The 57,671-nt window shown below is 65.3% G+C and carries 43 protein-coding genes and 3 tRNA genes (1 of these 46 cut by a window edge); 31 read left to right on the forward strand and 15 right to left on the reverse strand.

Translation table 11 applies throughout. The features are described 5' to 3' along the window. The 8 genes from tfpB to ACEN9Q_RS20175 form a co-directional block, all read left to right on the forward strand. Positions 1-1,241: the 3' portion of a type IV pilus assembly ATPase TfpB gene (gene tfpB, locus ACEN9Q_RS20140; protein WP_495625783.1), read on the forward strand. The gene continues 532 nt to the left of window position 1, outside the view; only the last 1,241 of its 1,773 coding nucleotides appear in the window; the start codon falls outside the window, past its left edge; the stop codon is at positions 1,239-1,241. Between the two features lie 83 nt (positions 1,242-1,324). Continuing rightward, positions 1,325-1,400 (forward strand) — tRNA-Lys (locus tag ACEN9Q_RS20145). 530 nt (positions 1,401-1,930) lie between these two features. Then, positions 1,931-2,006 (forward strand) — tRNA-Lys (locus ACEN9Q_RS20150). Positions 2,007-2,604: 598 nt separating this feature from the next. Next, positions 2,605-5,694, forward strand: coding sequence for a type VI secretion system Vgr family protein (locus ACEN9Q_RS20155; protein ID WP_495625784.1), 3,090 nt, complete (start codon positions 2,605-2,607; stop codon positions 5,692-5,694). A 9-nt stretch (positions 5,695-5,703) separates the two neighbouring features. Continuing rightward, complete coding sequence (locus tag ACEN9Q_RS20160; protein WP_495625785.1) at positions 5,704-10,698, forward strand: RHS repeat-associated core domain-containing protein; 4,995 nt, start codon at positions 5,704-5,706, stop codon at positions 10,696-10,698. 2 nt (positions 10,699-10,700) lie between these two features. Continuing rightward, positions 10,701-11,162 carry a hypothetical protein gene (locus tag ACEN9Q_RS20165; RefSeq protein ID WP_495625786.1) on the forward strand — a complete coding sequence of 154 codons (462 nt, stop codon included), beginning with the start codon at positions 10,701-10,703 and terminating at the stop codon, positions 11,160-11,162. A gap of 466 nt (positions 11,163-11,628) precedes the next feature. Further along, on the forward strand, positions 11,629-11,904 hold the full coding sequence (locus ACEN9Q_RS20170) for a hypothetical protein (protein ID WP_495625787.1): 276 nt from the start codon (positions 11,629-11,631) through the stop codon (positions 11,902-11,904). A 477-nt stretch (positions 11,905-12,381) separates the two neighbouring features. Then, entirely contained in the window at positions 12,382-12,660 is a 279-nt protein-coding gene (locus ACEN9Q_RS20175) for a PAAR domain-containing protein (RefSeq protein WP_435573542.1), read from the forward strand. A gap of 543 nt (positions 12,661-13,203) precedes the next feature. On the opposite strand, the gene ACEN9Q_RS20180 is transcribed toward ACEN9Q_RS20175, so the two are convergent. Beyond that, entirely contained in the window at positions 13,204-15,897 is a 2,694-nt protein-coding gene (locus tag ACEN9Q_RS20180; RefSeq protein WP_495625788.1) for a putative bifunctional diguanylate cyclase/phosphodiesterase, read from the reverse strand. A 157-nt stretch (positions 15,898-16,054) separates the two neighbouring features. Here ACEN9Q_RS20180 and ACEN9Q_RS20185 point away from each other — a divergent pair, with 157 nt between their 5' ends. Together ACEN9Q_RS20185 and ACEN9Q_RS20190 are read left to right on the forward strand one after the other, a co-directional pair. Continuing rightward, positions 16,055-16,627, forward strand: a complete 573-nt coding sequence (locus tag ACEN9Q_RS20185; RefSeq protein ID WP_495625789.1) for a TetR/AcrR family transcriptional regulator — start codon at positions 16,055-16,057, stop codon at positions 16,625-16,627. Continuing rightward, the gene (locus tag ACEN9Q_RS20190) at positions 16,624-17,997 is read left to right on the forward strand and encodes a hypothetical protein (RefSeq protein WP_495625790.1); all 1,374 of its coding nucleotides are present in this window, start codon (positions 16,624-16,626) and stop codon (positions 17,995-17,997) included. The genes ACEN9Q_RS20185 and ACEN9Q_RS20190 overlap by 4 nt, the downstream gene beginning before the upstream one ends. 58 nt (positions 17,998-18,055) lie before the next feature. On the opposite strand, the gene ACEN9Q_RS20195 is transcribed toward ACEN9Q_RS20190, so the two are convergent. Then, on the reverse strand, positions 18,056-18,493 hold the full coding sequence (locus ACEN9Q_RS20195; protein WP_495625791.1) for a hypothetical protein: 438 nt from the start codon (positions 18,491-18,493) through the stop codon (positions 18,056-18,058). A 293-nt stretch (positions 18,494-18,786) separates the two neighbouring features. Further along, positions 18,787-19,752, reverse strand: a complete 966-nt coding sequence (locus tag ACEN9Q_RS20200; RefSeq protein ID WP_495625792.1) for a diguanylate cyclase — start codon at positions 19,750-19,752, stop codon at positions 18,787-18,789. A gap of 170 nt (positions 19,753-19,922) precedes the next feature. Between ACEN9Q_RS20200 and ACEN9Q_RS20205 the strand changes: the two genes are divergently transcribed. The 9 genes from ACEN9Q_RS20205 (at position 19,923) to ACEN9Q_RS20245 (ending at position 29,519) form a co-directional block, all read left to right on the forward strand. Next, positions 19,923-19,998: transfer RNA gene (locus ACEN9Q_RS20205), tRNA-Lys, on the forward strand. Between the two features lie 162 nt (positions 19,999-20,160). After that, positions 20,161-20,697: a periplasmic heavy metal sensor gene (locus tag ACEN9Q_RS20210; protein WP_495625793.1), complete on the forward strand. Its 537-nt coding sequence runs from the start codon at positions 20,161-20,163 to the stop codon at positions 20,695-20,697. 14 nt (positions 20,698-20,711) lie between these two features. Further along, positions 20,712-21,425, forward strand: coding sequence for a winged helix-turn-helix domain-containing protein (locus tag ACEN9Q_RS20215; RefSeq protein ID WP_495625794.1), 714 nt, complete (start codon positions 20,712-20,714; stop codon positions 21,423-21,425). Next, positions 21,418-22,452: a HAMP domain-containing sensor histidine kinase gene (locus ACEN9Q_RS20220; protein WP_495625795.1), complete on the forward strand. Its 1,035-nt coding sequence runs from the start codon at positions 21,418-21,420 to the stop codon at positions 22,450-22,452. Before ACEN9Q_RS20215 ends, ACEN9Q_RS20220 begins: the two co-directional genes overlap by 8 nt. Before the next feature lie 253 nt (positions 22,453-22,705). Further along, entirely contained in the window at positions 22,706-24,724 is a 2,019-nt protein-coding gene (locus ACEN9Q_RS20225) for a TonB-dependent receptor plug domain-containing protein (protein WP_495625796.1), read from the forward strand. Between the two features lie 2 nt (positions 24,725-24,726). After that, positions 24,727-25,275 carry a YfiR family protein gene (locus ACEN9Q_RS20230; RefSeq protein ID WP_495625797.1) on the forward strand — a complete coding sequence of 183 codons (549 nt, stop codon included), beginning with the start codon at positions 24,727-24,729 and terminating at the stop codon, positions 25,273-25,275. A gap of 27 nt (positions 25,276-25,302) precedes the next feature. Further along, entirely contained in the window at positions 25,303-27,402 is a 2,100-nt protein-coding gene (locus tag ACEN9Q_RS20235) for a putative bifunctional diguanylate cyclase/phosphodiesterase (protein ID WP_056443916.1), read from the forward strand. A 300-nt stretch (positions 27,403-27,702) separates the two neighbouring features. Continuing rightward, positions 27,703-28,026, forward strand: a complete 324-nt coding sequence (locus ACEN9Q_RS20240; protein ID WP_495625798.1) for a helix-turn-helix domain-containing protein — start codon at positions 27,703-27,705, stop codon at positions 28,024-28,026. Next, a complete protein-coding gene (locus ACEN9Q_RS20245; RefSeq protein ID WP_495625799.1) occupies positions 28,023-29,519 on the forward strand; it encodes a type II toxin-antitoxin system HipA family toxin in 1,497 nt (498 codons plus the stop codon). The genes ACEN9Q_RS20240 and ACEN9Q_RS20245 overlap by 4 nt, the downstream gene beginning before the upstream one ends. Before the next feature lie 84 nt (positions 29,520-29,603). On the opposite strand, the gene ACEN9Q_RS20250 is transcribed toward ACEN9Q_RS20245, so the two are convergent. Then, positions 29,604-30,368: a CPBP family glutamic-type intramembrane protease gene (locus tag ACEN9Q_RS20250; RefSeq protein ID WP_495625800.1), complete on the reverse strand. Its 765-nt coding sequence runs from the start codon at positions 30,366-30,368 to the stop codon at positions 29,604-29,606. A gap of 795 nt (positions 30,369-31,163) precedes the next feature. Here ACEN9Q_RS20250 and yacG point away from each other — a divergent pair. Next, positions 31,164-31,271, forward strand: coding sequence for a DNA gyrase inhibitor YacG (yacG, locus tag ACEN9Q_RS20255; protein ID WP_082548071.1), 108 nt, complete (start codon positions 31,164-31,166; stop codon positions 31,269-31,271). Between the two features lies 1 nt (position 31,272). Here the strand turns inward: yacG and ACEN9Q_RS20260 are convergent, their stop codons facing one another. Then, positions 31,273-32,631, reverse strand: a complete 1,359-nt coding sequence (locus ACEN9Q_RS20260; protein ID WP_495625801.1) for an ATP-binding protein — start codon at positions 32,629-32,631, stop codon at positions 31,273-31,275. A gap of 172 nt (positions 32,632-32,803) precedes the next feature. Between ACEN9Q_RS20260 and ACEN9Q_RS20265 the strand changes: the two genes are divergently transcribed. After that, complete coding sequence (locus tag ACEN9Q_RS20265) at positions 32,804-33,676, forward strand: STAS domain-containing protein (protein WP_056443926.1); 873 nt, start codon at positions 32,804-32,806, stop codon at positions 33,674-33,676. A 190-nt stretch (positions 33,677-33,866) separates the two neighbouring features. Here the strand turns inward: ACEN9Q_RS20265 and ACEN9Q_RS20270 are convergent, their stop codons facing one another. Beyond that, entirely contained in the window at positions 33,867-35,708 is a 1,842-nt protein-coding gene (locus tag ACEN9Q_RS20270) for a glycoside hydrolase family 13 protein (protein WP_495625802.1), read from the reverse strand. Between the two features lie 126 nt (positions 35,709-35,834). Here ACEN9Q_RS20270 and ACEN9Q_RS20275 point away from each other — a divergent pair, with 126 nt between their 5' ends. Both ACEN9Q_RS20275 and ACEN9Q_RS20280 read left to right on the forward strand, forming a co-directional pair. After that, positions 35,835-36,449, forward strand: coding sequence for an IMPACT family protein (locus ACEN9Q_RS20275; RefSeq protein ID WP_495625803.1), 615 nt, complete (start codon positions 35,835-35,837; stop codon positions 36,447-36,449). A 138-nt stretch (positions 36,450-36,587) separates the two neighbouring features. Then, positions 36,588-37,757 (forward strand): MFS transporter, encoded by a 1,170-nt coding sequence (locus ACEN9Q_RS20280; protein ID WP_495625804.1) that lies wholly within the window; start codon positions 36,588-36,590, stop codon positions 37,755-37,757. Positions 37,758-38,275: 518 nt separating this feature from the next. Here ACEN9Q_RS20280 and ACEN9Q_RS20285 read toward each other — a convergent pair. Beyond that, positions 38,276-39,238 carry a choice-of-anchor A family protein gene (locus tag ACEN9Q_RS20285; RefSeq protein WP_495625805.1) on the reverse strand — a complete coding sequence of 321 codons (963 nt, stop codon included), beginning with the start codon at positions 39,236-39,238 and terminating at the stop codon, positions 38,276-38,278. Positions 39,239-39,363: 125 nt separating this feature from the next. Beyond that, positions 39,364-40,200 (reverse strand): DUF2306 domain-containing protein, encoded by an 837-nt coding sequence (locus tag ACEN9Q_RS20290; RefSeq protein WP_495625806.1) that lies wholly within the window; start codon positions 40,198-40,200, stop codon positions 39,364-39,366. A gap of 136 nt (positions 40,201-40,336) precedes the next feature. Here ACEN9Q_RS20290 and ACEN9Q_RS20295 point away from each other — a divergent pair, with 136 nt between their 5' ends. From ACEN9Q_RS20295 to ACEN9Q_RS20320, 6 genes are all read left to right on the forward strand, one after another. Continuing rightward, positions 40,337-41,407: a sensor histidine kinase gene (locus ACEN9Q_RS20295; RefSeq protein WP_495625807.1), complete on the forward strand. Its 1,071-nt coding sequence runs from the start codon at positions 40,337-40,339 to the stop codon at positions 41,405-41,407. Continuing rightward, the gene (locus ACEN9Q_RS20300) at positions 41,404-42,177 is read left to right on the forward strand and encodes a LytR/AlgR family response regulator transcription factor (RefSeq protein WP_495625808.1); all 774 of its coding nucleotides are present in this window, start codon (positions 41,404-41,406) and stop codon (positions 42,175-42,177) included. Before ACEN9Q_RS20295 ends, ACEN9Q_RS20300 begins: the two co-directional genes overlap by 4 nt. Positions 42,178-42,277: 100 nt before the next feature. Beyond that, positions 42,278-43,042, forward strand: coding sequence for an isocitrate lyase/PEP mutase family protein (locus tag ACEN9Q_RS20305; RefSeq protein WP_495625809.1), 765 nt, complete (start codon positions 42,278-42,280; stop codon positions 43,040-43,042). Further along, positions 43,039-44,235: a DUF4331 family protein gene (locus ACEN9Q_RS20310; protein ID WP_495625810.1), complete on the forward strand. Its 1,197-nt coding sequence runs from the start codon at positions 43,039-43,041 to the stop codon at positions 44,233-44,235. The genes ACEN9Q_RS20305 and ACEN9Q_RS20310 overlap by 4 nt, the downstream gene beginning before the upstream one ends. After that, positions 44,232-45,053, forward strand: a complete 822-nt coding sequence (locus ACEN9Q_RS20315) for a DUF4198 domain-containing protein (protein ID WP_495625811.1) — start codon at positions 44,232-44,234, stop codon at positions 45,051-45,053. Before ACEN9Q_RS20310 ends, ACEN9Q_RS20315 begins: the two co-directional genes overlap by 4 nt. Beyond that, complete coding sequence (locus ACEN9Q_RS20320; RefSeq protein WP_495625812.1) at positions 45,040-45,855, forward strand: helix-turn-helix domain-containing protein; 816 nt, start codon at positions 45,040-45,042, stop codon at positions 45,853-45,855. Before ACEN9Q_RS20315 ends, ACEN9Q_RS20320 begins: the two co-directional genes overlap by 14 nt. Positions 45,856-45,861: 6 nt before the next feature. Here ACEN9Q_RS20320 and ACEN9Q_RS20325 read toward each other — a convergent pair whose 3' ends face one another. The 4 genes from ACEN9Q_RS20325 to ACEN9Q_RS20340 all read right to left on the reverse strand — a co-directional run bounded on the left by ACEN9Q_RS20325 (position 45,862) and on the right by ACEN9Q_RS20340 (position 50,550). Then, on the reverse strand, positions 45,862-46,698 hold the full coding sequence (locus tag ACEN9Q_RS20325) for an HDOD domain-containing protein (RefSeq protein WP_056447205.1): 837 nt from the start codon (positions 46,696-46,698) through the stop codon (positions 45,862-45,864). A gap of 130 nt (positions 46,699-46,828) precedes the next feature. Continuing rightward, the gene (locus tag ACEN9Q_RS20330; protein WP_495625813.1) at positions 46,829-47,914 is read right to left on the reverse strand and encodes a BON domain-containing protein; all 1,086 of its coding nucleotides are present in this window, start codon (positions 47,912-47,914) and stop codon (positions 46,829-46,831) included. Between the two features lie 91 nt (positions 47,915-48,005). Continuing rightward, entirely contained in the window at positions 48,006-48,704 is a 699-nt protein-coding gene (locus ACEN9Q_RS20335) for an NUDIX hydrolase (protein ID WP_495625814.1), read from the reverse strand. A 118-nt stretch (positions 48,705-48,822) separates the two neighbouring features. After that, positions 48,823-50,550: a DUF8614 domain-containing protein gene (locus ACEN9Q_RS20340; protein ID WP_495625815.1), complete on the reverse strand. Its 1,728-nt coding sequence runs from the start codon at positions 50,548-50,550 to the stop codon at positions 48,823-48,825. 206 nt (positions 50,551-50,756) lie between these two features. Between ACEN9Q_RS20340 and ACEN9Q_RS20345 the strand changes: the two genes are divergently transcribed. Continuing rightward, positions 50,757-52,499: a DUF4214 domain-containing protein gene (locus ACEN9Q_RS20345; protein WP_495625816.1), complete on the forward strand. Its 1,743-nt coding sequence runs from the start codon at positions 50,757-50,759 to the stop codon at positions 52,497-52,499. Between the two features lie 41 nt (positions 52,500-52,540). Here ACEN9Q_RS20345 and ACEN9Q_RS20350 read toward each other — a convergent pair whose 3' ends face one another. Genes ACEN9Q_RS20350 through ACEN9Q_RS20360 form a run of 3 tightly spaced genes read right to left on the reverse strand, consistent with a single transcriptional unit; the run spans position 52,541 to position 56,831 of the window. Further along, the gene (locus ACEN9Q_RS20350; RefSeq protein ID WP_495625817.1) at positions 52,541-54,025 is read right to left on the reverse strand and encodes an efflux transporter outer membrane subunit; all 1,485 of its coding nucleotides are present in this window, start codon (positions 54,023-54,025) and stop codon (positions 52,541-52,543) included. Between the two features lie 23 nt (positions 54,026-54,048). Next, the gene (locus ACEN9Q_RS20355; protein ID WP_495625818.1) at positions 54,049-55,659 is read right to left on the reverse strand and encodes a DHA2 family efflux MFS transporter permease subunit; all 1,611 of its coding nucleotides are present in this window, start codon (positions 55,657-55,659) and stop codon (positions 54,049-54,051) included. A gap of 14 nt (positions 55,660-55,673) precedes the next feature. Continuing rightward, positions 55,674-56,831, reverse strand: coding sequence for an HlyD family secretion protein (locus tag ACEN9Q_RS20360; RefSeq protein WP_495625819.1), 1,158 nt, complete (start codon positions 56,829-56,831; stop codon positions 55,674-55,676). Positions 56,832-56,943: 112 nt separating this feature from the next. Between ACEN9Q_RS20360 and ACEN9Q_RS20365 the strand changes: the two genes are divergently transcribed. Next, the gene (locus ACEN9Q_RS20365) at positions 56,944-57,609 is read left to right on the forward strand and encodes a TetR/AcrR family transcriptional regulator (RefSeq protein ID WP_495625820.1); all 666 of its coding nucleotides are present in this window, start codon (positions 56,944-56,946) and stop codon (positions 57,607-57,609) included. Positions 57,610-57,671 lie beyond the last annotated feature (62 nt).

The raw sequence follows: 57,671 nt of genomic DNA on the forward strand, positions 1-57,671 counted from the left end.
ACCTCGCGCTGCGCAACAACTTCGAACAACTCGTCGAACTGGGCAAGACGAACAAGCAGGTCGACGCCAACGACCAGCACATCGTCAACATCGTCGACTGGCTGTGGGGCTACGCATTCGAGCAGCGCGCGTCCGACATCCACCTCGAACCCAAGCGCGACGCAGGCGTCGTCCGCTTCCGCATCGACGGCGTGCTGCACCAGGTGTACCAGGTGCCGGCGGTCGTGATGATCGCCATGACGGCGCGCATCAAGCTGCTGGGCCGCATGGACGTGATCGAAAAGCGCCGCCCGCAGGACGGCCGCATCAAGACCCGCACCAACGACGGCCAGGAAGTCGAGCTGCGCCTGTCGACGATGCCGACGGCGTTCGGCGAGAAGCTCGTGATGCGTATCTTCGACCCCGAAGTCGTCGTGAAAACCTTGCCGGAACTGGGTTTTCCGACCGACGACGCGGCGCGCTGGGATGCGCTGACGCGGCGCGCGCACGGCATCATCCTCGTCACCGGCCCGACCGGCTCGGGCAAGACGACGACCTTGTACACTACCCTGAAAGCGCTCGCCACGAGCGAAGTCAATGTGTGCACGGTGGAAGACCCGATCGAGATGGTCGAGGCCTCGTTCAACCAGATGCAGGTGCAGCCCGGCATCGACCTGTCGTTCGCCGACGGCGTGCGCGCGCTGATGCGCCAGGATCCGGACATCATCATGGTCGGCGAGATCCGCGACCTGGAGACGGCCGAAATGGCGATCCAGGCCGCGCTGACCGGCCACCTCGTGCTGTCCACGCTGCACACGAACGACGCGCCGTCGGCCGTCATGCGCCTGCTGGAACTGGGCGTGCCCTATTATCTGCTGGAAGCGACCCTGATCGGCATCATGGCCCAGCGCCTCGTGCGCACGCTGTGCCCGCACTGCAAATCGCCGGACGGCGACCTCTCCGACGAAGTCTGGAGCGCACTCGGCGGCGCCTGGAACCTGCCGAAGCCGGCCACCGTCTACCGCCCCATCGGCTGCCCGGAATGCCGCCAGACGGGCTTCCGCGGCCGCACCGGCCTGTACGAACTCGTCACCGTGACCGAGGCGTTCTCCCAGCTTCTGCAGGAACGGACCGACCTGGCCGCGCTGCGCCAGCAAAGCGTGGCCGACGGCATGAAGCCGCTGCGCATCGCCGGCGCCTACAAGGTCGCCGAGGGCGTAACGACGGCCGAGGAAGTGCTGAAATCCACGGTAGCGCATTAGGCGCTGTCGCGGCGTAGCGCTCACCCGATTTACGTTACCTCTGGCGCAAATCAAATCGGCCCGCTATAATACGTGCCTTCTTCGGGTCGTTAGCTCAGTTGGTAGAGCAGCGGACTTTTAATCCGTTGGTCGCAGGTTCGAGCCCCGCACGGCCTACCAGAGATTCAACGAAAACGCCAGCCTTCGGGCTGGCGTTTTTGTTTTCCGGCCGCCACCGGCGGCCGGTATCCGATCATGCCGCTTGCAGCAGCCCGCGCCGGCGCGGCATGTCGGCCAGGCGGAACCGCGCCACCACCGTCGCCAGTTGCGCCGCCTGTTCCTGCAAGGCGCCGGCCGCGGCGGCCGCTTCCTTGACGCTTTGTGTTCCATTGCGAACTCATCGTTGCCGCACAGCAATGAAATACGCTCCTTCGCTACCTATACTTGGTCGTATCAATGCGGAAACTGGATTTCTCATCCGCCACCGCCGGGAGCCATCATGCGTACTCTGTCGACCCTGTTTGCCGCCACGTTTGCCGCCGCCTTCGTCCTGAGCAGCCTGGCGATCTCCGCCGCGACCCCGTCCGTTCGTCCGCCGAAGCGCTGACGACGAAGCCACGACGAAGTCGGCTGATGGCGCAAGATGTGTTGTATTCGCAAGAAAACGCTTAGCGAACGGCGTCCGAGCCGCTATAATGCGTGCCTTCTTCGGGTCGTTAGCTCAGTTGGTAGAGCAGCGGACTTTTAATCCGTTGGTCGCAGGTTCGAGCCCCGCACGGCCTACCAAGAATTGGCAGTATCAAATCAAGGCGTTACGAGCGATCGTGACGCCTTTTTTTGTTCCTGCGACAGTCCCCTCTTCTACCTGCCGTGCCGTACTTGTGACACGCAGCAGCCCGTCGACTACCGCCGCGTGACGCGCCATGTGCGCGTACCGCGTCCATTCCTGACCGCTGCCGAGTGCCTGCTTCCAGGCACCGATGCGCCCTGGTTCGGGAACTGGACCGGGTACGGCCGGCCATGCAGCTTGCTGACGCGGTTCTTCCTCAAGGCCGGGCCAACTTCGATGCGCTCCACAGTGACCGCGTTCGGGTGTCCATTCCCATAAGTCTTCCGGTCGATACGTGCTTGCGCATGCCCTCTCCCTTGTTTTGCGCTGTTTGCTGGCAATCAAAGGAAAAATCTAGAACCCGCGCGTTGACTCACCTTGAGATTAATAGAGCTGAGCAAGATCGGCGCATACGACGGACATTCGTCGTCCTGCTGCTACCCATCGGGACAACAGCACAGTTCAATTATTACTTTATATCAAGGTTGCCCGAAAAGCTGTTGGTTACCTTAGCCGATGGAAATTTGATACCTGCTAACCCATCGGAGGCAACACATGGACGGAAGCCAAGCGATCGCGGCCGGCGCTGCGCTGTCGGCATTCAGTCTCGATGCGCAGCACGACCGCCTGCTGCGCCTGGAATTCCCGCGCAACGATGGCCCCGACCGCATTCTCCTGCCCAACCGCTTGAAAGCGCACGAGGAAGTCTCGCGCTGCTTCCGTTTCGAGGTCGAACTACTCTCGGACGACGCGCAAATTCCGCTGAAGGTGATGATGGCCCGGATGGTCACGATCTCCCTCGTGCGCGAAGACGGCTCGCTGCGCTACTTCAACGGCTACGTCACTGAATTCCGCTTCCTGGGCTCCGATGGCGGCTTCGCCTTCTACCACATGGTGCTTGAGCCGTGGCTGGCCTTCGCCAGGCTGCGCAAGGACAACCGTTCATTCCTCGGCAAGAGCGTCGTCGAAATTACGGAACTCACCTGCGCCCATTACCGCCAGTCCGACTGGCATCCGGTCCTCGTGGGAGAGTATCCGCGCCTGACCTGCGCCAACCAGTATGACGAGACCGACTACAACCACCTGCACCGGCGCTGGGAGGAATTCGGACTGCACTATTACTACGAGCACCAGGCCGACGGGCACTCACTCTTGCTCTGCGACCGCAGCACGCTCGCCCAGTCCATCGACCCGATCGGGATCGACGACTCGGGCGAAATCCCATTCCGCGACCGGGCCGGCTCGCTCGAACACGACGGCATCCGCGAATGGAGCGCGATGCGCCGGCTCGGCTCCGGCCAGACGACCCTGGCCAGCTTCGACTACAAGAACCCGGTCGCGCAGCATTCGACCGCCGAGTCGCTGAACAAGCAGGGTGATGTGTACCCTTACGAAATCTACGAGAACACGGGCGCGTACGGTTTTCGCACCCATGACGACGGCGAACGCCTCGCCCAGCAGCGCATGGGCGAGAGCGACGCGAACACGCAGATTTTCGAAGCCCGAGGCAACGACCGCACTGCCCAGCCGGGCCGGTGCTTCAAGCTCGGCGGCCATTTCAGCGCTGAGCTGCAAGTTCCGAAGCGCGGCGAACCAGCCAAGCCCAGCATCCGCGACCGCGACTACCTGATCCTCTCCGTCGACCACGAAGCCGGCAACAACTACCAGGCCGGACCGGGCGCGCCATCGCACTACGAGAACAGCTTCCGCTGCGTGCGCAAGGACATCCAGTGGCGCCCGGGTCGCCACTACAACAGCCAGCCCTGTATCTATCACGGCATCCAGACCGCCATCGTGGTCGGGCGGGCCGGCACCGAGATCCACACCGACGGCTGCGGACGGGTCAAGATCCAGTACCACTGGGACCGGCTGGGCAAGCGTGACGAGAATAGTTCGCCCTGGGTGCGTGTGATGTCGCCTGGAGCGGGCGTCAAATTCGGGAACATTCGCCTTCCGCGCGTCGGCGAAGAAGTAGGGGTAGTCTTCGTCAACGGGAACATCGATCATCCGCTGATTCTTGGTGTGCTGTACAACTACACGCACATGCCGCCGTGGCAGCTACCGGAGCAACAGGCCCTGAGCGGTCTGCGCAGCCGCGAGCTGCAGGCGGGCGCAGCGAGCGGCCGCGGCAACCACCTCATCCTGGACGACACAAAGGAACAGATCCAGGCACAGCTGAAAAGCGACCATCTCGCCAGCCAGCTCAGCCTCGGTCATATCAACCGCATCGAAGACAATGCCGGACGCAAGGGCGCGCGCGGCCAGGGCTTCGAGCTGCGCACCGACGGCCACGGCGCGGTGCGCGCGCAGCAGGGCCTGCTGCTCAGCACCGAAGGAAGGCCGAACGCCCGCGCCCATATCACCGACATGGCGGAGACGCTGGCGCGCATGGCGCAGGGCCAGGAGTTGCACGACAGCCTGTCGCAGGCCGCGCAACAGGCGCAGGCGCACCAGCCTGGCGACCAGGACCAGGTCGCCGCCGCGCTGCAGGTGCAGGTCGACGCCATCAAAGGCCAAGGGGGCACGCCCAGACAAGGCGAATTCCCGGAATTCCAGGCTCCCCACCTGCTTCTAGCCAGCCCCGCCGGCATCGAAACCAGCACGCAGGGTTCCACCCACCTGATGAGCGTGGAGCACACCGCCCTGACCAGCGGCGGCCATGCCAGCCTGAGCGCGGGCAAGAGCCTGCTCGTCAGCGTAAGGGAAGCAGTGCGCATGTTTGCCTACAAGGCCGGCATGAAGCTGGTTGCGGCCAGCGCCGACATCGACATCACCGCCTTGAAGGACAGCGTCAACATCCTGGCCAAGCTCAACATCACCCATACCGCCAACCGGATCACGATCACGGCAAAGGAAGAGGTGGTGATCAACGGAGGGACCAGCTTCAGCCGCTGGAACGCATCGGGGATCGTCCATGGCACCAACGGCAACTGGGTCCAACACGCGGCGCATCATAGCTTCGTCCCCGGCAAGAGCGAAGGCACGCCGAGCTTGCCGCAGACCGTGCAGCTGCCGCCGGGGCAGCTCGACCTGCATCACCAGTACGTGAACCCGGAAGGCGCCAGGCGCCAAGGCGTCCGGCAAGGCGACTACACCGTCGTCGACGCCGAAGGCGGCGTCCACCAAGGGACGCTCGATGGCAACGGCTTTGCCAGCGTGGCCGGCCTGCCGATGGGAATGGCCACGGTCAGCTACGGCAAGGACCCGCACGACCCGTGGGATGAAGGCAGCTACTTCGGCCATGGGACCGAATGGCCGACCGTGGCGCGCCCCGAGGTTGGCGGCGATGCTGTGGCAACGTCTGACCGGACAGCGCCGGCGCCGAGGGCGCAGAACCCCGGACTGCTCGCCAGCGCCAACGCTGCGGGAGGCAGTCTCAACGGCGCAGCCGGCAAGTTCGGCGCGGTTGCGCAAGCCGCGGAGCAAGCGGCAAGCGCGGTGCAGTCGCTGCAAAAAGGCGGCGCGCAAGCATTGCTGGCACCGGTCGGACAGGCCGCCATGGCCAATGTGGCGGACAAGCTGCCTGGCGGCGCGACGGCCCTGGATACCTACGGCGCGTTAAGTGCCGGCAAGCCTGCCGCCGTCGCCTCCACCCTCGGTTTGCCCGGATCGCTGCCGCGCATCGGCGCTGATTTGAAAAGGTAAAAAGCCACCATGACCGAGCCCACGCAAGCCCCGTCCAAGCCCGCCGAACGCGCGCCGGAAGTCGCAGTCGCTCCGCTCGACACCATCGACCAGCAAGACATCGGCGCCGCTGCCGCCGCCTTCGACAAATGGCTGCGCAAGATCAGCTACGACTACGTCACGCTGGAGCGCCTGAGTACCGTGGCCGGCAGCCTGCCGGTGATCGGCAACATCATGGCGCTGATCGACGCCATCATGGACATGGTGGGGGTGGTCCAGAAGTACATCGCCAAGAAAGAAATCGACTTCCTGGAATGGGTCAGCCTGGGCATCAACCTGATCGGCGTGATCCCGGTCCCGCCAACGATGAGCGCCGCACGTATGAGCTTGCGGCCGGCGCTGCACATGGTCCGGCAAAAGCTGGCGCTGGGCGTCAAGGATCTCGGCCCCGCGCTGATCGAGGTGCTGATCGCGCACCTCAACGCCACGCTGGCCGGCGAGATCGAGACCTTCATCGACTGCGCGATGGGCAAGCTGGCAGGTATCCTGGACGATTGCGCCAATACGGCCGACGGCATTGCCGACGACCTGATCAAGATCCTCAAGCGCTGCATCGGCAAGGAACCCCTGTTCGACGTGGCATCCACGGCAGAAGTGGAGAGCAAGCTGCACGACCCCAAAGTGCAAAGCAGCTGGCGCCGCATGCTTGGCGCCCTTGGCAGGCAGTACAAGATGAGCGCGAACTACGTTGTCGCCGCGGCAGCCAGCCTCCTGCCGCAGAGCGCGGTAGCTGGCGTGACGGGCATCATCAGCCATTTGACCGACTTCAAGCCGGCGTTTCGCGGCAAGCTCGCCGCCCTGGCCGACGAACAGGCGCAGATGAGCATCCGGTGGTTACTGATGCGGCTGCGCGACGCGGTCACCAAGCACAAGCGGCGGTACGCGGCGCTGGTCCCGTCGGCCAAGGGCTCGCATCACAAGAAGGACAAGCCCGGCCACGAGCTGGGCGCAACAAGCCGCCAACATCCGGCGACGGGCGACGCCAATGCCTGCAAGCTATGCCCCGCAAAAGGCGGCACCGCGCACTCGATCAGTTTCGCCACCGGCGCCGAAACCTTCACCCACACCGACTTCGTACTCGACGCGCCGCTCCCCATCGAATGGAGCCGCACCTACCGCAGCCAGCTGAGCGCCTATGACCGCGGTAATCTCGGCGCGCGCTGGCTCACCCCGTACAGCACCCGCATCGACGTCGTCGGCCAGGGCAAACCGACGGGCCTGGTCTACCACGCCGCCGACGGCCGCAGCCACCGCTATCCGTGGCTGGGCATCGGCCAGCGGCATTACGACCCGGTCGAGCAAATCACGCTCACCCGCATGAGCATCACCCTGCTCACGCTCGACTTCGGCAAGCCGCTGCCCGAAGGCGAGCTCAGCCCGTGGCGCGAAACCTATGAGCTGGTCGACACCGTGCGCGCCAAGGTGGCCGAGCTGGGCAAGGAGCATTTCCGGCTGATCGCGCTGCATTCCCGCGACGGCGCCGCCCTCGGCCTGCGCTACGACCACGTCGTCGCCAATGGCCCGTATGCCGGCGAGGAAGTGCTCAGCGACATCGTCAGCAAGCAGGGCGAGACCATCATCGCCCATGCCGGCACCCAGGTCGACCTTGATACCGGCCGCATTCGTGCGCTATGGGAAATCAAGGACGGCAAGCTGTTGCGCCAGCTTGCCGCCTACGACTACGACGACTACGGCGACCTGATCCGCGCCCAGGACGAAAACGCCGCCGCCTGGCAGTACCAGTACGACCGTCACCTCATCACCCGCTACCTGGACCGCACAGGGCGCGGCATGAACCTCGCCTATGACACCAGCATCGACAGCGGCACCCATGCCAAAGCGATCCGCGAGTGGGCCGACGACGGCAGCGACGACACCCGGCTCGAATGGGACAAGAACATCCGCCTGACCTACGTCACCGACGCGCTCGGCCACGAGACCCGCTACTACTACGACATCGCCGGCTACACCTACCGCATCGTGCATCCGGACGGGCGCGAGGAGTGGATGTTCCGCGACGACGCCAAGAACGTGGTCCGCCACATCCACGCCGACGGCAGCAGCGAGCATTACCGTTACGACGACCACGGCAACCTGCTCGCGCACACCCGCGCCGACGGCAGCCAGGTCCACTTCGAGTATGACGGCCAGCACCGCGTCACCGGCATCCGCGACGGCGAAGGCGGCACCTGGAAGCGTGATTACAATGCACAGGGCCAACTTGTCGAGGAAACAGACCCGCGCGGCAACAAGACCCAATACGCGTACGACAAGGCTGGCCTGCCCGTCGAAATCACCGATGCCAAAGGCGGCATCAAAAAGCTTGCCTACAGCCCCGACGGCCAGCTCGCCACCTACACAGACTGTTCCGGGCACAGCAGCCAGTGGGAATACGATGAGCGCAAGCGCCTGGTCAAGCGCATTGACGCCGCGGGTAACGAGACCCGCTACCGCTACACAACGCTCAGTCCCGCAACGCTGGCGCATGCACACCGCGAAGGCACCGACAGTGGCAATCATCCGGGCCAACTCGAAGCCGTCATCCACCCCGACGGCAGCAAGGAACAGTTTCGCCACGACGCCGAAGGCCGGCTGCTGGCGCGCACCGACGCACTCGCGCGCACCACCGCCTACCGCTACACTGCGTCCGGACTGATCGCGAAGCGCATCGACGCGCTGGGACACAACCTGCGCTATCAGTGGGACGCGCTGGGCCGCCTGTCCGCACTGGAAAACGAAAACGGCAGCGTCTACCGCTTCCAGTACGACCCGGTCGGCCGCCTGCTGCAGGAACAAGGCTTCGACGGCAAGGTCACCGAGTACCGCTACGACGAAGCCAGCGGCGTGCTTGCGGAAACCGTCGAAGCCGGCGTGACCACGCGGCTCGACTATGACCCCATGGACCGGCTCGTGCAACGCCGGGCCGCAGCTCCCGGCCAGCCGGAGCAAATCGAAACCTTCGCCTACAACGCCAACGGCCAGCTGGCCGAAGCGAAGAACGAACACGCCCGGCTGCAATGGTTCTACGACGCTGCTGGCAACCTCGTCCGCGAGCACCAGCACTACCAGGGCTCGTTCCACCCCGACAGGCGCACCGCGGTCTGGCACCACCACTACGACGAACTCAACCAGCGCAGCAGCACCACCCGCCCCGATGGCCACCGCGTCGACTGGCTGACCTACGGCGCCGGCCACGTGCACGGCCTGCTGCTCGACGGGCAAGACGTCGTCTCCTTCGAGCGCGACGCGCTGTACCAGGAAACCGGCCGCACCCAGGCCAACGGCCTGCTGCAAACGATGAAGTACGACCCGCTTGGGCGCCTGATCGAGCAGCAGCTCGGTGCCACCGCGCAGGTCAGCCGGAAAGACCGGAATCCCTACCCCGACCCGTACCGCCCCGACGTCCAGGGCAGCATGCAACCCGCGATCCTGCGGCGCTACCGCTACGACCCATCCGGCCAGCTGACCAGCATCGAAGACAACCGGCGCGGCCACGTCGAATATCGCTACGATCCGGTCGGGCGCCTGCTGGCGGCAAACAGCGCATTGGGTCATGAAACCTTCGCCTTCGACCCGGCCGGCAACGTCCAGGCAGCCGATACCGCGCAGCAGGAGCCGATCACCCGTCGCGCCCCGTTGCCGAAACTGCTGGACAACCTGCTCAAGGAGTATGCCGGCGTCCGCTACCGCTACGACGAACGCGGCAACGTCGTGGAACGTACCCAGGACGGTAAGCGGTCCGAGTATGAATGGGATGCTGAATGGGATGCGTTCAACCGGATGACCCGCGCCACGACCTGGCATGGCGTTACCACCTTTGCCTACGATCCGCTGGGACGGCGCATCGCCAAGCACAGCCAGGCGCCGGAAGGCACCTTCCGGGAGACGACCCGGACCATGTACGGCTGGGACGGCGACACGCTGGCGTTGGAAAGCAGCGTGCACCAAGGCTATGCGGCGGGCGAACGGACGGTGCACTATGTGTACGAGCGCGACAGTTTCGTGCCGCTGGTGCAGGCCACGCGAAACCGGGCGCTTCGACTGGCGCCCACCACCGATGTCAAGGCGCTGATGGCGGGCAACGATGGCAAGTACGATATCGCACTTGATCCGCTATGGAACGGTGAGTACGAGCAGGAAGCCGAGCCGTTCGGTAAGGACGAGATCGCCTTCTACCAATGCGATCATTTGGGCACGCCGCAGGAGTTGACTGACCATGAAGGCAACGTCGCGTGGTCGGCGCAGTACAAGGCGTGGGGGCAGGCGAAAGAGGCGATCAGCGCTGCGGCGCGCAAAGCGGGGATACAGAATCCGATACGATTTCAGGGGCAGTACCTTGATGACGAGACGGGGCTGCACTACAACCGGCATCGGTATTACGATCCCTTTAGCGGTCGATTTGTAAGCAAAGATCCAATCGGATTACTAGGTGGCTTCAATACTCATACATATGCACCAAACCCTGTTCAATGGATCGATCCGCTAGGTTTAGCACCGAAGAAAAAGAATTCTGCTAAGAACGGTTGCGCCAGTTGCGATCCTTGCCATGGCCGTAATCCTGCCGCGGTTGCGCAGTCTTGGCAAGGCAGTGATCCGTACAAAGGCGTGGATAGCTATAAGAACGTCGTCGTGAAGAAAGGCACCGTATTTTATACACTTTATCCACATGGCGATGCTCCAGGAAACTACTTGGTGAAATCCGAGGTAGTAGTAGGAGCCCGCAATGCTAGGCAATACAATGACTCAGTGCAGGTTGCTCACACGGGAAATTGGGATAGCCCAAGGGCAAGGCCTATGCGTACCAAAGTCCATGGCTATATTCTTACCAAGGATACCTGCATGGCAGTTGGAGGCGCAAAGAACAACCCACTTCTCGGAAATGGTGGTGCCACACAGTATTTTATTGAGAATAGGGACAAACCGAACCTTGTAGATACAGGGCGAATCATTTCGTATAAAGATTAATAATGCATACCATTAAATTAGATTTAAATCACGGTTCGGCTTCCGTAGAATCGAAGCCGATAGAGGTTGACGCGAATGGCGTTCTCGTCGATTCTATCGCAAAGCTATGTTCGCCCCCGACTCACACAAATCAAGGGCGAACACGCTATCGCTTATTAACAAAAGTCAGTGTTTGCGGACAATCGGCCGATGGCGTGATTGAAGTCGGAGAAGGAAGGATATTCTCCATAACGTTTTTATTTGATTTGATCGAGTTTTTCACATCCAGCATTCTCGAGTCAAAAGTAATAAAAGCATGTGAGAAGTCGTTGAATTTTAGGTTTGTAAGTAATCATCCAAGCACTGCTTTTCTGGATTCTTGCGGATGGGGAAGTGCTGTATTTTTTTATGACGAGAAGCAAGGCGATCTAAGTTTAGAGATCAGATTCGAGAGCGAGTCAACTGAAACAAATTCGATGGAATGATTTTCCAAAATATTACTTTGGTACGCACCTAATCCAACGAAATGGATGGACCCATTGAGGCTCACCACATGCACAGAAACCCCAATCAAAAATAACTTTGCAAGCAATCTTTTGAAAGCACGAGGACTTTAAAAACGACGCAGCAGGAGGCAGTAAACAGCTTTGATGGTCAAATTTATGCTTCTCACAAATGCGCCGGTGAGCAATTCATAATACTGAATCCGACGCAGGAGCAGCGTCAGGAGTATTTGTGACGCGATGCTCGGCTGGGGCAACACCTGCAGGAAGACGCCAACTTGCGCTTCCACCAAGCAATACAGCGGAATTTGAAAGTCCTGTTGCCCTACCTCGGAATCAAATGTTGCCCGATGCGGGGTAGCACTTCAGCCACAGTGGGGATCTGACAAAACCGGAGGGATTGGCAAGTCGTAACCGCCGGAGGCAAATACACAGGAGCGCTTAAACGATGACGACCTTTTCAGAATTAATTAACGGCATCGTCTCCGATTTGCATCAAGGAGGATTTATTAAAGATGCTAATGAGTTGTGGCACCTTGCTAATTTGACGTTAGACCAAACTCAGTTGGAAGATACCCGCAAAGATTCTTTGAAGCAGATAGAGATGCGTTGCCACGTGAAGTGGCTTGGGGACTTTTACTTGCCTCATTTATCGCAAAAAGATTGGTGGGGAAGACTTGAAAAACTTGGTAGGTTAACTAAGAAGCACGTGCAATCCATTTGATAGTAAAGGGCAGCATGAGGATAAAGAGAAAGGGCTCTACAACTGGCATCGGTATTACTAGCCGGACCTCGCATGTTACATAACGGCCAATAAATTATTTATGTTGAAGAACAACTTGGTCATCGTAGATTTAAACCCTGTCGTCGGAGCGACGCTACCAGTCTCGGACAGGACGTTCTACCAGTGCATTAACTGCTGGAGCATTCTCCGGTCAAACCCTTCGGATAATGAGTACTGCGTCTGCAGAAATGTCTCCGTTGATGTTGATGCTGGAAGAGCTGGGGCTAGAGACGAGCGGTTGCTTCGAGTGTTGCAGATCGCTCGTGCAGACTGATTCAAACGCATGGTCACACCCATCACTGTGGCAGCAGACGAGTCCCGAACTATTCATTAAATGGGTTATGAACAGACGGGACTCGACAATTAGCCTAACGGCGCATCGATCTACTAACGTCACCGATTCCACCGGAGAGCCAAATGTCATTGAAAATCATTACAGTCGGAGACAAAACCGATCATGGCGGCACAGTGATTAGCGGTTCGCCCAACCACGACATCAGGGGAAAAGCGATCGCCCGACTGGGTGACAAAGTTGACTGTCCGCAGCCCTACCCCGGCGGCAAACCGCACGGTGTAAACAAGATCATTACCGCCCACGACACACTCACAGTCGACGGGGTGCCCGTTGCAGTCGAAGGATGCACGACGGAATGCGGGTGCAAGCTGATCGGCAGCTTGCCTGCGACGGTCGGTTGAAGGCTTTGTGAGGTATTACCATGTCGATCGAAGACTACCTGGCCAATCTCAAGACGAATACCATGATCTTGGCAGTTGTGAGTGGCCCTGCGTGGCTAGCTCGACAGCCTCCCGCTTCGCCTGCGCGTACACGGTCGTGATAGTTAGGCTCGCACGACCGTACACCTTGTGGAGCACGTGCATTTGCACGGTGCTGCCCGCTGTCCGTGTGGAGAAGCAATGCCAGAACCCAGGTCGCCCAGGGCGTGACGGGCAGGCCGGCCACTTCGGCAGCCATATGTAGAGCCAATCGCCTTAGGCCAAGAGCAGACACGGCCAGCTCACCAAATGCCGGGCTTGTGACGCAACTCCAGATAAGTTACCGTCCGGCCCCTTCGGTGTGACTGGTTATCGCACCTGGCAAGCGTTACAAGTCACTGATTAATAAAGGTTGTCCGTACCGACCCAGCGACTTTTAATCCGTTGGTCGCAGCTTCGCGCCCCGCACGGCTTACCAGAATCACCAGGAAGCCCCCGCAATTCAGTGTGTGGGCTTTTTGCGTTCTAGCAGTCCGCCTCCATCAACACGAAATTGCGCGCCACCGGCTGAAACGCCGCCGGCGGCATCGCCTTCGAAATCAGGTAGCCCTGGATCTCGTCGCAATCCAGCGCGCGCAGCATGTCGACCTGTTCCATCGTTTCGACGCCTTCCGCCACCACCCGCATCGCGAGCGCGCGCGCCATCGTGACGATCGCCCTGACGATCACGATCCCGCCCTCCGTCTTGCCCAGCTGGACGATGAAAGCGCGGTCGATCTTGAGGCCGTCGAAATTCAGCTTGTACAGCTGCGACAGCGACGAATAACCGGTGCCGAAGTCGTCCAGCAGCACCTTGATCCCGGTCTGGCGGATCGCCTGGATCGCGCCCACGACGGAGGCCGTCTCGTTCATCACCGACGACTCGGTCAGCTCGACCTCGACCAGGCGCGGGTCGACCGCATGGAGCTCCAGCGCCCGGCGCAGCGTCTGCGCGACGTCGGTATCGTTGAACTGGCGCGGCGAGATATTGATCGATACGGGCACCAGCTTGTTGCCGTTTTTCGCCCACAGCGCCAGCTGGGCGCAGACCTTGTCGATCACGAGGTCGCCGAGCCTGAGCACCAGTCCGGTCTCTTCGACGAGCGGAACGAACTCGGCCGGCGAGACGACGCCCCGCGTCGGATGGATCCAGCGCACGAGTGCCTCCAGGCTCGTGATCGAGCCGTCCGCCAGGTCCACGCGCGGCTCGTAGTACATGACGAACTGGTCGTCCGCCAGCGCATGGCGCAGTTCGCGGATGCGCTCGAGGCGCGCCTTCAACTGGTCGTGGAACTTGCCATCGAAGAAGCGATAGCTGCCCCGCTCGTTCGTCTTCGCCGAATACATCGCGACGTCGGCGTTCTGCAACAGCGTGCGCGGCTCGGTGCCGTCGGTCGGGAACAGGCTGATGCCGATCGAGGCGCCGAGCACGTACTCGCCATAGGACATGCGGATGGTGCGGCGGAAGGCGCGCTGGATGCGCTCGCTCGCCTGGGCCGCATCGATCGCGTCGGCGACGTTTTCGATCACGACCACGAACTCGTCGCCGCCGAACCGGGTCACGCAGTCGTGCGGACGGACGGCTTCCTTGAGCCGCTGCGCGGCCGTGCGCAGCAGCTCGTCGCCGGCCGCATGGCCCCAGGTATCGTTGATCGCCTTGAAGCCGTCCAGGTCGATGAACAGCAGGGCAAACATGGTGTGCTCGCGCTCGGCCCGGGCGATGGCCTCGCGCAGGTGACCTTCGACCCAGTAGCGGTTGGGCAGGCGGGTAAGCGGGTCTTCGTTGCTGCGTCGTAGCAGCTCATCTGCGTGTGCGCGTTCTTCCGTGACGTCGCGGGCCGAGACGGCCAGGTTGTCGCCGTAGCGGAACATTTTGAGGTGCACCCACTTGGCCGGAAAGTTTTCCTGCGGGCGTCCCAGCGTCACCTCGTTGTAGCCGCTTTCCATCGCGCGCCGCAGGCTGTCCATGCGCGTTTCCATGGTGTCGCCTTCATACAGGTCGGTGACTTTCTTGCCGATCAGGTCCCGGCGGTCGCGCGCCACCAGTTCCGCCGCGCGCCGGTTGCAATCGATCACCTCGAAGTCCTCGATCCCGCCCCATTCGTCCCATTGGGGGCGCAGCATGTAGAAGCCCTCGTTGCTGGCCTCGGTGGCCATCCGGTACGTCTCGCGGATCACGCGCAGTTCGCGGTCCCGGCGCGCCAGGCGCAGCGAATTGGTCATCGCGAGCAGCGCGAACAGCACGATCGTCACCGTGCCCAGCAATGCGCTGTTCGTCCACGCGCGGCGCATCGCATACCAGGGGGCGAGGATGGTCTCGTAGTCGAGTCCCACCACCGCGTTGACGCCGCGCCGATCGATATGCTCCCAGCCGACGATGCGGGGCCGGCCGTCGCCGAACCACGCCGCTCCATCGACCAGCGCACTGCCGGCCGCCATCCTCAGCGCCGGCGCATGGACGAACGCAGGGCGGCGGGTGGTGCCCGCCGGGCCCTCCGAGCGCAGCGCCCGCGTCAGCCCGTCGTCGCCGACGATGGCCAGCAGGCCGTCCTGGCGGAACACCGGCTCCGCATCGCCCATCGTGAAGTACGCGGGATCGACCGCGACGACGACCGCGGCCGCGAACTTGCCATCCCGGTTCGACAATGCCCACGCGAAGAGCAGCCGGTGCCTGGGCCCGCCGCGTCCCTCAATCGCCACGTTGTCCACGAAAAAATTGACCGGCATGCCGCTTTGCACCCGGGGCAGGATGTAGGCGGCCGCGGCGGGCGACATCGTCGTCGGCGCACTGGACGTCAGCACCCTCCCCTCGGCATCGATCAGCGCCACGACCAGGCGCGACGAATGGAGCAGCAATCCCTGCTCGTCCGCATAGCCGAGGTGGACGTCGCCCTGCCGCGACTCCCAGTCGTATTTCACGAAGCGGGCGGTCTGTTCGATCGTGTCGATCTCGCGCCCGATCCGCTCGGCGTAGCCGTCGGCTAGGACCTGCGCGTCCTGCAGCGTCTTGAATTCGAGCTGCCTGCGCTCCGCCTCCAGTTGCTGGAACAGGACGATCCAGCCGAGCCCCAGCACGACCAGCGCGCCCATCGGCCAGGCAAGCAGGCGCCAGATATGTTGCCTCCAGAACGCAAGACCCCCGGCGCGCGCGTGGCGCACTGTCGCGACGCGTGCTCGCAAGTACGTTAATAGTCTGCGATACATTGCTCGCCCCTACTAGTCCGACGATCCTTCCATCCGAAAGTACAGCCGGTCCGGGAAAAATTCAACTTGCACACATACGATGCCGCCCAAAAGAGCGCTTGCCTGACGATCATTTTTTGTATACGGTGTATACATGACGACCAAGGAACGTATCCTGGCGATTGCCATCAGCGAACTCGAAGCCCACGGACTGGACGGTTTGAGTTTGCGTGCCGTCGGCCAGAAGGCGGGGATCACGCCCATGGCGGTGTACCGCCATTTCGCCGACAAGGCCGCGCTGTTGCAGGCCGTGGGCGCGCACGCGCTCGACCGGTGGCAGCGCCGGGTCCAGGCGATCGGCGCGCTGCCGCTGCTGGCCGGATTCGATGCCATCGCGACGGCATTCGTCGATTTCGCGCTGGACGAACCGGCGCTGTTCGATGCCGCCTTCGTGCTGAAAACGCGCGCCGAACGCATCTATCCGGACGATTTCGAGACCGGGCGTTCGCCCGTCATCGGCGGCTTCGCGCTGCGTCTCGCCGAGGGCCAGGCGGCGGGACTGGTGCGGGCCGGGCCGCCACTGGAGCTGGCGATGGCGACCTGGGGCGTGCTGCAGGGGCTCGTGGCCTTGCACCGCTCCGGCCGATTCAACCTGTCGCGGCCGGCGTTCACGGCACTGTGCCTGCGCTCCGCGGCGCGCATCTATCTCAAGGGAGACGGGCAATGACATCATGGGGCATCGTTGCCGCACTTCTGTCGGGCGCCTTGCTGGCGGTGAGCCACGACACCGGACAGCTCGGCTGGCTGGTGCTCGTCGCGCCGGTACCGCTGCTGGTCCATGCCCTGCGCGCCCCCAGGGCACGGCACGTCGCCGGCCTGGCGTTCGCGGCCGGGCTGATGGCCGAAGCCGGACCGATGTGGTTCTATGGCCGCGTCCTGCCGGTGATCTATGCCCTCGAGGTGTATCAGGCACTGCTGTTCATGCTCACCGTCCTCTTCATGCGGGCACTGTATCGACGCTTTCCGGCGGCCGTCGCAGTGCTCGGGTTCGCGGTCATGACGGCGGCCGTGGACTATCTGCGTGGCGCGGCGTCGCCGAACGGCAGTTTCGGCGCGCTCGGCTATGCGCTCGTCGACGTCGTACCGCTGCTGCAAACGGCCGCGCTGGCCGGCGTCGCCGGGCTGAGCTTTCTCGCGGCCGTGATCCCGGCGGGGCTGGCCGTCCTGTGCGTCAAGCCGCGCGATGCGGCGGCGGCGCTTGCCTGGACGATGCCTGTGCTCGCCGCGTCGCTGTACGGGTTCTGGTACCTGGCGCAGCCATCCGGTCCATCCTTGCGCATCGCCCTGCTGAGCGACGACCGCTACGCCGGGCGCGTGTTCGACCACCCCGAAGCGGGTCCCGAGATCGCCGCCGCGTTCGCGGGCCAGGTCGCCGCGGCCGCCGCCCGCTCGCCGGCGGCGATCGTCGTGCCGGAAAAAATCCTGGCGACCGGTACGGGCTTGACGGCGCCGCCGGGCAGCGTCGTCGTCGCCGGTCTCGACGGACCCGCGCCGCAAGGCCGGCGGCTCAACGTCGCCGCGCTGTATCGCGCCGATGCGCCGGTCCGGACCTATCTGAAGAAACGCATGGTGCCGGGCCTGGAGGCGGAATACGTGCCGGGGCACGCCGAACTGGTCACGCGCATCGGCGGACTGCAGGCCGGCATCGCCATCTGCAAGGATATGGACTTCGCACCGGACCTGCGCCTGTACGGCCGGCGCGACGTCGGCCTCATGCTCGTGCCCGCATGGGATTTCGACCGCGACGCTTATCTGCACGGCCGGATGGCGGTGGTGCGCGGCGTCGAGAACGGTTTCGCGCTGGCGCGCTCGGCCTCGCAGGGATTGATGACCCTGAGCGATGCGCATGGACGCATCGTGGCCGAACGGCGCACGATCCGCGGCCCGTCCATGCTGGTCGGCGACCTGCCGACGGGCCGCGGCGGCACGGTCTACAGCCGCATCGGCGATGCGTTTGCGCAGGTCATGGTGGCGGCGTGGCTGGGCTTGCTTGCGCTGCTGGTGTGGCGGCGCAAGCACGGGACGCAGCGCGCCTGATCCGACGCCGCCGCCGGCGCGGCGCCGGCGGCATCGCCTTCCGGCGCGTGCGGCTCCCTCAGCGCTGGGCCATCGGCGCCGTCACCACGATGACCTGGGCCATGCGCGGATCGGTGACATCGCTCGGCACATAGCTCATCATCATGTCGTCGCGGGTATCGCCGCGGTTGAATTCCATGATCACGTTGCCGTCGCGCGAGACGAACCTGTCCGGCGACTGCGCGACGAGGCGCATCGGATGCTGCTTGTCGATCTGCGCGACGATGCCGTCGCGCGCCGGCTGTACCTTCAGGCGCCAGCCGTTCGACAATGCATAGGCGCCGCTGATGGCCTCGGCCTGGTAATCCCAAATGCGGAATTCGGTACTGGGCTGGGCCGTCACCTCCACGCGGGAGATCGGCATGTCGTCGTTGATGGGATAGTTCCCCGACTGCGCGCCGGCGCCGGGCGCCAGCAACAGCAGGGATGCGGAAAATGCCAGGGAAAGAGGACGCATGATCGCTCCTTGTAAAACGGGATGGGCGAATGGGACATGCACCGCGCCCGTGGGCACGGTGTCTGGCCTTCCGATGCCGCGGTGCGGGCCTCGCCGGCAGCGGCAACCTCAGTCTAGGGCGGCGGCCGCCACCCACAAGGCCTATAGATGCCGCATCACGAAACAGTCTCTATTCGGCGCGAATCAGATCGATGCGAAATGACGCGCATCCGGCGGCGACGGGCCGCTTCCCGTATCGCTATGCGCGGCGCGGGAGCGGCATATGCACGTTCCCGCCGCATGCCGAATGACGGTCAGGCAGACGGGTCGCCATCTACCACGACACGATTGCGGCCGCCATGCTTGGCCGCATACAAGGCCTTGTCGGCGGCCTCGATCAGTGCGGGAACCTCGTGCAGGCGTTCGCGATCAAAGCTTGCGACACCGATGCTCAACGTGACCATCGGCCAGTGGGCCGCCGGCGCATGCGGCAGCGCCAGACCGGCCACGTGTTCGCGGATCGCGTTCGCGTGCAACCTGGCCTGCTCGAGCGACGTGTCAGGCAGGATCGCGGCGAATTCCTCGCCGCCATAGCGCGCCGCCACGTCGGCCGGGCGCTTCAGTTTGGCGGCGAGCGCCTGGGCCACTGTGGACAGGCAGGTGTCGCCCTGCTGGTGGCCGAAATGGTCGTTGTAGGCCTTGAAGGAATCGATGTCGATCAGCAGCAGCGACAGCTCGCCCTTCATGCGTTGCGCGCGGCGCAGTTCGCGATCCAGCGCGACGTCGAAGTAACGGCGGTTGGCGATGCCGGTGAGGCCGTCGACGTACGACCGCGCACGCAGCGATTCGGCGTGGTCGAGCAGGCGCTTTTCGCGTTCGACGGTACCGCTGACGTCGCGGATCTCGATCATGCAGTAGCGTTGCTCGCCGTCCCGGAACGGCGTCACCGTGACGGCCTGTTCGATGCGCGGCCCGTCGAAGCTGCCCGCCTCGCGCAGCGGGAACGGGGAGCGGCTTTCCGTTTGCGGGATGACCGTGCTCGCGCCATCGGTCAGCGCCGCCAGCACGGCCGCTTCGACGCGCGAACCGCGCAGTTCGGGGAACACCTCGAACAGCGGGCGCTCGCGCACGCGCGCGGCGGCGCGGGCGGAACGCGGCACCATCCAGCCGTTCCAGAGCACGATCTTGTGGTGGGCGTCGAGCACGATGATCCCGCTGTTGACGAGATTCAGGGCGCGCGGGGACAGGTCGTTGGCGGTATCGGAGTCGGTCGGCGTCACGGCATTTTTAGTATCTGAAAATCAACTGATCATACCGTAATTCAACCGCGATGGCGGGATTTCGGAACGCCTCGCACGCCCGGCATTTGTTCGCACATCGCGGCAATTGTTGCCAGTTTTCACGAAAGCACTTGGCCGCCGGCCTGCGATCCGCTATAATGCTGCCCGTCGGGTCGTTAGCTCAGTTGGTAGAGCAGCGGACTTTTAATCCGTTGGTCGCAGGTTCGAGCCCCGCACGGCCTACCATGAATTACCAGGAAGCCCACGCATTTCGGTGCGTGGGCTTTTTGCGTTTCCGCGCCCGCAAGCCGGCTTTACAAATCCGCTTTACAAATCTTTACGCGCCGCACATATAGCGGCAAAACGGCAGCCCCAGAGTGGGAACCTCCACTTACAGAAAGGCTCCCGATGAACACCCACGACGACAGCAAGCCCGGCAACACCACCGCTCCCGCAGCGCGCCCCAAACGGCGCTGGCTGGTCGCCGCCGCACTCGCCGTGGCGGCCGGCGCCGCCGGCGTCAGCCTGGCCAACGGCCTCCCGGCCCTGCCCGGCCACCACGGCCATGGCGGGCACGGCGGGCACGGCGAACTCATGGCGCTGGACCCGGCCGCCATGGACGCGCATATCGACAAGATGGTCGAGCAGTTCGCGGCCGATGCGAGCCCGGACCAGAAGGCACGGGTGGCGGCGATCGCCAAGGCCGCCATGGCCGACCTGCGGCCGACGCACGAAGCGTTCCGCCAGGCGCACGCCCGCGCGCACGCGCTCCTGACGGCGCCCGTGATCGACCGCGCCGCACTCGAACAGCTGCGCGCCGAACAGATGCAGCGGATGGACCTCATGAGCCGGCGCGCGCTGGCCGCCGTGGAAGACGCCGCCGACGTGCTCACACCCGAGCAGCGGGTGAAGTTCGCCGAGCAGCTGAAGGCCCACATGCACTGAGGTATGATGCCCGCATGGTCCAGCAAGTCCTGATGATCGAAGACGACGAGCGCCTGGCCGGCATGGTCGCAACCTACCTCGCGCCGCACGGTTTCGAGGTGCGGCATGCCGCCAGCGCCCAGGCGGGCATCGCCACGCTCGAGCACGACGGCGACGCCATCGCGCTGGTCCTGCTCGACCTGATGCTGCCGGATGCCGACGGCCTCGACGTCTGCCGCCGTATCCGCACGCTCGCCGCGCCGCGGCGCGCCGTCCCGATCATGATGCTGACGGCGAAAGGCGATCCGTTCGACCGCGTCGTCGGCCTCGAAATCGGGGCCGACGATTACCTGCCGAAACCGTTCGAGCCGCGCGAACTGCTTGCGCGGCTGCGCGCCGTGCTGCGCCGCCCGCCGCTGGCGGCCGAGCCGGAGGCGCGCGTGCTGCGCTTCGGCCGTCTCGAGATCGACCTCGGTGCGCGTGTCGCGCGGCTCGACGGCGCCGCGCGTGCGCTGACCGCCTACCAGTTCGACCTGCTGGTCGCGCTGGCCGAGCGGGCGGGCCGCGTGCTGTCGCGCGAGCAGCTCCTCGACGCGGTCAAGGGCGAGGCATTCGATCCGTTCGACCGTTCGATCGACGTCCACATCGGCCGCCTGCGCGCCGCCATCGAGGACGACGTCAGGCAGCCGCGCCGCATCATCACCGTGCGCGGCGTCGGCTATGTGTTCGCCAAGGTGCACGATGCCTGACGCCACGCGGGGGCCGGCCACGCGCGTGACGCCCGGACAGCGCCTGTTCGTGCGCTTCTACCTCGCCTTGCTGGCCAGCCTGCTGACGGCCGCCGTGTTGTTCGGCCTCGCGCACCTGCGTTTCGATCCGGTCCGCGCGGGCCTGGCGATCGTCGGCCCGCGCATGCATGCGATGGGCTTCGTCGTGCTGCTCGTCGCGATCGCACTGGTCGTCGCGGCGGGCGCCTACCCGGTCGTGCGCCGGCTGACACGCCGCCTGGAACGGCTGCAACGCAGCGTGGAAGCGTGGGGCGACGGGCAGCTTGCGACACGCGTGGCGGTGGAAGGCGAGGACGAGGTGGCACGCCTTGCCGCCAGCTTCAATGGCGCGGCGGCGCGCATCGAGGCGCTGGTCGGCGCGCAGAAGTCGCTGCTGGCCAACGCCTCGCACGAACTGCGCTCGCCGCTCGCGCGCATCCGCATGGCCGCCGAATTGATGGCCGGGCAGGCCGCGCCCGCGATTCAGGCGGAGCTGCGCCGCAACGTCGCCGAACTGGACCAGCTGATCGACGAGGTGTTGCTCGCCAGCCGCCTCGACGCCGTCGGCGCCGTCACGTCGCCGCCCGAGGAAGTCGACCTGACCGGCCTCCTGGCCGAGGAATGCGCGCGCGTGGGCGCGACGCTGCAGGCCGGCGCCCACGGCATGATGGGCGACCCGAAGCTGCTGCGCCGCATGGTGCGCAACCTCGTCGAGAACGCGGTGCGTTACGGCGCCGGATCAAAGGTCGAGGTGCGGCTCGCCGCGGCCGGCCCGGCGGCGCTCCGGCTCGACGTGTGCGACGGCGGCCCCGGGATCCCGGAGGCCGAGCGCGAGCGTGTCTTCGAACCGTTCTACCGGATCCCCGGCGCGAGCGAAACGGCCGGCGGCGTCGGCCTCGGCCTGGCGCTGGTGCGCCAGATCGCGCGCCGCCACGGCGGCGATGCGCAATGCCTGCCGAACGGCGCGGGCGGCTGCTGCTTCCGGGTGACGCTGCCGCGGGCGCGCTGAATTACCTGCCTTTTGCGTGGCGCCGGGTGGCCGGAAAGCCCTTCCTCGTCAACAATCCTCCCGCTCGAACCTTACCGAATTAGTTTCGACCGACAATTAATTGGTTCTTGTCAACAAATGCTCTCGAGCACGTCCTTACACTAGGCGGCTCGGGCGCTCTGTTAACGCAAGACAGCGTGCCCGTAACAGTTCTGTGCGTCCGTCCCGCGCCGCCAGGCAAGCTGCTTCTCGTCAAGGACCTTTTATGTCGTCAATGAAGGTAACGCCCCTCTCTCGTCACCTGTCGCGCGCACTCGGCCTGCTGGCAGCCGGGCTCCAGGCCGGTGCATTGGCGCAGCAAGGTCCGGATCTGAACGCCTTGCCTCTCGAACAATTGCTCAACCTGGATGTCGTCACGGCGTCGAAGATTCCGCAGAAGATCAGCGAGGCGCCATCGTCCGTGTCGGTGATCACGGCCGAGGACATCCGCCAGCGCGGCTACCGCACGCTCACGGAGGTCCTGCAAAGCGTGCCCGGCATGACGGTGTCCTACGACCGCAACTACAACTATGCGAACATGCGCGGCCTGGGCAATCCGGGCGACCTGAATACGCGCCTCCTGATCCTGATCGATGGACGGCGCCTGAACGACGTCGTCTACGACCAGGGCGCCATCGGCACCGAATTCCCCGTCGACCTGGACCTGATCGACCGCGTCGAATTCGTGCCCGGCCCCGGCTCCGCGATCTACGGCAGCAGTGCCTTTTTCGGCGTGGTGAACGTGATCACGAAAAGCGGCGCGGCCATCCAGGGAACTTTGGCGAGCGCGGGCCGGTTCTCGGGCGCGGGCCGCGAGGCGCGCATCGTGCACGGCAGCGGGACGCCGGGCGGCATCGAGCTGCTGCTGAGCGCCTCGGCGTACGACAGCGCGGGGCGCGACCTGTACTTTCCCGAATTCGACGACGCGGCCAGCAACCATGGCGTCGCCGTGGGTCTCGACTACGACCGCTACCACCGGCTGTTCGCCAAGCTGGGCGCGGGCGGCGTCGTCGCCGAGGCTTATTTCGGCAGCCGCACGAAAGGCATTCCGACGGCGTCCTACGGCCAGCAATTCAACGATCCGCGTCCGTGGACGCTGGACGAATACGCGGGCGCCGCCCTGTCCTGGCGCAGCAAAGTCTCGGAGACGCTCGACCTGTTCGCCGGCGTGAGCGTCGCGCGCTACCGCTATTCGAGCGTCAACGTCACCGAGCCGGAGTCCCGGGGCCCGACGCGCAGCATCGATACGGCCGCAAGCCTCAGCAGCGGCGCGGAAGTGCGCGCCATCAGCAGTGCCCTGGCCGGCCACAAGCTCATCGCCGGCGCGGAATATACGCGCGACAGCAAGCGGCAAATGACGAACTACGACCTCGATCCGTACCACCTCAATCTCGACGTGGCCCATCCCAAGCGCCAGGCCGCGGTCTATCTGCAGGACGAGATGCGGCTGGGCCAGAGCGTCATCCTGAATACGGGCCTGCGGCGCGACATCGATTCCGAAGGCGGCGCCACGACGAATCCGCGCGTGGCCCTGCTCTACAAGACGGCGCGCCAGGTGACGCTCAAGGCGCTGTACGGCACTGCCTACCGCTCCGCCAACGCCTACGAGCGCTACTACACGTTCGGCTACAAGACGAATCCGGCGCTGCGCTCGGAGCACATCAAGACCTATGAACTGGTCGCCGAATACTTCCCGACCGATCGCTTCCGCGCCACCGCCTCCGTCTTCCAGTACCGCATGCGCGACATGCTGGCGCTGGCCACCGACCCGGCGGACGGATTCCTGTTCTTCTCGAACATCGACGCGGCGCGTGCCACGGGCGTCGAACTGGAGGCGGAATGGCTGCGCGAGGACGGCAGCGCGCTCAAGGGCAGCGCGAACGTGCAATCGGCGCGCAACGACGCGAACGGGGAATGGCTGTCCAACTCGCCGCGCCGTCTGTTCAAGCTGGACTACGCGCTGCCGCCGCTCGGCGAGCACCTGCGCGCGCACGCCGAGTACCGCTTCACGAGCCGGCGCCGCACGGTCCAGGGCGGCGAGGTCGGGGGGTTCGGCGTCGTCGACATGAACCTCGTGGGCACCGTGCCGGGCACGCACGTCGAGCTGTCCGCCGGCGTGCTCAATGTGTTTGCCAAGCGCTATGGCGACTCCGCGAGCGAGGAACACTACGACAACAGCGTGCCGCCGCGCCACCTGGACGCCATCGGGCAGGACGGACGCAGTTGGCGCCTGATGGCGACGGTCAGGTTCTGACGATGATGCCTGCCTGCTTCGCGCGCCTGCGCAAGAACGTGCATCTTCTGGTCCTGTGCTGCGTGCTGCTCCCGGCGGCCGTGCAGGCGCAGGCACAGGCACAGGGCGCCGACGAATACGCGGCCAAGGCGGCATTCATCTACAACATCGCGCAATTCAGCAGCCTCCCGAACATGAACGGCGTCGTGCGCCTGTGCGTGCTGGGACGCGACCCGTTCGGCAGCGCGCTCGCCACGCTGGAGGGCCGGATGCTGGGCAATGCGCGCCTGACGATTCTCTATCCGCGTTCCGGCCCGGAGGCGCTGATGCAATGCCACATCCTGTACATCAGCGCCTCCGAGGCCGACGACATGGCGACGCTCGCCGACGGCGCCCGGGCGGCCGGCGTGCTGACGATCGCCGATACCCGGGGCGCGGCGCGCAAGGGCGTGATGCTCGAACTGTATGTGGACGACAGGCGCATCGCCTTCGAATTCAACGGCGCCGCCGCGCGCGGAGCCGGCGTCGTGGTCAGCTCGAAGGTCTTGCGGCTGGCGCGCGCCATCTATTGACACGGACGACCGTGGCGGACGACAAGCATGGAACAACTCATCGAATGGATCAACCGGCAGGCATTGAGCACCAAGCTCAAATGGACCTATCTCGTCACCAGCGGCGGCGTGATGATCCTGTCGACGCTGTTCCTGATCGGCATCCAGCTGTACTTCTTCACGGCCGCGCTGATCCGGCAGACGCAGTCGCAGGCGACGATGGTGGGCGAGAACCTGACGGCGGCCATGGCCTTCGCCGACGCCGACGCGGCCGGCGACATCCTCTCCGCCCTGCGCCTGGCGCCGGACGTGCAGTCGGCCGTCGCCTATGACGTCAAGGGCCACGCGTTCGTCAGCTTCAAGAGAGATCAAAACAACCCCGCCGCCGCCCTGGCGGCCGCCGCGCCGGCCGCCGCGCGCGACCCGCACGCCGGCGACATGGTGATGGATTATCGCGGCATCAAGGTGACGCGCCGGATCCAGGTGGGCAACCGCGTCCTCGGCACGCTGGTCGTGCAGAGCAGCGTGAAGAGCGTGTACCGCCAGCTCGCGCTGTACCTGGTGCTGGCGCTGCCCGTGATGCTGGCGCTGCTCAGCCTGTCGTATTTCGCGCTGTCGCGCCTGCAGCGCTTCTTCACCGCCCCGATCCTCGCGCTGTCCGCGGTGAGCGAGCAGATCTCGCGGCAGGGCGATTATTCGCTGCGCGCCCAGGTGTCGCCGGCGGCGGACGTCGGCCTGCTGGCGCGCACGTTCAACGGCATGCTCGACCGCATCCAGAACCGCGAACGCGAACTGGAAGCGGAGATCAACGAACGCAAGCGCATCGAGATCAAGCTCGACCGGCTGGCGCACTTCGATCCCGTCACCCAGCTCAACAACCGGCACTTCTTCAACGAGCGGCTGGAAGCCGTCATCGCGCGCGCGCGCAAGTTCGACGAGCGCACGATCCTGATGTTCATCGACCTGGACAACTTCAAGACCGTCAACGACACGCTCGGCCACGACATTGGCGACGAGCTGCTGCGCCTCGTGTCGCGCCGGCTGGCGGAGACGCTGCGCTTCGGCGACGTCCTCTCGCGCATCGGCGGCGACGAATTCGGCATCATCCTCGAGAACGTGAGCCAGGGCGGCGTGGCGTCGATGATCGCGGAAAAATGCCTGGCCAAGCTGGCCGACCCGATCCACATCCACGGCCACGACATCCACATCGGCGCGTCCATCGGCATCAGCGTCTATCCGGACGATGCGACCGACATGCACGCGCTGCTGAAATACGCCGACACGGCCATGTACTACGCCAAGAACGGCGGCAAGAACGCCTGGCGCATGTTCACGCCCAGCATGCGCGACGACGCGCACAAGCGCTTCAAACTCGACAACAACCTGCGGCGCGCCCTGGAACGCAACGAGTTCGTGCTGCACTACCAGCCGCAGGTCGACCTCAAGAGCGGCGACATCGTCGGCGTCGAGGCGCTGATCCGCTGGGTCCATCCGCAGCTCGGCATGGTCAGTCCAAGCGATTTCATCCCCATCGCCGAGGACACGGGCGTGATCGTGCCGATCGGCGAATGGGTGCTGCGCGAAGCGTGCCGCGACCTCAAACGCTGGCACGAACAGGGCTTCCCGCTGCACATGGCCGTCAACCTGTCGGGCCGCCAGCTCAAGGAGAGCGGCCTGGTTGCCGCCGTGCTGGCGACCTTGCGCGAGGTCGGCGTCGAGCCGCGCTGGCTCGAACTGGAACTGACGGAGAGCATGCTGATGGACGCTTCCACCGACATCCTCGACCGCCTGCACGCGCTGACGGACGCCGGCATCCAGCTCGCGATCGACGACTTCGGCACGGGCTATTCGTCGATGAGCTACCTGAAGACCTTCCCCGTGCGCGCGCTCAAGGTCGACCGCAGCTTCGTGCGCGGCCTGCCGCAGAATCCGGAAGACGCGGCCATCACGCGCGCCATCATCGCGATGGCCAGGAGCCTGCGCATGGAGATCGTGGCCGAGGGTATCGAGACGCAGGAACAGAGCGACTTCCTGCGCGCCAACGGCTGCGACAAATCGCAGGGCTATCTGTACGGCCGTCCGTGCCCGGCCGCGCAGATCGGGCAGATGCTGGCGCAGGCGCGCACGCGTGCCTGCATCGTCGACTGAAACTCCGCTGTGGACAAACAATAAACTTTGTCACACCCTCTCCTGTCAGGTGGACCGGTTCCGGCACACCGTTCTTGCGGATAACGGTTGCCACAAAAGCGCCGCGAACGGTCTTGCATCGGTCGCTTGCAACAATAACGTTTGCCGAAGCCTGCAGGGCATGCATCGTCTGCGACGGTCCGCTATCGACCGAGGCAATAAAGTAGTATAAACCAGAAATATAGCAGCAATGTAGTGCGTTGACATTTGGCGAATATGATACTAAGGTAGTAGAAATCAGCTTTGCACTACTTTACTGCTATGAAAAGCCATCTGGAAGTTGCTAAAGTTTTACGAGATGCAATTTCTCACCGCAAGGTTTCCCAGGCTCAGCTACATGAAGAGGCCGGGATCTCCCAACGGACGTTGACGAACGTGCTCAGTGGTGACGAGGACTTCAAGATGAGTACCCTGTTTGCCCTGGCAGACAGACTGGGGCTGGAGATGCTTCTGGTACCCAAAGGGGCGGCGCAAGCCGTGTCTGCGGGCGCAGTAACGAAGCCGGTTGTAAAGACGCGCGTACAAAAGTCATTGGAGCGCCGGGGAGCGTCGGACGCGCCCCTGTTCGGAAGATATAACCCATGATTATCAAGGCCCTGGCAATCTTTGTAGGTAAGCAGCGTGTGGGCGTTCTGTTCCAATACCCGCTTACCGAAGACGCCAGTCGAGACGACGGGGCTGTGATCAATCGGTTCGTGGCCGATGACGACTTCATCAACCTGGCCGCGCCGCCGGTACTCTCGACAGCATTCCTCGCAGATACGCCTGAAGAGCAGGCCATTTTCTGGCGCGACATCAAGTCTGTACCTTTCAATGGCCGTTTCTCGAACAAAAATCAGTGGCTGCTCCCATCGTTTTTTCAGAACCTGCTGCCCGAAGGCGTCTTCCGAGATCATGTAGCGAGACTCCGCGAATGCAGTCCGACTGACCATTTCGAGATGCTTGCAGCATGCGGCAAAGACTTGCCAGGAAATGTGTACGCGCTCCCCGTCGATCTTTCCAGGGATGACATGGCCCGCTACGTCACACGAAATCAAGATTCGCTCGAGATGTCGGTGGTGGCAGAGCCGATGGAGGAAGGCGTTTCCTTGTCTGGGGTGCAGCCCAAGCTCGCTGTCATCAAGCAGGGAGATCGGTACGTCGGACGCACTAAAGACGACGGCGTGCACATCATTGCGAAACTCCCCGTAGTCGGCCAACCGATGCTCCCTGACCTCGAGTACCTGTCGCTCCAGCTCGCGGCCGCATCAGGCGTGAATGCTTGCGAGGCTTACCTCGAACCACTGGGGAAGCTGGAGGCGGAGCACGGCTACGACTTGGGCGATTCGAACAAGACCACGAACTTCCTGGCTGTCGTGCGTTACGATCGGTCCCTTTCCGGCCGCATCCATTGCGAAGACTTTGCACAGGTGTTGGGCGAAATGCCAGAGGATAAATACGGCGGCGCGATGCGCGCATCGTCTCCCCTGACTTACTTTGACGTCGCTTCTGTCCTGCTGGACCTAGAATCGATCGGCGAACCCGGTGTGCACGAGCTTCTGAAAAGGCTCGCAGTCAATGAAATGCTGGGGAATCCCGACATGCACCTCAAGAACATCGGGCTTCGCTATCCGGACGGAGCGACCCCTGAACTGCCGCCCGCCTATGACATCGTCGCCTACTCGGCTTACCAGAACAACATCGGTCATGCACTGCAGATCCTTCCACCGGACCTGATGCCTACGCATAGACGACAAACTCGGCGGCTGACGCCCAATAGCCCGGTACACACCAAGCAGACCCTTTCGCCAGCCGTGGTCAGGGCATTCTGTAGCGCGCTTGGGATCCCCGAGAAGCCTGCCGCCAAAGCGATCGCAGACTGTGTAAAGGCTGCTTACGAGAATTGGCCGCCACTCATCGAAGCGTCGGGCATTACCGATCAGCAGAAAAAGCGCCTACTCGATCACTTCTATGCGCACCCGCTGGTTGCGTCGCTGGTGATGCGCGATCAGGCGCGCCACCGCAGTGCCAGCAGGCCGGCCGGCGCAGGGCCGGACGAGTCAGCAGCCCAGGACGCTTCCGTACCCATCTCGCCATAGCCGGCCGCATTGGCAGCGGGATATTTGGCAGACCGAGCTGAGTTTCGCATTTTTGTTCGCCGGGGTTTGGTTAGGCTCCTTCAACTACCCTACGATCGCGTCCACGATGTTCACAAGCCCGTTCCAGACGCAGTGGGCCAGGATCGAGGTTCCCAAGCCGAAGCGTAGACGCAGGAAACTGAGCACCAACCCGAGCACAAGCTGGGAGCTCACCGCGAAGACGACCAGCCCGGCACGCCAGCCGATCGCCGGGTCAGATACGTAGTTAATGATGTGGACGAGGGCGAACGCGAGCGCATAGCCGCGCACGATCAGCGGGTAGCGCGCGAGGAATGCACGGCCACGGCGCCAGCGCAGGATGGCTTCGGCCTCCGCCCCCATGCGGCGTCGGATGGCCACATCAATCAATAACGCCACGCTCGTCACGGCGGCAATTGCCAGCGGACTCTGCCATCCCTGCGCGAACAGGGCGATCAGCGCAGGCATCCCACACATCGTCCAGCGCGCGCTGCGTAGCCCCGCCCGAAACAGCAGCTCTTCCACGAGGGGGCCAACCGTCACGCTGAGGACCAGGAACGTTCCCCCCTCGACATCGATGCAGAACCTTAGCCCGATCAAGCTTCGTAACAACAGCAAAGTTGGTATCGACACCAGCAGCGCGAACAGCGCAGTGAACGCAAACAGCGTGGCAATTGTCCGAAACACCCGGCCCGGCTTTTCACGGCGGGGATGGCCACGCGTGGGCAATCTGACGAAGACAAAGAATTCCGCGAGGTCGGCAGGCAGACGCGTCTTTCCGCTCCTTGCGCCGTGCGCGACGCTGCTGTCCAGATTGGTCGTGGGGATCAAGAAATTCCTTGGTTATCTCGTCATGTCCGCTTGTGGCCGAACCCGGCCATTCAGCTCAGCATAGCAGGTTGCCGAACTGAAAAATTCGCGGACTGTCACGACAGGCGGCTCTCGACCGAGGCTGTGTAAAAACGCGAAATCTGCCCGTTTTCACGGGCCTCTTTATCATTCCCGACCTCGAAAAAACGCTGTAGCGGCCGCTCTAAGAGGCCGGGCGCGGGCGCCGCGCCACCCAGTTTGCGTTTTTACACAGCCTGGACCCTAAGCAGACGTACTGGTACTGCTTTTTCGTCTTCGCATCCAACGCCGCCACGCCGATGCACTGATCGAGACCGCGAGCATCCAAAACAAGAACGCAAGACCAAGCCGTGGCCACAGAAGGTCATCCATACCTATCGCTATCGACAGAGGGTCTCTGGCCACCGAGCCGACTGGTGATATCGCCTGACTATCTGCAAGGAATGGCAGCGGAAACCCGTACGCGAGTACCGCGCAGTCGATGGACGTGCCCAGCTTGCCGCAGACCGCTGTGACGTGTCCCGGCACGACCAGCGACAAGTATGTGAGAGCGACTGCACTTACGAAGCACGATGCAATCGACTTCACGCGCAAAACCGTTCTACTCATCGGCGCCCTTGCCATCGTTAAGCTTCCTTCTCCTTCACCCTGGTCTGCTTCCTGGCCGACCGCTGCCGTCAGTGCACGGCAGGAACCGCCCCGAAGCCGTCGTTCAATGGGTTCGACTCGACTTACTCGGTTTCGTTATTGTGACCTCCACGCCGAAGCCATACTCCGATGAGCCTGCGGAGCAAGTCGAATGCCTCCGCCAACAAATACCGCCCATGCCGCTCGGAACGCTGCAAGCAGATCGACCTGGGCACGTGGGCTGGGGCACCGGCGTAGATCAGCCCGACGCGAACAGCTTCAGGCGCACGTCGAACGTGCTGCCCAGGCCGGCGCCGGCGCTGCGGCCTTCGACGCTCCCGCCATGCGCCTCGACGAGACTTTTGACGAGCGCGAGCCCGAGTCCCAGGCCGCTATTGCGAGCATCCGACGAACGCTCCGCCTGGGTGTACAGGTCGAACAGGTGCGCCATCGCACCGGGCGCGATGCCGATGCCGTTGTCGGCCACCCGCACCAGCAGCCAATGCGCGTCCAGGTGCAAGCTGACGTCGATGCGACCCCCGTCCGGTGTATAGCGGATCGCATTCCCCAGCAGATTCGCGACGATCTGGATGAGCCGGGTGCGGTCGCCATCCACGATGCACGGTGTGCACGGCACATGCTGCACAACGGCGTGGCCCTTCGCGCTTGCCGCCGGCGCGTGCTGCTCGACAGCGGCACCGACCACGTCCCGCATGTCGATCGCGGTACGGCTGAGCGACACCAGGCCGCGGCTGACGCGCGAGACGTCGAGCAAGTCCTCGACAAGGCGGCTCATGTGCCCGCTTTGGCGCGTGATCAGCTGGCCCAGCTTGACGCCCTGGCTACCCTGGTCGACGCCGTAATCGCGCCCCTTTTCCAGCAGCTGGGCCGCCATTGCCACCGCCGACAGGGGCCCGCGCAGTTCGTGGCTGAGGATGGACAGGAATTCATCCTTGCGCCGGTCGGCCGAGACCAGTGCGCTGGCTTTTTCGTTCAGGCGCACGTTCAGCGCCTCGACTTGTTCGTTGGTGCGTTCCAGGCAGGCCGTCACCGCCAGCAATTCATCCTGTTTCGCCTGCAGCGCCGCCAGCGCATCGCTCAGTTCGTTGTTCTGGTGGTGGGCATCGGACAGCGCGACCGCGCTCGGCAGCGCGGCAAGCTGGGACATGGCCATGTCGATGGCGCCGAGATCGAGTTCCATCTCCTGGGCTGGAAAAGCCTGGGCCACGACGATCTGCGTACCCGCGGCCCCGATCCCGATCGCGCAACTGTCCATCAGGCGCTGCACGGCCAAGATGCGGCCATCGCCGCCCTGGCGCCCGGCGTCTTCCGGGCCGCCCCGCCCTTCGTCGTCGACTGCCACCACGAACGCCTGGCGCCCGTCGAGTTCGCCGATGAAGAAGCGCACGCTGCCGCGGGATGCGTGGATGCAGGCATTGCGGGCCAGTTCCGAGACGGCCGTTACAATACGGGTCTGCTCGTGGTTGCCAAAGCCGCACAAGGCGGTGATCTGGCGCGCACGCAGGCGCGACGCGATGACGTCGATCTCGCTGCGGATGGCCACCGTCAACAGGAGGTGCAGCGGGGCGTGGTTCTCCAGAATGGCGTCGGATGGCATATGTCGCATCCCCGCATTATCCGCCAGGAAAGCTCGCTGGTGTTGCAATCGTTTTGCAAACTTCGCAAGTGTGCACGGGGACAGGTGGTATAGTCGATCGGTTATACCCACGAGACCCGATGCCCGCTCGGTCGGTTGATGAAGTACACAGCTGGACCGACACGGAGCAACGATGACCGCCACCACGCCCCCAACCACGACCTCCTACCTTTCCCATTTCACCGACTTCCTTGAGGCGCAGCGCAACGCCATCCAGGCCCAGTGGGAAGCGCATCTCGACATCCACACGCTGGCCAACCGCAAGGTCAACAGGGAGATGCAACGCAGCCAGTGCGCCGATTTCATGACGGCCTTCGTGAAAGCGATGCGGGATGAGCCCACCGCGAACATCGAAAGCCGCGCCTGGAACGACATGCGCAAGGTGCTGGAAGAGATATCGTCCACGCGCGCCAAGGCGGGCTCGACGGCCAGCGACACGGCCGCCTTCATCTTTTCGATCAAGCAGCCGATCTTCGCGCTGCTGCGCGACAGCCTGGCCGGGCAGCCAACCGTCCTGGCCAGCGCCGTATGGACGCTCAGCACGGTGCTGGACGGCCTGGGCTTGTACACAGTCGAGCAGTTTCAGCGCGGCCGCGACCAGATCGTCGCGCGCCAGCAGCTTGAATTGCTGGAGCTGTCGACGCCGGTCATCAGCCTGTGGAAAGGCGTGCTGGCCTTGCCGCTGATCGGCACGCTCGACAGCATGCGTGCCCAGGTCGTCATGGAAAGCATCCTGGAAAAAATCGTGTCGACCGGCGCGACGATCGCCATCATCGATATCACGGGCGTGCCCACCGTCGACACGCTCGTCGCCCAGCACTTGATGAAGACCATCGCGGCCGCGCGCCTGATGGGCGCGGATTGCATCATCAGCGGCATCCGTCCGCAGATCGCCCAGACCATCGTCCACCTCGGCGTCGACCTGCAGAACGTGACAACCAAGGCGACCTTGGCCGATGCCTTCGTGGTGGCGCTTGAGCGGACCGGCGCGCGCACGAGCTTCTGAACCACTGCCAGGGCCAGCCTCGCGCGCGAGTTCACACGACCGGCCGGTTCAGGGCGAGGCTGTGTAAAAACGCAAATCGGGCTGCCACCGCGCGATACTCGGCCTCCCAAAACGCGCGCTACGGCATGTTCTCGAGATCGGGAATGGTAAAGAGACCCTTGGCATTACGCGGATTATCGCGCCACACCCGCTACCACGCGACGACGACGGACGTCATCGGCGGCAGCGCCAGCGGCGCGCGCAGGTCGACGTTCGCGCCGGTCAGCACGTTGCGTCCCTGGCGCGCGTCCTTGACCATGCCGCCGAAGCGCGCCAGGTCCAGCTGCGTCGCCCGCGGATTCTTGTTCAGCACCACCATCACCGTCTGCTTGCCGTCGTGGCGGAAATAGACGTAGTGCCCGTCGCGCGGGATGTAGTGGGTCAGTTTGCCGTACTTGACGGCGGAACTGGTCTTGCGCCAGTTGAACAGCGTGCGCACGAGGTGCTGCATGTCGCGCTGGCCGTCCGACAGGCCGGCGCCCGTGAACGCATTCACCTTGTCGCCCGCCCAGCCGCCCGGCATGTCCGCGCGCAGCACGCCGTCGTTGCGCTCCTTCGGGCCCTGCATCAGCATTTCCGTCCCGTAGAACATCTGCGGGATGCCGCGCGTCGTCGCCATCAGGATCAGGTCTGTTTTCAGCAGATCGACGTTGCCGTCGACCTGCGCCAGCGCGCGCGGACGATCGTGGTTGTCGGGGAAGACCATCAGCTTGAGCGGATCGGCATACAGGTAGTCGGCCGCGATGGTCTCGTAGATCCTGATGAGGCCCTGGCCGCCGTCTTCCGGCGCCGTCAGCGCCTTCGGTGCCGTGTCCACGAGCGGGAAATCCATCACGGACGGCAGCCCGGAACGATAGCCGTCGCGGTTGACGACGCCCTTCTGCCAGTACGCGACCATGTACGGGCGATCGTCCATTTCCTCGCCGACGACGTTCAGGTGCGGATATTCCGCGGCCACGGCGCGGTTCCAGTCGAGCAGGAAGCCGGGGTCGGCATACGAATACGTGTCTTCGCGGATGCCGGACAGGTTCGCGTACTCGATCCACCACAGCGTATTCTGGATCAGGTAGCGCGCCGCCAGCTTGTTTTTCTGGTTCACGTCCGGCATCGCGGTGTCGAACCAGCCGTCGAAGAAGCGCGCCCTGTCTTCCGGCGCCGCGTGGATGTCCTGGGCGACCGTGTGCTGGTTGTTCGTCTGCACGTACGTCTTGCCGTGGTTGATCCAGTCGGACGCCGGCATGTCCTGCATCCACCAGTGGCCCGAGCCGATGTGGTTCAGGACGACGTCGTGGATCACGCCCAGGCCGCGCGCATTGGCCGCCGCCACGTAGTTGCGGTAGTCCTCGTTGCTGCCGAAGCGCGGATCGACCTTGTAGTAATCGGTCAGCGCATAGCCGTGATAGGAGTACGCCTGCTGGTTGTTTTCGAGCAGCGGCGTGGGCCAGACCATCGTGAACCCGAGGCCGCGGATGTAATCGAGCTGCGCCTGCATGCCGGCCAGGTCGCCGCCATGCCGCTTCGTCGGAACGGTGCGGTCGCTCTGTTCGCGCATGCCGGCATCGTCGTTGGCCGGATTGCCGTTCGAGAACCGGTCGGGGACGAGCAGGTAGACGGCGTCGCCGGAATCGAAGCCGCGCCGCTGCGCCGACCCGGTGCGGCGCGCTTCCAGGCGATAGGGGTACGTGGCGACGATCTCCTTGCCGCGCTTGAACTGCAGCTTGACTTCGCCGGGCCGGGCGGTCGCGCCGATCTTCAGGTTCACGAACAGGAAATTCGGATTGTCCGTGCGCTCCACGCCGGCGATGCGCACGCCGGGGTAAGCCAGCGCCGGCTCCAGCTCGGCGATCCTGTCGCCATGCACCATCACCTGCAGGTCGGACCAGGTCATGCCGACCCACCAGTTCGGCGGTTCCACGTGCTGGATCGCATACGGCGCGGCGCCGGCCCAGAGGGCGGGCAACCAGGCCGAGACGGCCAAAATCAGTTTCTTCATGATGTCCCCAGAATAATTTGTAGTAAAGTAACATCATGAATCATTGAATTCAAGCCGATTCTCCCGTCAAATGTAGTTTTACTCCCATGTGCGACATGTCCAGAAATACAGTAAGCTGTACGCCCCATGCCGCAGACCATCCTCACCCCCGTCCATCACGAACTGATCATCAAGAAGAGCCGCTTCATCGCCTGCGTCCAGCCGATGCCGGACCGGGCCGGGGCGCAGAAGATCGTGGCGGGGCTGCGGGCCGCGCATCCGGGCGCGGCGCACGTGTGCTGGGCGCTGCTGGCGGGTGGGCAATCGGCCGCCGTGGACGACGGCGAGCCCAGCGGCACGGCCGGACGCCCCATGCTGGACGTGCTGCGCCACCAGGACCTGGAAGGCGTGCTGGCGACCGTCGTGCGCTATTTCGGCGGCATCAAGCTGGGCGCGGGCGGGCTCGTGCGCGCCTACACGGACAGCGTGGCCCAGGCGCTGCTGGCCGCGCAAAAAATGCCGATCATCCGCCAACGCCACCTGCGCTGCGACGCGCCCTACCCGCTCGAGGGCCTGATCCGGCGCGAACTGGATGCGGCCGGCGCCACGCTGGACGCCGTCCGGCACGCGGACGCCGTCTCGTTCGCCTTCCACCTGCCGGACGGCAAGGCGGCGGCATTCGTCGCCCGCCTGAACGAAGCGGGCAATGGCCGCATCCTGTGGATCGAGGAAAACGAGGACCCGCAAGCGGACTCGGCCTGATACCGCTATCATCCGAGGCTATACCGGACATCACGACTCAAAAGCGGACTCACCTGTCGTGAGCCGCCATAATGTCCGGTTCCTCCACCCCCGCGCGGTCTTTTTTCGCCCGGGTCGTCAATACAAAGCGAACGAACAATGATCAAGAAGAGCCTGGTTCCCCTGGCCCTGGGCGGTTTCGGTATCGGCATGACGGAATTCGTCATGATGGGCATCCTGCCCGATATCGCAACCGGCCTTGACATCTCCATTCCCCAAGCGGGCTACCTGATTTCGGCCTATGCGGTCGGCGTCGTCGCGGGCGCGCCGACGCTCGTCAGCATGCTGTCGCACCGTCCGCCGCGCAGCGTGCTGATCTGGTTCATGCTGATGTTCACGGCGTTCAACGCGCTGTCCGCGTTCGCGCCCAACTTCCACACGATGCTGCTGTTCCGCTTCCTGGCCGGCCTGCCGCACGGTGCGTTCTTCGGCGTCGGCGCCGTCGTCGCGACGCGCCTGGCCGACAAGGGCAAGGAAGCGGCCGCGCTCGCCAGCATGTTTTCCGGGCTGACCATCGCGAACGTGCTGGGCGTACCGGCCGGGACCTGGCTCGGCCACAATATGAGCTGGCGCTTCGTGTTCCTCATCGTGGCCGCCATCGGCCTCGCGACGATGATCATGCTGCACAAGCTGATCCCGTATTTCGAAGCGACGCCGGGCGCCGGCCTGCGCCAGGACCTGAAAATCTTCCGCAAGCGGAACCTGTGGCTGGCGCTCGGCATCACGTCGATCGGCACGGGCGGCTTCTTCGCCTGGCTCAGCTATATCGCACCGCTGCTGACGGACGTCACCCGCTTCCACGCCAACACGATTCCGCTGATCATGACGGCGGTGGGCGTCGGCATGACGGTCGGCGTCCACGCGGGCGGCAAGCTGGCCGACCGCATGCCGCCGCTGACGGCCATCATCCTGCTGCTGATCTCGATGGTTGCCCTGCTGTGCCTGAACGCGCTGCTGGCATGGTCGCAGCCCGCGATGATGGTGCTGGCGTTCGCCGTCGGCGCGAATGCGCTGGCGCTCGGACCGCCGATCCAGATGCTCTTGATCGAGCACTCGCGCGAAGCGGAGATGCTGGGTTCGTCGCTGGGCCAGTCCGGTTTCAACATCGGCAATGCCCTGGGCGCATTCCTCGGCGGGATTCCGCTGACCCTGGGTTATTCGTACGCGTCGCCGCAATGGGTGGCAGCCGGCCTGGCGCTGTCCGGCGTCGTGCTGGCGCTCGCGATGCGGGCGCATGGACGGCGCTCGGTGGTGGCGGTGCCGGCGTAACGTCGTTCCCGCGGAGGCGGGAACCCAGTCTGTGTGCAGATCGATACGCTTGAAACAGGTCGATATGCTTGAGTAACGTCGTTCCCGCGCAGGCGGGAACCCAATCTGCGCGCAGCTGGATTACGCTTGAAGCAGGTCGATATGCTTGATACTTGGGTCCCCGCCTGCGCGGGGACGACGGATCATGCCGATATGCTTGAGTAACGTCGTTCCCGCGCAGGCGGGAACCCAGTCTGCGCGCGGATCGATACGCTTGAAGCAGGTCGATATGCTCGAAACTGAGGCCCCCGCCTGCGCGGGGACGACGGATCATGCCGATACGCGTGAAGCATGCCGATACGCTCGAGTAACGTCATTCCCGCGCAGGCGGGAACCCAATCTGCGCGCAGCTGGATTACGCTTGAAGCAGGTCGATATGCTTGATACTTGGGTCCCCGCCTGCGCGGGGACGACGGACCATGCCGATATGCTTGAGTAACGTCGTTCCCGCCTGCGCGGGGACGACGGATCATGCGCCATCAGGCCTGTCGGCGCTTCCGCCTCGCCACACCCGCCGCCGCCAGCCCGGCCAGCACCAGCGCCACGCTGCCCGGCTCCGGCACGTGCGCCGGGGTGTCGTTGTCGTTCGGCCCCGTTTTCAGCCCGGCGATGTCGACCGCGTTGAAATAATGATTCGAATTGACCTGGACCGTCGACGACCAGGTATCGACGATCACGTTGCCGTTGATGACGCCCCAGTTCGCGGTCTGCGTCGCATACGGCGCCAGCACGCTGCCGATCACGCCGCGCACGTCGATGCTCGTCGCTTCGTAAAAGTTGAACAGCACGTTGTAGCCGGCGAGCGGCTCGAAGCTGATGCCGCCGTTATTGAAGGTGCCGGCGCCGCCGCTCACGTTGAAGACGAGCGTCTCGCCCGGCACCAGTTGTTCCAGGGTCCAGCTGCTGGAATTCGCGAACAGGTCCGACGACACATCGAAGACGTCGACGCCGCCGCTCCCGTTGCCCGTCACCTTGACGCCGCTCCACAGGCGCGTCACCGAGCCGGTCGGATCGAGGTCCGACAACGCATCGGCCACGCCCTTGTAATAGTTTGATGTCGCCTTGAAATCGACGGGATTGGTGGTCGACATGTCCGGCGTCGCCGCCCACGTCAGCGCGCTCGTGCCGCCCACGTAAGCCTTGCCGTTCTCGATCGAGCCGCCCTGCAACGCCAGGTTGCCGCCGGCGACGAGCGCATAGCCGTCCGTGCCGAATGCATCCTTGTTGTTGTGATTGATCGAATAACTGGAAATCGTGACATTGCCGCCGGCCACGACCGCGCCCTCGACGTCGCTCGACGGCGCCGTGAAGTCGTGGATCGCATACAGGTTCGCGCCGCCCACGGGTGCCATCAGGTTCAGCACGGCCGCGTTGGCGGAACCGCCGAGGAGGGCGAAAGCGAGGGTGACGGGAGCGAGCATGACAGGCCGGATGGAATGCATGATATTTCTCAATAGAAATTTTTGGTACTACACAGTACCATCATTTCCGGTATCGTTCTAATTCTTTTTAGAAATAACTGTTATCTTCCATGCCATATGCTTGATGCGACGCGCGGCATGCCCGACTACATGTGCGGCAGCCACATGCCCACCGTCGCGACGGCGATGCCCACGCCCAGCGCCAGCGTCAGCGCGGACAGGACGCCCGCCATGAACCAGTGCGCGCCGGCGCCGCCGCGTGCGCGGCAGACGAGGTAGGTTTCCAGGACAGCGAGCGGCAGCAGGAATTGGGCGAACGCCAGGAAACTCAGGAACGGCCCCCGGAACGTGCCAGGGTCGAACCCCGCGGGACCGCCGTTCACCGCCAGCCAGAACATCAGGCCGACGCGGAAGAACCACACGCCGCTGACGGCGAGGAACAGGCGCATTGCCCAGCGGCGGTGCGCGGCGACGTCGCGCATGCGGATGCGCTGCAGCGCCATCCCCGCGAACGCCAGCACGAGCATGCCGTTGACGCTCGTGCCGATGTGCTGGACGACGTCGCCGACCGCCCCGCGCCACCAGACCATGTAGATGCCGGTGACGCTCGCGCCGACGGCGGCGGCGAGATAGATCCTGCCGTTCCAGCGGTGGAACGCGGGCGCCCGCGCGCGCAGGCGGGGAACCAGTTGCAGCGCCCCACTCAGCATGATCGTGGCCGCCGTCAGCAGGTGGATGCCGGTGGCGGCGTTCCCCGCGCCGTCACCGGCCACGTGACCATGCGTCATCACCGTATTCCATTGCCCGAAGCTTCCCCGGACCGCCGCCCCGCCATACAGCAGCACGACATAGGCCGCGAAGACGAGTTGTCCGGCCACCGTCACGACGAACCACAGCGTTGCCGCCCACGCCAGCGCCCGTGCGGCCCGGCCGTGCGTGCTGCCGGCGCGCCAGGAGGCGGTGATTGCATTACCCGATACCATTGTTGTTCTCCCTCGGATGATCGATACGGCAGTTATCCATTTCCCGCTCCCGGGCACAAGACGGTTGGGCGAACGATGCGACCGGCGACGGTTTCCGGGACTTGAACGACGGTCGGGTTGCAGGTATCGTGGCTCGATGTCCCCGACGACGCCCTCTCTCCGCCCAGCCAGCGTCCTGCTGCCGACCGCCCGGCAGGCCGCCGTGGTCGCCGTCTTCACCTTGTCGCTGTCCTGGCTGCTGCACGTGCTGAGCGGCACGTCCTATCTCGGCGTCTTCGGCCGCATCGGCTTCATCGGCGCGGCGCTGCTGATGGCCTACTCGGTTGCCGGCGCACTGCGTCCACGCTGGATGGGACTGGGGCCCGCGCGCCTGGCGGCGGTCGTGCTGACGGCGCCCGTGGCGGCCCTCGTCACTGCCCTGGTGACGCAACGGAGCCATTTCATCGCCTATCTCGGCGACACCCAGACGCTGGTCGGACACTTCCTGATGGTGTTCCTGGCGATCTTTTTCGGCGTGCTGTTTTCCCTGGTCGCGATGCGCAACGAGCGCAGGGAGCGCGAACGGGCCGACCGGCTCGGGGTCGAACTGGAAAAGAACCGGCTTGAGCGCGAACTGCTGGACGCGCGCCTGCGCATGCTGCACGCGCAGATCGAACCGCATTTCCTGTTCAATACGCTGTCCAATGTCGAAGCCCTCGTGGCCTCCGGCTCCCCCAACGCGGGGCCGGTGCTGCGCCACCTCATCGCCTACCTGCGGGCCGCAATGCCGCGCCTGAACGATGCCGACGCCACCCTGGAGACGGAACTGCAGCTGGTCCGTTCCTACCTGGAGCTGATGCAGCTGCGCATGCCCGACCGCCTGCAGTTCACGGTGGCGGCGCCGGCGCGGGCGGGCGCCTTGCGCTTCCCCGCGATGGCGCTGCTCACGCTGGTCGAGAACGCGATCCGGCATGGCATCGATCCCAACATCGACGGCGGCCGCATCGACGTGGGCGGCCGCTGCGACGACACGACGGGCGCGATGGTCCTGTGGGTCGACGACACCGGCAAGGGCATGTCGGAAACGGCGCAGCCCGGCACCGGCCTGTCGAACCTGCGCACCCGCCTGCACGCCTTCTACGGCGAGGGCGCGCGCGTCGACCTGCACGAGGTGGTCCCGCACGGCGTGCGCGTCGAACTGCATTTCTACCCTGGAGGCAAGCCATGAAGCCGTGCACCGCACTCATCGCCGACGACGAACCGCTGCTGCGCGAACGCCTGCGCACCCACCTGGCGGCCCTGTGGCCGGGATTGCGGCTTGTCGACGACGCGCGCAACGGTCCCGAGGCGCTCGAGCTGTTCGCCCAGCACCAGCCCGATATCGTGTTCCTGGACATCCACATGCCGGGGCAGAACGGCATCGACACGGCGCGCCAGCTGGCCCGCCGGGCCCACGTCGTATTCGTGACCGCCTACGAGCAATACGCCGTGCAGGCGTTCCAGCAGGGCGCCATCGATTACATCGTCAAGCCGATCGACGAGGCCCGCCTGGCCGATACCGTGCAACGCCTGCAGCGCCAGCTGGCCCTGCCGCCGCCGGCGCATGCCGCGCTGGACGCCATGCTCGACCAGCTCGCGGCCCGGCTGGAACGGCGCGGCAAGCCGGCGTCGCCGTGGCTCCAGTGGATCAAGGCGTCGGTGGGCACCAGCCTGCGCCTGATCCCCGTCGACCAGGTGCGCTTCCTGCGCGCGGACGACAAGTACACCCGCGTCGTGTGGGACGAAGGCGAAGCGTTGATCCGCAAGGGCATCCGCGAACTGGCCGAGCAGCTGGACCCCGAGCGCTTCGTCCAGACGCACCGCTCCGTCATCGTCAACCTGGCATGCGTGAGCGAAGTCGTCAGGGGCATGAACGAGACGGCGGACCTGCATATCCGCGGCCATGACGAGGTGCTGCCGGTCAGCCGGAACTACCTGTACCACTTCCGGCAGATGTAGGTCCATGACCTCGGAGGTCAATTTTCCATGACCTCGCGGGTGATTGAGCCCGCCCCGCCGAACCGCGACACTGTGGTCTCCACCAACGCAGGAGTCCATCATGTCCGACCAAGTCCTCAAAGCCCACGCCTTCCGCGCGCTGCACGCGCCGGGAGCGCCGCTGGTCCTGTTCAACTGCTGGGATGCCGGCAGCGCCAGGGCGATCGCCGCCGCCGGTGCGCGGGCGGTCGCCACCGCCAGCTGGGCCGTCGCCGCCGCCAACGGCTACGCCGACGGCGAACACCTGCCGCGCGAGCTGGCCATCGCCAACATCGGCCGCATCGCGCGCACGGTCGCGCTGCCCGTGACGGCCGACCTGGAACGCGGCTACGGCGAGACGCCGCTCGACGTCGCCGACACCGTCACGCAAGCCATCCGCGCCGGCGCGGTCGGGTGCAACCTGGAAGACGGCATCGACGCCGGCGGCCTGCGCCCCGCCGCCGAGCAGGCCCCGCGCCTGCAGGCGGCGCGCGAGGCGGCCAACCGGCTCGACGTCCCGCTCTTCATCAACGCCCGCACCGACGGCTTCCTGCTCGCCGCGGCGGACGCGCACGACGATGCCCTGCTCGACGCCACGCTGGAGCGCGCCCGCCTGTACGCCGCGCACGGTGCCGACGGCCTGTTCGTGCCCGGCCTCGTCGATGCCGCGCTGATCGAACGGCTCGTGCGCGCGTCACCGTTGCCCGTCAACCTGATGGCCGCCGCCGGCACGCCGCCGCCGGCGGCCTTGCGCGCCCTCGGCGTCGCGCGCCTGAGCCACGGTCCCGGCCCGTACCTGCTGGCGATGCGCGCGCTCGAAGACGCCGCGCGCGGGGCCGCGGTATGAAGCGCATCCGGCTCGCGCTCGCGGCGCTGTGCTTGAGCACGGCCGCGCTGGCATCCGACCACCTCGATTCGCCCAGGGTCATCGCCGATCCGCGCGTGGACATCGGCGACATCTACGCGTGGACCTCGACCGACGGACGCCGGCTCAACCTCGCGATGACCATCGTCGGCCACGTCTTCGACAAGGATGCGGAATACGCCTTCCACATCGACAGCGGCCCGCGCTTTCCCGACACGACGGCGCGCACCGACATCGTCTGCCGCTTCGCCTCGATGGCGCAGGCGGACTGCCTGATCGGACGTGACGAAGCGATCCAGGGCGACCCAAGCCGGCCGGCGGGATTGCTCAGCGCGAGCGGCCGCAGCCGGCTCTTCGCGGGCCTGCGCGACGACCCGTTCTTCAACAACGTGAAGGGTTCGCGCGACGCGTTCGACCTGGCGACGGCCACGCTCAAACAGAGCGTCCCGCGCGACGCCGCGGGCTGCCCCGCCTGGACGCCCACGCAGACCGCCGCCATCCTCGACCGCTGGCGCCACACGGACGGCGGCCCGGCCCGCAACTTCCTCGCAGGCTGGACGCCGGCCGCCATCGTGCTGTCCGTGGACCTGTCGCTCGTCGACCGCGGCGGCCCCGTGCTGGCCGTGTGGGCCGACACGACGGTCGACGACGTCCGCATCGACCGCATGGGCCGGCCGCTGACGGGCAACGGCCTGCTGGCCCACCTGGGCAGCGACGAGGAAGCCGACGCCTACAAGCTCGCCTACAACGCCGCGACGCCGGAGACGGCGGACGCATTCGTGCCCGTCATCGCAAGGTCGCTCGCGCTGTACGACGGCTACGACGGCCAGTGCGGCAACCAGCTCATGATCGACCATGCCGCGCCGCCGGCGGCGCGCTACACGCCGCTGGCCAGGCTGCTGGCCGACGACCGGCTGTGGGTCGACAGTACATCGGCCACGTGCACGCAGCTGTTCGCCGTGGAACTGGCGGCGCTGCCGGGCGGAGACCGCTGGCGCAAGGACTGCGGCGGCCGCACCCTGCATTACGATGCCGTGAACGTCTACCGCTCGCTGCTCGCCAGCGGGACAAACGATGCGATCACGGACGGCGTGCGCGCGGACGACCGGCAGCATTCGGATGCGGTGTTCCCGTTCCTGGCCGCGCCCAACGATGCGAAGGCGGCCTACCCATGATCGCGCGCCTGCTGACGGCCGCCGCCCTGTGCCTGCCCCTCGCGGCCGGCGCGCACGACTTCTGGGTGAATCCCGACCGCTTCGTCGTCTCGGTCGGCGCCAGCACGGGACTGAGCATGCAGGTCGGCCACGGCGACGCGCGCCGGACCTCGGCGATCCCGTCGCGCCGCATCCTGCGTTTCGCGGCGTGGACGCCGGGCGGCGAGGTCATCGACCTGCGCGGCGACGGCAAGCTCGCACCGACTGAAGCGGGACTGCATCTGCTGGTGCTGGAAACGGACGCGAACGCGCAAAGCCATTTGCCCGCCGACCGCTTCAACGCCTACGTGAAGGAAGAAGGCTTGTGGCCCGCGGCGGCCGCGCGCGAACAGCGGGGCACGACGGGACGGGACGCCATCGAGCGTTACCGGCGCGTGGCGAAAGCCCTCGTGCAGGCGGGCGCGCCCGGCGAAGGCAACCAGGACCTGGCGATGAAGCGGGTCGGCCTGCCGCTGGAAATCGTGCTGGTCGCGCCGCTGTCGGACCCGGACGGCGGCGACACGCTGGCGGCGCAGGTCGTCTTCGAGGGCCGTCCGCTGGCGGGCGCGCTGGTGAAGCTCACGGATCTCGACCACGATGCCACGCCGGCCGCCGCGCAAGTCACGGACCGCGACGGGCTGGTGCGCCTGCGCCGTCCGCCGCCGGGCAACTGGCTCCTGAACGTGATCTGGACCACGCCCCTGTCCGGCGCCGAAGGCATCGACTTCGACACCATCTTTTCGAGCCTGAGTTTCGGTGTGCCGCCTGCCGGGTTATCATCCGGCCATGCCCCCTCTTGATCTCGCTCCCGTCCCCGTCGGCCTCCTCCTGCGCGAATGGCGCGCCGCGCGCCGCCTCAGCCAGCTCGACCTGGCGCTGGACGCGAACATCTCCGCGCGCCACCTCAGTTGCATCGAGACGGGCAAGGCGCAGCCCAGCAGACCCCTGCTGATGCGCCTCGCCGACGTGCTGGACATGCCGCTGCGCGAACGCAACGCGCTGCTGCGCGCGGGCGGCTATGCGCCGGGCTATCCCGAGAGCGGCCTCGATACGCCGGCGATGGACCGGATCAACAAGGCGATCGCCTTCATCCTCGAGCAGCAGGAGCCCTATCCGGCCTTCCTCATGAACCGGCACTGGGACATCCTCGCGGCGAACCAGGCGGCGCAGCGCATCAACGGCTTCCTGCTCGACGGACGGCCGCCCCGGCATGCGAACATGCTGCGCACGGTGTTCGACCCGGACGACCTGCGCGGCCGCATGACGAACTGGGACGATGTGGGGAGCACGCTGATCGGCCACCTGCACGCGCTGATCGCCGGTTCGCCGACGGACCTGAAAGCCCGCGCGCTGCTCGACGAAGTCCTGGCCTATCCCGACGTGCCGTCGCGCTGGCGGCTGCGCGACCTGGACCGGCCGCCCGCGCCGCTGCTGACGACGGAGTTCCGGCACCGCGGCGTGGCATTGAGCTTCTTTTCGACGATCACGACGTTCGGCACGCCGCGCGACATCACCATCGACGAGCTGCACATCGAGTCGTGCTTTCCGATGGACGAGGCGACGGCGCAGTTCTGCCGCGCCGTCCGCGAAACAAACGGCTGAGCGCCGTCAGACGAGCAGCGCGCCGCCCATCGACGCGCTGATCTCGGCCGCCTCGTCGATCATGCGATTGAGGCTGTCCTCGTCGAGCAGGTAGTCGAGCGCGCTCTCGCTGTGTTCGGGCAGCGGCGCGCGCGCCGTGCCGAGCGGCGACGGCACGCTGGCATACAGGTTGGCCAGCAGCAGGGTGTCGAGCAGGGTGGCGGGCGGCATGTGCAGCCAGGCGCCGCGCAGCTCGAAAATCGCGTCGGCGACGGGCTCGGGCAGCGCCAGCTTGCGCGCCACTTCGCGCGTGACGACGTCCTCGCACAGCTCGGCCCATTTTTCCGGATCGTCGTCCAGCAGGCCCGGAAAACCGTCGGCGCGCGACAACAGGTAAAAGCCGCCGACCTCGTGGACGATGCCGGCGAACATGGCCGTGTCGGGATTGACGAACGTGACGCGGCGCGCGAATACATGGGCCAGCGCGGCCACCTGCACCGTGTGTTCCCACAACTGCTCGGCCTTGGCGCGCAGGTCGGGGTCCTCGATGCGGGCGCCGAACTGGCGCACCACGAGGCTCGCGACGAGCATCTGCAGGTTGCGGTAGCCGACCCGCGTCACGGCCGAGCGCACGTTGGTGATCGGACTGCCGCCCGTGTTGAACGTCGAGGAATTGGCCAGCGCCACCGTGCGCGCGGCCAGCTGCGGCTCGCCCAGCACGAGGCGGATCGCATCCTCCAGGTGGCAATCGGGATCGTTCAGCGCGTGCTGCAGGCGCAGCACGGCGTTCACGCTGGTGGGAAAGGAAATCTCACCGCGCGCCGCTTGGGCGGCGATGGTTCCGAAGGCTTCGAGTCTGTTCACGGCCGCGATTATACCGTGCCCTATCTACCGCAAAAATAATTCGCGGCGGGTGCGCAACAACTTGTGGTAGTTCAGCAAAAAAGACGGCCGGCTACAAACGCCGGCCGTGGATGAGCTTAAAGCGGATGACTTATTTGACCTTGATGGCGCTCCTGACGCTGGTGACGCCGTCGACGCCCTTCGCGACCTGCACGGCCTTGTCGGCCTGTTCCTTCGAATTCACGAAACCGCTCAGCATCACGACGCCCTTTTCCGTCTCGACGTGGATACCCAGCGAATCCAGGTTCGGCTCCTTGACGAGGTCGGCCTTCACCTTGGTGGTGATGGCGGTGTCGGACGCGGCCAGGCGCGTCTTGCCGGTGGCGTCGCGGGTCTTGTCGGCCGTCTCGTCGCCGGTGCGGTCCATCGCGTTGTCGGTCTTCCGGGCAAGCGTCGAACCGGCCTCCTTCGTCTTCTCGACGGCGGCGTGGGCCACTTCTTTCGTCTTCTCAACAACTGTCGCGGCCGCGGCCTTCGTTTTGTCGGCTGCGGTCACGGCAGTGTCGCGCGTCTTTGATGCGACGTTTTCGGTCGCGTTCGCCGTGCGGTTGGCGGCGTCGGCGGCGTTCTCGCGCACGGCCGACGGCTTCGTTTCGACCAGGCAACCGGTCTTCGCGTTGGCGCCCATCTGCGCGCACTTGTCGACGGCGGCCGCCTTGGCCGGATCGCGCGTATCGGTGCCGGTCACGAGGCCGCCGGACGCCGTGCTGCCGCTGGCGCCGCTGGCGCCGCCACTGCCGCTCGAACCGGTGGCCGTCGACCGCTCGGTGCGCTCGGCCTTGGCGTCGGCCAGCGCCGCCGTGTGCACGGACTTGGCGTTGTCCATGCAGCTGTCCTTGTCGGCGCCGTTTTTGGCGTCGCAGCGGGCCTTGGCGAGGTCGTATTCGGCGTCGGCGACGCTGGTGCGCGCGCGGGCATGGCCGGTGGCCGTGTTGTTGTACTTGGCCAGCGCATCGGCTTCGGTGCGGGTACGCATCAGCCGTGCCTCGGCCATACAGACGTCCTTGTCGTTGCCGCTTTTCGCATCGCATTTCGCTGCCGCCGCCCGGTATTCCGTCTCCGCCTTGTGCGTGAGATTACGGTAGGTGGCAGGGTCGTGGTTCAGTGCCGCGGTCGGCGCCGCGGCAAAGCTCGCGCCTGCGGCCGTCGCGAGCAAGGTCGCAATCAGCGTTTTCATGGTCTTGTCCCTTGTGTTGTTTGTTGTGACAGCCAGATTTAACGCCCTGACGGGCAAGACCTCTGTGCGGCACCGTACACTTGTCGGACAATCAATCATCGCTCAGCAGGCCTTCGCGCCACAACGGCGCCGCGTCCTCGAACGGTTTGCCGGCGGCGCCGAAGCGGGCCCCGTCGCGCGCCAGGCGCACCCAGGCCCGCGTATCGTGGCCGTTGTGCGCCACCGGCTGGTCCTGCCTGAGTTGTTCCAGCCAGGCGTAGATGCGGCCGTAGTCGCCGGGGTGGCGGTCGTGGGTCCAGGCCAGCGCGACGAGGTCGGCATAGCCTTCCTCGCGGCGGGTCTCGCGCATCGCCTTCGACGCCGCCAGCAGCGATGGATCGGCGGCCGTCTCCTCGCCCGTCTCGACGAAGCCGGCCGGCAGCGCATGCCAGGCGCCCTGCGCATAACGCCAGCAATGGCCGATCTCGTGGGCGGCCATTGCCTCGATCAATTCTCCCTGCTCATCGGCCGGCACGCCCTCCAGCTGGCGCTCCGCATTGGGATTGCCGCGCAGCGACAACACGAGCTTGCAGCGGCCGCCGGCAAAGCCCATGGCCATCGGCACGTCGTTGGGTCCGGCCTGCGGCTGCACGACGATGTCGATCGGCAGCTTCAGGCCGCGCGAGTATTCAAGGACGGGAAACGCGGCGCCGAGCCAGCGCTGCTCCAGCGGCGTGAGGTCGGCGGCGCATGCGGGGACGGCCTGGGCAGCCAGGCCCAGGACGGCGGCGGCGAAAAAGACTTTGGACATGGAGGGCTTCCCGATGGATATATGAAATGCCTAACGGCAATTCTAGTCCCCGTTCAACCCTCGTCCTCAGCAATATTTTCGCGGCTGTCCAAAAGCGTAATGTTGCCGGAAAAGCCGCTCAGCGGTGCGCCGGCACCAGCTTGGCCGCCGTCACGAACGCCGGGCGGATATCGTTCGGCACGGCCTTCATCTTGTCCAGCCCCTTCTGCACGTCCGGGCGGATGACGACGTAACGCTTCATGAGGTCTTGCGCACGGGTGTAGTCGCCCAGCGCTTCGATCGTCAGGAATTCGCGGTCGAGGTCGGCCACGGCGCCCTTGATCCTGGCAAAGTCGACGGAGAACGTGCCGTCGCCGTGCGACACGAAGCCGCCCTTGTCGAGCAGGTAGTTGACCTGGATGGCCATGCCGCGCGCGTGCGAATCCGTCAGGCCGAAGTGCAAGGTGCGGAAGGCCGACGCGAGGTAGGTGTTGTACAGCTTGCGCTCGGCAGCAGGCCCCTGCCCCAGCGAATCCTTCAATTGGCCCTTGTCCATCATGTACGCGAGCGCCCACAGGCCGGTGACGTCGGCCTTCGCTTCCTCGATGGTCGAGTACGTATCCTTCAGGTCCTGGCGCGGCGTGGACGGCTGGCCGTTCTGCGTCGTCGCGTGCGGACCCAGGCCGTGCATGATCTCGTGCGCGAGGATGTGCGTGAAGAACGAATCGAAGTCGAGATCCTTCTGGTCGGCCGGGCGCAGCACGAGCTTCGAGATCGGCGTCAGGGTCGCCTCGAACTTGGCTTCCTGGACATTCTTGAGCATGATGCGCTTGGAGCCGCGCTGGCGGATGATGCGCTCGTCGTTCGGCAGGTTGTACGCGGCCGTCTGCACGCCCATGTTGCCGTCGCCGGCGCCGTACACCTGGTTCACGACGACCATCGGCGCGAGCGCCCCGACCTTCGGATTGCGGTATTTCGGATCGAGCGGCAGGTTGTTTTCCAGCTCCTGCATGTGCTTGCCGAAGAAGTTCAGCTTGTCCGTCTCCTTCTGGTCGCGCACGTTCACGTACGCTTCGAACGCGGCCTTGTAGCCGAACAGCTCGTCGTTATACGTCTCGTACGGGCCGATCGTGACGTCGACCGGGGAATCCAGGTCCATCCACGCGAAATCGGAGGCGAGGTAGTCGTTCGACAGGAACGCGTCGGCGCGCAGGTTCAGGAATTTTTTCAGCGACGCGTTGTCGGTGGCGTTCGCCGCGTCCTTCAGCAGCCTGGCCAGTTTTTGCAGCTCGGTACGGTATTCGTCCGAGTATTTCACGACAGTGAATTTACCGGCCTTGTCCTTGCGGATCACCGTGAAGAACCATTGCGCCTGCTCCCTCTCGGCCGGCGGCAGGCCATTCATCCACGTCTCCAGCGCCTGCTTGGTCGCCCCTTCCGGATAAAAATTCGCACCCGGCGGCTTCTCGGCCGGGATCTGGATGCCGGCGTACTCCGCGGGCATGAAGGACTGGTTGCCGTCGATGATCGACCACGGCCCCTTGTTCAGCCAGAAGTAATCGCGGCGTGCCTTGCCCAGCGGCGTCGTGTCCTTTTGCAGCGCGGCCCACAGTGCCTCGTTGCCGGACCAGCGCTGGCGCAGTTGCAGGATGTCGACGATCTTCGCCGCTTCGATCAGCCTGGCGATGGCGACGCGGTCGCCGGCCGACAGCCTGGCCGTATCGGCCGTCAGGTCGACGGGGGCGAAGCGCCTGGTCATCGACTGGAGCTGGGTCACGGAGGCGGGGGCCGCTGCGGTATCAGAGGCGTGGACGTTGGTGCACAGGGTCGCTGCGGCCAGTGCCAGGGGGGCGAGGAGTTGCTTCATTGGGGTCCCTTGTGAGGTTTGCAATCTTACGATTGTAATCCTGTTCAGCAGGGATCGGACAGACGTTGGAAAGGACGGCGCGTGTGATTTGGTGAGTCTTGAAGTTTGGCGAAGCGATATACTCATTTCCTTTTGGCAAACTGTCAGACAGGCACCCACCCCTCACGCCGGCCTGCCCTCGGCGGTTCATAGGAGCTTGATCCCTCATGCAAATTACAAACCTCAAGAACCAACAGAGCATCAAGTTCATCGATGGTTCGAGCCAGTCTCCGGACATGACCCAGGCCGGCAATTACCTGTACGTGCTCGATAACAATGCCGTCGTACGGCTCAACCTGGACGGTACGCTGGACACGTCGTTCGACGGCGATGGACTGGCCTACCTGGGACAGCCCGGTCTGCGTCCGTATCAGGTGTCGGCCGACGCCTCCAGCCTGAGCGTATTTTCCGCTATCGACAAAACGTTTCCGAACCTGACGCATCAGGTGACGACCTTCCCGCTGAACGGCATCAGCGGAAACACGTCGACGACGACGACGCTGCCGGCCCTTCAGGGCGACGGCGCCGGCCTCATCGCGCACGGCAGGGACAGCGTCTACCTGGCCAGCAATACGCAGCTCCCGAGCCTCGTCAAGATCGATGCCGGCGGCCATGACAGCGCCGCGTTCTCGGCGAACGCCACCGCGGTGCTCCAGCAGAATCATGTCTACGTGGACGCGACGGCCGAGGACGCAACCGGTCGTGTCTACGTGCTGGGCTCGATCACCGTGGCGGCCGACTACACGGCGAATACGCCGGCCCATCAGGCGCCCCAGGTACTGCGCCTGCTGCCGACGGGCCAGATCGATGCGACGTTCGGCCAGAACGGCATCGTCGACCTGGACAAGCCGGCCCAAGGCATGGGCGCGAATTCGATCGCGGTGCTTGCCGGCGGCGATGTGCTCGTCGGCCTTGCCGGCGAGGATGCCGGCATCGTCCGCTTGCATTCGGACGGCACCCTGGACACGGCGTTCGGCACCGCGGGCCTCGATACCATCAACCTGAACGGCAAGCTGGGCGGCGAGTACGCCAGCGCCATCCTCGTCGATGGGGACGCCGCGTTTGCGGTCGTCGCCTCATATCCGAGTTACAAGGTCACGCTGGTGCCGGTCGACGCGCACGGCTTCCTTCCCACGGCGGGGGTGACGGCGTTCGACACGACAATCCAGGAACACCTCGGCGCGCACATCGATCCGGCGACGAAAACGATCGTGCTCGCCGCACCGACCTGGAAATCGGGCGGCATCGAAACCGTGGCCGTCAACTATACCGTTACGGGTCCGGTGCCGACGGCGCCGCCCGTCGTCGGCACGAGCGGAGACGACAAGTTCGCCAACACGGCAAGCGCCGACAATGTCGACGGCGGCGCCGGCACGGATCACCTGGTCTACGCCGGCAATTTCGCCGACTACTCGGTGCGCGTCTCCGATGCCGGCGCGACCGTGACGGATCTGGCCACCGGTGCGACGGACACGCTGACGAACATCGAACGGATCGATTTCGCCGACAAGTCGCTCGGCTTCGACGCCGACGGCACCGGCGGGCAGGCCTACCGCCTGTTCCGGGCCGCGTTCGGACGCGCCCCGGATGAAGGCGGGCTCGGCTTCTTCATCAACGCACTGGAAAAAGGCCTCCCGCTGGACAAGATCGCACAGGGGTTCGTCGACTCGGTCGAATACCACGGCTATTACGCGGGCATCGCCGGCCATGCGCAACTCATCGGACAGTACTACCAGAACATCCTCGGCCGGCCTGCGGAACAGGCGGGGCTGGATTACTGGACGCATGTGCTGGACAGCGGCGCCGCGACGGAAGCGCAGGTCCTGGCCGCGATCAGCGAAAGCGGAGAGAATCATGCCGCCGTCATCGGCAGCATCGAGAAAGGATTTTTGTACACCCCGTACGGCTGACGCCCGGCCGGCGATCCGGATGTCATGCCAGCAGCCGGTGCTCAGCGCGACGCCTGCGCCACCGTCGCTTCCGGCGCCGCCTGCTGCCAGCCGCCGCCCAGCGCGCGTGCCACCGACACGGCGGCCAGCAGCCGCTGCGTGCGGATCTGCGCGGCGGCGCGGTCGGCCGCGAGAGAGGACCGCTGGGCGTCGGTGACGTCCAGGTAGGTCGACACGCCGCGGTCGTACCTGGCCTGCGCCACCTGCACGGCGCGCGCGGCGGCCTGCTGGGCCTGCACCTGCACGTCGCCCTGCTGCTGGCGCTGCTGCACGTCCGACAGCGCATCCTCGACTTCGCGCAGCGCCGTCAGCAGGCGTGCCTCATGGTTCGCGACGGCTTCGTCGTAGCGCGCCCTGGCCAGGTTCAGGTTGGCACGGTTGCGGCCGCCCTCGAATACCGGCAGCGACAGGGCCAGCGGGCCGAACGAGAACTCGCGCGCGCTGCCCTTGGCGAGGTTGCTCAGGTTTTCCGACGCATAGCCGAAATTACCCGTCAGCGACAGGCTCGGATAGAACGCGCCCTCGGCCACGCCCACCTGGGCATTGAAAGCCTTCAGCGTGGCGACGCTGGCCGCGAGGTCGGGACGCTGGCCCAGCAGGCTCGCCGGCAGGCCGACAGGAATCGAGGGCGGCTGCGGCAGCGCGGCGCCGGCGGCCGGGGCGAGGATCGGCTGGCTCGGCGACGCGCCCACCAGCACGGCCAGCGCGTGTTCCAGCGTGTTGCGCTGGCGCTGGGCTTCCTGGATGTCGGCCTCGGCGTTGGCGCGCTCGATGCGGGTGCGCGACACGTCCAGCTCGTTCGACAGGCCCGCGTTGAAGCGCGCCTCGATCAGCTGCTGCGATTCGCGCCGCGTGGCCAGCGCATTGTTCAGGATGGCGATATCCGCATCGAGGCCGCGCAGCTGCCAGTACGTCGTCGCGACCTGGCTCGACAGCATCAGCATGACGCCGTCGCGGTCGTCCTGGGCGGCCAGCGCCTGGGCGTCGGCGCTTTCCACGGCGCGGCGCACGCGGCCCCACAGGTCGAGCTCATACGAGAAATTGGCGCCGATGGAAAAATCGTTGCCCTTGATCGACTGGTGGCCGAACGTCGCGCCCATCGCGCTTTCGGCCGACGTGCGCGAATTCGCGATGCCGGCCTTCACGCCGACGGTCGGCAGCTGGTTGGCGCGCACCACGCCCAGTTGCGCCTGCGCCTGCACGAGACGCTCGGCGGCGGCGCGCACGTTCGGGTTGTCGTGCAGGGCGCGCTGCTCCAGCCGGGCCAGCGTGGCGTCGCCGAACACGGTCCACCATTCGGCCGGCAGGCGCGCGGCCTGCTGTGCGGCCTCCCCTTGCGGCTCGGCCGCGGCATGGCGCCAGGCCGGCGCCGCCGCGCTTTGCGGCGCGACGAAATCCTTGCCGACGGTGCCGCAGGCGGAAAGCAGCGCGGCGACGGCAACGGCGACGGCGGTGTGAACGACAGGTTTGATATAAATAGTTTTCATTCTTTTATCCATGAATGCTTGGTTCAGTGGCCACCGCCACCGCCGCCGCCGGGCGACTTGATCTTGTCCGAGAACCACAGCGGGATGATCGCCGCCAGCAGGATGGCGCCGACGAGGAAGAAGCCATCGTTGTAGGCCATCACGAACGATTCGCGCCGCACGATGCGGTCGATGGCGCCAATGGCCTGCTGGGCGGCCGTCGCGGGGTCGAAGCCCTTGGCGATGAAGGCTTGCGTCAGCGTGTCCAGGCGGCTCTGCGTCGCGCTAGCGACCAGCGACACCGATTCGCCCAGGCGCTCCGAGTGGAAGTGCTCGCGGTTCGTGAGCGCCGTCGCCAGCAGGGCGATGCCGACCGAGCCGCCCAGGTTGCGGGTCATGTTGAACAGGCTCGAGGCGGACGTCATGTCCTTCGGCTGGATGCCGGCCATGGCGAAGTTCGACAGGGTCAGCATCACGAACGGCTGGCCGAGCGCGCGGATGATCTGCGACAGCATCAGCTGGTCGTAGCCGGTGTTGGCGTCCATGTAGGCGTTCATCAGGCACGAGACGCCGAACAGCGCAAGGCCGAACGAGCACAGGAGGCGGTTGTCGATCTTCTGCGACAGGCGCGCGACGAACGGCATCACGAACAGCTGCGGCAGGCCCACCCAGGCGATCACTTCACCGATCTGCATCGGCGAATAACCGGCGATCTGGCCCAGGAACAGCGGCAGCAGGAACGAGGAGCCGTACAGGCCCATGCCGATCACTGCGGACAGCCCGGTCGCGACGAGGAAGTTGCGGTGACCGTACAGGCCCAGGTTGACGAACGGGTCGCTGCGCCAGAAATTCGTCACGACCCAGCCGAGGATGCCGATGATCGCCAGCGCCGCGAAGGTGATGATGAAGCTGGACTGGAACCAGTCCTTCGAATTGCCCTCTTCCAGGAAGATCGTCAGGCTGGCGAGGCCCAGCGCCATGAAGGCGATGCCGAGCCAGTCGGCCTTGTACAGCGCCTGCAGGTTCATGGGCTCGCGGTCGATGCCCCAGTACATGCCGGCGATGAGCAGCACGCCCGGCACCCAGTTGATGTAGAAGATCGACGGCCAGCCGTACAACTCCGTCAGGTAGCCGCCCAGCGTCGGGCCCATCGCGGGCGCCAGCGTGGCGGTCAGGCCGAACATGGCCATGCCGACGGCGCGCTTGGCCGGGGGCAGGCGCGTCATCACGAGCGTCATCGCCATCGGGATCAGCGCGCCGCCGGTAAAGCCCTGCAGCATGCGGAACACGATCATGCTGGACAGGTTCCACGCGGTGCCGCACAGCGTCGAAAAGGCGAGGAACAGCGCGGTCGTGAGCATCAGGTAGCGGCGCTGGCCGAGGGCGCGCACGAACAGCGCCGTCATCGGGATCACCACGATCTCGGCGCACAGGTAGGCGGTCGAGATCCACGAGCCCTCTTCCTGCGTGGCCGACAGCGTGCCGAGGATGTCGCGCAGCGAGGAGTTGGTGATCTGGATGTCGAGCACCGCCATGAAGGCGCCGAGCATGCCGGCCAGCACCGCGATCCAGGTGCGCGCGTCGATGCGCGCGCCGTTGGCCGGCGCCCCCGGCGGCGCGTGCGGCGCCATCGGTTTGGTGATCGTCGTGGACATAGTGCGTTCCCGGTTTATTGAGCAAAGGCCTGCTGCTGCGGCGCCTTCTGGCGCAGGTCGATCTCGACGACGGTCGACATGCCCGGCACGAGGCGGCCCGCGTATTTCTTCAGGTCGTCCGGTGCAAACGTGATTTTCACGGGCACGCGCTGGACGATCTTCGTGAAGTTGCCGGTCGCGTTATCGGCCGGCAGCAGCGCGAACTGGTTGCCCGAGGCCGGCGAGAAGCTGTCCACGCGGCCGACCAGTTCGTGCTTGGGCAGCGCGTCGACCTCGACCTTGACTTCCTGGCCCGGCACGATGCCCGGCAGCTGCGTTTCCTTGAAGTTGGCGACGACCCACACGTCGTCCTGCACGATGGCGGCCAGCTGCTGGCCCGGCTGCACGCGCGCGCCGACTTCCACGCTGCGCTTGCCGACGCGGCCCGAAACCGGCGACACGATGCGGTTGTAGCCGAGCTGCTGCTGGGCGTCCTTCAACTGGGCCTGCAACACTTTTACCTGGGCCTTGAGCACGTCGCGCGCCGCACCGGCGGCGGCGATCTGGGCCCTGGCGGCGGTGGCGTTGTCGCGCCGTGCCGTGACGTCGGCCGTGGCGCCGGCACGCGCGGCCGTGGCGGCATCGACCTCGGCTTTCGAGACGGCCTTCATCGTGCTGTTGTACAGCTGGCCGTAACGGTCGGCGTCCTGCTTGGCGCGCACGAGGTTGGCCTGGGCCTGCACGACCTGCGCCTGGGCGGCGGAGGCCTGCGCCTTGGCCTGCTCGACGGCGGCGTCGGCCTGCAGGATCTGCTGCTGCACGCTGGCGATCTGGGCCTGGATCTGCTCGACCTTCACGCCCTGGTCGGCCGGGTCCAGCTCGGCCAGCACGTCGCCGGCCTTGACGATCTGGTTGTCGTCGAACATCACCTTCGTGACGACGCCCGGGATGCGCGACGACACCGGGTGCACGTGGCCCGTGACATAGGCATTTTCCGTCTCGACGAAATAATGGCTGCGGTACCACATGCGGCCGCCGGCGGCCAGCGCGGCGGCGGCAATCAGGCCCACCACGATCAGCACGCGCTTCGGAGGCCCCTTGGCGGCATTGGCGGGCGCCCCCTGGGCTGCCGGCGCGCCCGGCGGAACGGCGGCGACGGGCTTGTGGTCGACCGTGGTTTGCGTATCTGGCATGTGAACTCCGAAAAGAAATGAAATTGGTCAAGCGCATTATTGGACAACTTTTTGGCAAAGTCAAGAAATGAAACGGTTGCATTTCATTTGAGATCGGGCTACAGTGTGAACCATGGACAAACATATGCATGACGCGGCCGAATGCTCCGGCAAAGCCGCAGGCCGGCCCAAGGCCGCCGACGTCGAGGCGCGTACGCAAGAGCTGTTGCAGACCGCCGCCGCTCTGTTTCTCGAGAACGGCTACACCAAGACCAGCCTCGAAGCGATCGCCCGCGCGGCCCACGTGGCGGTGCGCACCATCTATGTGAAATTCGGCGGCAAGGAGGGCCTGCTGGCCGCCGTGCTGGCCGCCAAGCGTCACCGGTTCTTCCGCAGCCAGCCGATGGAGACGGACCCCCGCCCGCTGCGCGAGATCGTGGACGACTTCGCGCACCAGATGTATGCCCTGATCACGTCGCAGGAAGCCATCGACCTGCAGCGCATCGTGCTGGCCGAGGCGCCCAAGAACCCGGAACTGGCCGAAGCGTTCTGGAACGGCGGCCCGCTCAAGACGCGCGAGATGCTGGGGCGCTTTTTTGCGCGCCCCGACATCCGCGCCCAGATGCGCCCCGACGTGCCGCTCGAGCTGCTGCCCTGCCACCTGATGGCCACCATCACCGGCGAAATGATCATGAACCTGATGCGCCCGCACCGTCTCGTGGACCCGGACAAGGCGCAGCGCGACCTGAAAGGCCGGCTCGAGCTGTTCTACCACAGCATCTTGCTTCACCGGACTTAATTCCATTTGGCAATGTGCGTCATCGCACCGACCCGATGTGTGGGAAACGGCATCCTGAGTTC

It is taken from the genome of Massilia sp. Masssp93 (genome assembly GCF_059491295.1).

Excerpts from the sequence above, each read along its gene's own strand:
- ACEN9Q_RS20155 (WP_495625784.1), top strand. The coding sequence starts at position 2,605 with ATGGACGGAAGCCAAGCGATCGCGGCCGGCGCTGCGCTGTCGGCATTC.
- ACEN9Q_RS20160 (WP_495625785.1), top strand. The coding sequence starts at position 5,704 with ATGACCGAGCCCACGCAAGCCCCGTCCAAGCCCGCCGAACGCGCGCCG.
- ACEN9Q_RS20165 (WP_495625786.1), top strand. The coding sequence starts at position 10,701 with ATGCATACCATTAAATTAGATTTAAATCACGGTTCGGCTTCCGTAGAA.
- ACEN9Q_RS20170 (WP_495625787.1), top strand. The coding sequence starts at position 11,629 with ATGACGACCTTTTCAGAATTAATTAACGGCATCGTCTCCGATTTGCAT.
- ACEN9Q_RS20175 (WP_435573542.1), top strand. The coding sequence starts at position 12,382 with ATGTCATTGAAAATCATTACAGTCGGAGACAAAACCGATCATGGCGGC.
- ACEN9Q_RS20185 (WP_495625789.1), top strand. The coding sequence starts at position 16,055 with ATGACGACCAAGGAACGTATCCTGGCGATTGCCATCAGCGAACTCGAA.
- ACEN9Q_RS20190 (WP_495625790.1), top strand. The coding sequence starts at position 16,624 with ATGACATCATGGGGCATCGTTGCCGCACTTCTGTCGGGCGCCTTGCTG.
- ACEN9Q_RS20195 (WP_495625791.1), bottom strand. The coding sequence starts at position 18,493 with ATGCGTCCTCTTTCCCTGGCATTTTCCGCATCCCTGCTGTTGCTGGCG.
- ACEN9Q_RS20210 (WP_495625793.1), top strand. The coding sequence starts at position 20,161 with ATGAACACCCACGACGACAGCAAGCCCGGCAACACCACCGCTCCCGCA.
- ACEN9Q_RS20215 (WP_495625794.1), top strand. The coding sequence starts at position 20,712 with ATGGTCCAGCAAGTCCTGATGATCGAAGACGACGAGCGCCTGGCCGGC.
- ACEN9Q_RS20220 (WP_495625795.1), top strand. The coding sequence starts at position 21,418 with ATGCCTGACGCCACGCGGGGGCCGGCCACGCGCGTGACGCCCGGACAG.
- ACEN9Q_RS20225 (WP_495625796.1), top strand. The coding sequence starts at position 22,706 with ATGAAGGTAACGCCCCTCTCTCGTCACCTGTCGCGCGCACTCGGCCTG.
- ACEN9Q_RS20230 (WP_495625797.1), top strand. The coding sequence starts at position 24,727 with ATGATGCCTGCCTGCTTCGCGCGCCTGCGCAAGAACGTGCATCTTCTG.
- ACEN9Q_RS20235 (WP_056443916.1), top strand. The coding sequence starts at position 25,303 with ATGGAACAACTCATCGAATGGATCAACCGGCAGGCATTGAGCACCAAG.
- ACEN9Q_RS20240 (WP_495625798.1), top strand. The coding sequence starts at position 27,703 with ATGAAAAGCCATCTGGAAGTTGCTAAAGTTTTACGAGATGCAATTTCT.
- ACEN9Q_RS20245 (WP_495625799.1), top strand. The coding sequence starts at position 28,023 with ATGATTATCAAGGCCCTGGCAATCTTTGTAGGTAAGCAGCGTGTGGGC.
- yacG (WP_082548071.1), top strand. The coding sequence starts at position 31,164 with ATGAGCCTGCGGAGCAAGTCGAATGCCTCCGCCAACAAATACCGCCCA.
- ACEN9Q_RS20260 (WP_495625801.1), bottom strand. The coding sequence starts at position 32,631 with ATGCCATCCGACGCCATTCTGGAGAACCACGCCCCGCTGCACCTCCTG.
- ACEN9Q_RS20265 (WP_056443926.1), top strand. The coding sequence starts at position 32,804 with ATGACCGCCACCACGCCCCCAACCACGACCTCCTACCTTTCCCATTTC.
- ACEN9Q_RS20270 (WP_495625802.1), bottom strand. The coding sequence starts at position 35,708 with ATGAAGAAACTGATTTTGGCCGTCTCGGCCTGGTTGCCCGCCCTCTGG.
- ACEN9Q_RS20275 (WP_495625803.1), top strand. The coding sequence starts at position 35,835 with ATGCCGCAGACCATCCTCACCCCCGTCCATCACGAACTGATCATCAAG.
- ACEN9Q_RS20280 (WP_495625804.1), top strand. The coding sequence starts at position 36,588 with ATGATCAAGAAGAGCCTGGTTCCCCTGGCCCTGGGCGGTTTCGGTATC.
- ACEN9Q_RS20285 (WP_495625805.1), bottom strand. The coding sequence starts at position 39,238 with ATGCATTCCATCCGGCCTGTCATGCTCGCTCCCGTCACCCTCGCTTTC.
- ACEN9Q_RS20290 (WP_495625806.1), bottom strand. The coding sequence starts at position 40,200 with ATGGTATCGGGTAATGCAATCACCGCCTCCTGGCGCGCCGGCAGCACG.
- ACEN9Q_RS20295 (WP_495625807.1), top strand. The coding sequence starts at position 40,337 with ATGTCCCCGACGACGCCCTCTCTCCGCCCAGCCAGCGTCCTGCTGCCG.
- ACEN9Q_RS20300 (WP_495625808.1), top strand. The coding sequence starts at position 41,404 with ATGAAGCCGTGCACCGCACTCATCGCCGACGACGAACCGCTGCTGCGC.
- ACEN9Q_RS20305 (WP_495625809.1), top strand. The coding sequence starts at position 42,278 with ATGTCCGACCAAGTCCTCAAAGCCCACGCCTTCCGCGCGCTGCACGCG.
- ACEN9Q_RS20310 (WP_495625810.1), top strand. The coding sequence starts at position 43,039 with ATGAAGCGCATCCGGCTCGCGCTCGCGGCGCTGTGCTTGAGCACGGCC.
- ACEN9Q_RS20315 (WP_495625811.1), top strand. The coding sequence starts at position 44,232 with ATGATCGCGCGCCTGCTGACGGCCGCCGCCCTGTGCCTGCCCCTCGCG.
- ACEN9Q_RS20320 (WP_495625812.1), top strand. The coding sequence starts at position 45,040 with ATGCCCCCTCTTGATCTCGCTCCCGTCCCCGTCGGCCTCCTCCTGCGC.
- ACEN9Q_RS20330 (WP_495625813.1), bottom strand. The coding sequence starts at position 47,914 with ATGAAAACGCTGATTGCGACCTTGCTCGCGACGGCCGCAGGCGCGAGC.
- ACEN9Q_RS20335 (WP_495625814.1), bottom strand. The coding sequence starts at position 48,704 with ATGTCCAAAGTCTTTTTCGCCGCCGCCGTCCTGGGCCTGGCTGCCCAG.
- ACEN9Q_RS20340 (WP_495625815.1), bottom strand. The coding sequence starts at position 50,550 with ATGAAGCAACTCCTCGCCCCCCTGGCACTGGCCGCAGCGACCCTGTGC.
- ACEN9Q_RS20345 (WP_495625816.1), top strand. The coding sequence starts at position 50,757 with ATGCAAATTACAAACCTCAAGAACCAACAGAGCATCAAGTTCATCGAT.
- ACEN9Q_RS20350 (WP_495625817.1), bottom strand. The coding sequence starts at position 54,025 with ATGAAAACTATTTATATCAAACCTGTCGTTCACACCGCCGTCGCCGTT.
- ACEN9Q_RS20355 (WP_495625818.1), bottom strand. The coding sequence starts at position 55,659 with ATGTCCACGACGATCACCAAACCGATGGCGCCGCACGCGCCGCCGGGG.
- ACEN9Q_RS20360 (WP_495625819.1), bottom strand. The coding sequence starts at position 56,831 with ATGCCAGATACGCAAACCACGGTCGACCACAAGCCCGTCGCCGCCGTT.
- ACEN9Q_RS20365 (WP_495625820.1), top strand. The coding sequence starts at position 56,944 with ATGGACAAACATATGCATGACGCGGCCGAATGCTCCGGCAAAGCCGCA.